42 protein-coding genes, 3 tRNA genes and 1 pseudogene (2 of these 46 cut by a window edge) are annotated in these 57,671 nt (G+C 42.9%); 21 read left to right on the forward strand and 25 right to left on the reverse strand.

What is annotated here, in order from left to right:
* On the reverse strand, window positions 1-104 hold the 5' portion of the coding sequence (locus M1P97_RS13270) for a RagB/SusD family nutrient uptake outer membrane protein (protein WP_249389337.1). It extends 1,384 nt beyond the left edge of the window; the window shows 104 of its 1,488 coding nt (coding positions 1-104); it begins with the start codon at window positions 102-104; its stop codon lies off the left edge, out of view.
* Window positions 105-129: 25 nt separating this feature from the next.
* On the reverse strand, window positions 130-3,189 hold the full coding sequence (locus M1P97_RS13275; protein ID WP_195372879.1) for a SusC/RagA family TonB-linked outer membrane protein: 3,060 nt from the start codon (window positions 3,187-3,189) through the stop codon (window positions 130-132).
* A gap of 318 nt (window positions 3,190-3,507) precedes the next feature.
* Here M1P97_RS13275 and menD point away from each other — a divergent pair, with 318 nt between their 5' ends.
* From menD to M1P97_RS13310, 7 genes and pseudogenes are all read left to right on the forward strand, one after another.
* Window positions 3,508-5,175: a 2-succinyl-5-enolpyruvyl-6-hydroxy-3-cyclohexene-1-carboxylic-acid synthase gene (gene menD / locus M1P97_RS13280; protein ID WP_249389338.1), complete on the forward strand. Its 1,668-nt coding sequence runs from the start codon at window positions 3,508-3,510 to the stop codon at window positions 5,173-5,175.
* Between the two features lies 1 nt (window position 5,176).
* Window positions 5,177-6,001 carry a 1,4-dihydroxy-2-naphthoyl-CoA synthase gene (gene menB / locus M1P97_RS13285; RefSeq protein WP_195372877.1) on the forward strand — a complete coding sequence of 275 codons (825 nt, stop codon included), beginning with the start codon at window positions 5,177-5,179 and terminating at the stop codon, window positions 5,999-6,001.
* 6 nt (window positions 6,002-6,007) lie between these two features.
* Window positions 6,008-7,018: pseudogene (locus tag M1P97_RS13290) on the forward strand (o-succinylbenzoate synthase); the annotation flags it as partial.
* Window positions 7,019-7,198: 180 nt separating this feature from the next.
* Window positions 7,199-8,179: an AMP-binding protein gene (locus M1P97_RS13295; RefSeq protein ID WP_394803916.1), complete on the forward strand. Its 981-nt coding sequence runs from the start codon at window positions 7,199-7,201 to the stop codon at window positions 8,177-8,179.
* A 23-nt stretch (window positions 8,180-8,202) separates the two neighbouring features.
* On the forward strand, window positions 8,203-10,167 hold the full coding sequence (locus M1P97_RS13300) for a DUF3857 domain-containing protein (RefSeq protein ID WP_195372875.1): 1,965 nt from the start codon (window positions 8,203-8,205) through the stop codon (window positions 10,165-10,167).
* Window positions 10,168-10,173: 6 nt separating this feature from the next.
* On the forward strand, window positions 10,174-11,931 hold the full coding sequence (locus M1P97_RS13305) for a DUF3857 domain-containing protein (protein ID WP_249389339.1): 1,758 nt from the start codon (window positions 10,174-10,176) through the stop codon (window positions 11,929-11,931).
* A gap of 120 nt (window positions 11,932-12,051) precedes the next feature.
* Window positions 12,052-14,568, forward strand: coding sequence for a beta-N-acetylglucosaminidase domain-containing protein (locus tag M1P97_RS13310; RefSeq protein WP_249389340.1), 2,517 nt, complete (start codon window positions 12,052-12,054; stop codon window positions 14,566-14,568).
* A gap of 62 nt (window positions 14,569-14,630) precedes the next feature.
* Here M1P97_RS13310 and M1P97_RS13315 read toward each other — a convergent pair whose 3' ends face one another.
* Complete coding sequence (locus tag M1P97_RS13315) at window positions 14,631-15,401, reverse strand: helix-turn-helix domain-containing protein (protein ID WP_249389341.1); 771 nt, start codon at window positions 15,399-15,401, stop codon at window positions 14,631-14,633.
* Window positions 15,402-15,731: 330 nt separating this feature from the next.
* The gene (locus tag M1P97_RS13320; protein WP_249389342.1) at window positions 15,732-16,865 is read right to left on the reverse strand and encodes a helix-turn-helix transcriptional regulator; all 1,134 of its coding nucleotides are present in this window, start codon (window positions 16,863-16,865) and stop codon (window positions 15,732-15,734) included.
* A 153-nt stretch (window positions 16,866-17,018) separates the two neighbouring features.
* Here M1P97_RS13320 and M1P97_RS13325 point away from each other — a divergent pair, with 153 nt between their 5' ends.
* The 5 genes from M1P97_RS13325 to M1P97_RS26380 are packed head-to-tail and all read left to right on the forward strand — an operon-like array spanning window position 17,019 to window position 24,549.
* Window positions 17,019-19,643, forward strand: coding sequence for a TonB-dependent receptor plug domain-containing protein (locus tag M1P97_RS13325; RefSeq protein ID WP_249389343.1), 2,625 nt, complete (start codon window positions 17,019-17,021; stop codon window positions 19,641-19,643).
* A 31-nt stretch (window positions 19,644-19,674) separates the two neighbouring features.
* Window positions 19,675-20,844, forward strand: a complete 1,170-nt coding sequence (locus M1P97_RS13330) for a DUF4876 domain-containing protein (RefSeq protein WP_249389344.1) — start codon at window positions 19,675-19,677, stop codon at window positions 20,842-20,844.
* A gap of 4 nt (window positions 20,845-20,848) precedes the next feature.
* Window positions 20,849-22,390 (forward strand): DUF6850 family outer membrane beta-barrel protein, encoded by a 1,542-nt coding sequence (locus M1P97_RS13335; RefSeq protein WP_249389345.1) that lies wholly within the window; start codon window positions 20,849-20,851, stop codon window positions 22,388-22,390.
* Window positions 22,391-22,438: 48 nt separating this feature from the next.
* Window positions 22,439-22,669, forward strand: coding sequence for a 4Fe-4S dicluster domain-containing protein (locus tag M1P97_RS13340; protein WP_195372867.1), 231 nt, complete (start codon window positions 22,439-22,441; stop codon window positions 22,667-22,669).
* Between the two features lie 8 nt (window positions 22,670-22,677).
* Window positions 22,678-24,549, forward strand: a complete 1,872-nt coding sequence (locus tag M1P97_RS26380) for a helix-turn-helix domain-containing protein (RefSeq protein WP_394803913.1) — start codon at window positions 22,678-22,680, stop codon at window positions 24,547-24,549.
* Window positions 24,550-24,644: 95 nt separating this feature from the next.
* On the opposite strand, the gene M1P97_RS13350 is transcribed toward M1P97_RS26380, so the two are convergent.
* The 4 genes from M1P97_RS13350 to M1P97_RS13365 all read right to left on the reverse strand — a co-directional run bounded on the left by M1P97_RS13350 (window position 24,645) and on the right by M1P97_RS13365 (window position 27,339).
* Window positions 24,645-24,718 (reverse strand) — tRNA-Arg (locus M1P97_RS13350).
* Between the two features lie 36 nt (window positions 24,719-24,754).
* Window positions 24,755-24,831: transfer RNA gene (locus M1P97_RS13355), tRNA-Arg, on the reverse strand.
* 33 nt (window positions 24,832-24,864) lie between these two features.
* Window positions 24,865-24,941 (reverse strand) — tRNA-Arg (locus tag M1P97_RS13360).
* A gap of 76 nt (window positions 24,942-25,017) precedes the next feature.
* Window positions 25,018-27,339, reverse strand: a complete 2,322-nt coding sequence (locus tag M1P97_RS13365) for a patatin-like phospholipase family protein (protein ID WP_195372866.1) — start codon at window positions 27,337-27,339, stop codon at window positions 25,018-25,020.
* 195 nt (window positions 27,340-27,534) lie between these two features.
* Between M1P97_RS13365 and M1P97_RS13370 the strand changes: the two genes are divergently transcribed.
* Both M1P97_RS13370 and M1P97_RS13375 read left to right on the forward strand, forming a co-directional pair.
* Window positions 27,535-29,151 carry a PAS domain-containing sensor histidine kinase gene (locus tag M1P97_RS13370; RefSeq protein WP_249389346.1) on the forward strand — a complete coding sequence of 539 codons (1,617 nt, stop codon included), beginning with the start codon at window positions 27,535-27,537 and terminating at the stop codon, window positions 29,149-29,151.
* An 82-nt stretch (window positions 29,152-29,233) separates the two neighbouring features.
* Window positions 29,234-30,469 carry a BamA/TamA family outer membrane protein gene (locus tag M1P97_RS13375; RefSeq protein WP_195372864.1) on the forward strand — a complete coding sequence of 412 codons (1,236 nt, stop codon included), beginning with the start codon at window positions 29,234-29,236 and terminating at the stop codon, window positions 30,467-30,469.
* Window positions 30,470-30,600: 131 nt separating this feature from the next.
* Here the strand turns inward: M1P97_RS13375 and M1P97_RS13380 are convergent, their stop codons facing one another.
* The 3 genes from M1P97_RS13380 to M1P97_RS13390 form a co-directional block, all read right to left on the reverse strand.
* On the reverse strand, window positions 30,601-33,153 hold the full coding sequence (locus tag M1P97_RS13380) for a DUF5686 and carboxypeptidase-like regulatory domain-containing protein (protein ID WP_249389347.1): 2,553 nt from the start codon (window positions 33,151-33,153) through the stop codon (window positions 30,601-30,603).
* 134 nt (window positions 33,154-33,287) lie between these two features.
* The gene (locus M1P97_RS13385; protein WP_262923237.1) at window positions 33,288-33,563 is read right to left on the reverse strand and encodes an AAA family ATPase; all 276 of its coding nucleotides are present in this window, start codon (window positions 33,561-33,563) and stop codon (window positions 33,288-33,290) included.
* Window positions 33,545-33,667, reverse strand: a complete 123-nt coding sequence (locus M1P97_RS13390; RefSeq protein WP_229058496.1) for an AAA family ATPase — start codon at window positions 33,665-33,667, stop codon at window positions 33,545-33,547. The genes M1P97_RS13385 and M1P97_RS13390 overlap by 19 nt, the downstream gene beginning before the upstream one ends.
* A 289-nt stretch (window positions 33,668-33,956) precedes the next feature.
* Between M1P97_RS13390 and thiD the strand changes: the two genes are divergently transcribed.
* From thiD to thiC, 4 genes are read left to right on the forward strand one after another with little or no spacing between them, the layout of a single operon-like run.
* A complete protein-coding gene (gene thiD, locus M1P97_RS13395) occupies window positions 33,957-34,805 on the forward strand; it encodes a bifunctional hydroxymethylpyrimidine kinase/phosphomethylpyrimidine kinase (RefSeq protein ID WP_249389348.1) in 849 nt (282 codons plus the stop codon).
* Window positions 34,802-35,398 (forward strand): thiamine phosphate synthase, encoded by a 597-nt coding sequence (locus M1P97_RS13400; RefSeq protein WP_249389349.1) that lies wholly within the window; start codon window positions 34,802-34,804, stop codon window positions 35,396-35,398. Before thiD ends, M1P97_RS13400 begins: the two co-directional genes overlap by 4 nt.
* Complete coding sequence (locus tag M1P97_RS13405; protein WP_195372860.1) at window positions 35,389-36,093, forward strand: thiamine phosphate synthase; 705 nt, start codon at window positions 35,389-35,391, stop codon at window positions 36,091-36,093. The genes M1P97_RS13400 and M1P97_RS13405 overlap by 10 nt, the downstream gene beginning before the upstream one ends.
* Before the next feature lie 11 nt (window positions 36,094-36,104).
* Window positions 36,105-37,811, forward strand: coding sequence for a phosphomethylpyrimidine synthase ThiC (thiC, locus tag M1P97_RS13410; protein WP_195372859.1), 1,707 nt, complete (start codon window positions 36,105-36,107; stop codon window positions 37,809-37,811).
* Window positions 37,812-37,814: 3 nt separating this feature from the next.
* Here thiC and M1P97_RS13415 read toward each other — a convergent pair whose 3' ends face one another.
* Window positions 37,815-38,669, reverse strand: a complete 855-nt coding sequence (locus tag M1P97_RS13415; RefSeq protein ID WP_249389350.1) for a patatin-like phospholipase family protein — start codon at window positions 38,667-38,669, stop codon at window positions 37,815-37,817.
* 86 nt (window positions 38,670-38,755) lie between these two features.
* Window positions 38,756-39,754 carry a 2-hydroxyacid dehydrogenase gene (locus M1P97_RS13420; RefSeq protein WP_195372857.1) on the reverse strand — a complete coding sequence of 333 codons (999 nt, stop codon included), beginning with the start codon at window positions 39,752-39,754 and terminating at the stop codon, window positions 38,756-38,758.
* 43 nt (window positions 39,755-39,797) lie between these two features.
* Between M1P97_RS13420 and M1P97_RS13425 the strand changes: the two genes are divergently transcribed.
* The gene (locus M1P97_RS13425) at window positions 39,798-41,795 is read left to right on the forward strand and encodes a biosynthetic peptidoglycan transglycosylase (protein WP_249389351.1); all 1,998 of its coding nucleotides are present in this window, start codon (window positions 39,798-39,800) and stop codon (window positions 41,793-41,795) included.
* 20 nt (window positions 41,796-41,815) lie between these two features.
* On the opposite strand, the gene M1P97_RS26290 is transcribed toward M1P97_RS13425, so the two are convergent.
* The 9 genes from M1P97_RS26290 to M1P97_RS13465 all read right to left on the reverse strand — a co-directional run bounded on the left by M1P97_RS26290 (window position 41,816) and on the right by M1P97_RS13465 (window position 51,605).
* Window positions 41,816-41,947: a hypothetical protein gene (locus M1P97_RS26290; protein ID WP_262497543.1), complete on the reverse strand. Its 132-nt coding sequence runs from the start codon at window positions 41,945-41,947 to the stop codon at window positions 41,816-41,818.
* 2 nt (window positions 41,948-41,949) lie between these two features.
* Window positions 41,950-42,150, reverse strand: a complete 201-nt coding sequence (locus M1P97_RS13430) for a DUF6722 family protein (RefSeq protein WP_075557488.1) — start codon at window positions 42,148-42,150, stop codon at window positions 41,950-41,952.
* Window positions 42,151-42,230: 80 nt separating this feature from the next.
* Window positions 42,231-43,409: a sensor histidine kinase gene (locus tag M1P97_RS13435; RefSeq protein ID WP_195372856.1), complete on the reverse strand. Its 1,179-nt coding sequence runs from the start codon at window positions 43,407-43,409 to the stop codon at window positions 42,231-42,233.
* Entirely contained in the window at window positions 43,406-44,083 is a 678-nt protein-coding gene (locus M1P97_RS13440; protein WP_195372855.1) for a response regulator transcription factor, read from the reverse strand. The genes M1P97_RS13435 and M1P97_RS13440 overlap by 4 nt, the downstream gene beginning before the upstream one ends.
* Before the next feature lie 40 nt (window positions 44,084-44,123).
* Window positions 44,124-47,249: an efflux RND transporter permease subunit gene (locus M1P97_RS13445; RefSeq protein ID WP_249389352.1), complete on the reverse strand. Its 3,126-nt coding sequence runs from the start codon at window positions 47,247-47,249 to the stop codon at window positions 44,124-44,126.
* Between the two features lie 7 nt (window positions 47,250-47,256).
* The gene (locus M1P97_RS13450; protein ID WP_249389353.1) at window positions 47,257-48,345 is read right to left on the reverse strand and encodes an efflux RND transporter periplasmic adaptor subunit; all 1,089 of its coding nucleotides are present in this window, start codon (window positions 48,343-48,345) and stop codon (window positions 47,257-47,259) included.
* Window positions 48,346-48,366: 21 nt separating this feature from the next.
* Window positions 48,367-49,635, reverse strand: coding sequence for a TolC family protein (locus M1P97_RS13455; protein WP_249389354.1), 1,269 nt, complete (start codon window positions 49,633-49,635; stop codon window positions 48,367-48,369).
* A gap of 105 nt (window positions 49,636-49,740) precedes the next feature.
* Window positions 49,741-50,205, reverse strand: a complete 465-nt coding sequence (locus tag M1P97_RS13460; protein ID WP_249389355.1) for a septal ring lytic transglycosylase RlpA family protein — start codon at window positions 50,203-50,205, stop codon at window positions 49,741-49,743.
* Between the two features lie 26 nt (window positions 50,206-50,231).
* On the reverse strand, window positions 50,232-51,605 hold the full coding sequence (locus tag M1P97_RS13465; protein WP_129733645.1) for a cytochrome c peroxidase: 1,374 nt from the start codon (window positions 51,603-51,605) through the stop codon (window positions 50,232-50,234).
* A gap of 701 nt (window positions 51,606-52,306) precedes the next feature.
* Between M1P97_RS13465 and M1P97_RS13470 the strand changes: the two genes are divergently transcribed.
* On the forward strand, window positions 52,307-52,906 hold the full coding sequence (locus M1P97_RS13470; protein ID WP_195372850.1) for a LemA family protein: 600 nt from the start codon (window positions 52,307-52,309) through the stop codon (window positions 52,904-52,906).
* A gap of 21 nt (window positions 52,907-52,927) precedes the next feature.
* Window positions 52,928-53,911 carry a TPM domain-containing protein gene (locus tag M1P97_RS13475; protein ID WP_195372849.1) on the forward strand — a complete coding sequence of 328 codons (984 nt, stop codon included), beginning with the start codon at window positions 52,928-52,930 and terminating at the stop codon, window positions 53,909-53,911.
* Window positions 53,912-54,254: 343 nt separating this feature from the next.
* Here M1P97_RS13475 and M1P97_RS13480 read toward each other — a convergent pair whose 3' ends face one another.
* The 3 genes in view from M1P97_RS13480 to M1P97_RS13490 are tightly spaced (at most 41 nt apart) and all read right to left on the reverse strand, a layout consistent with a single transcriptional unit that may run on beyond the window.
* Entirely contained in the window at window positions 54,255-54,743 is a 489-nt protein-coding gene (locus tag M1P97_RS13480; RefSeq protein ID WP_249389356.1) for an NADH-quinone oxidoreductase subunit NuoE family protein, read from the reverse strand.
* Window positions 54,744-54,746: 3 nt separating this feature from the next.
* Window positions 54,747-56,537 carry an NADH-dependent [FeFe] hydrogenase, group A6 gene (locus M1P97_RS13485; RefSeq protein ID WP_249389357.1) on the reverse strand — a complete coding sequence of 597 codons (1,791 nt, stop codon included), beginning with the start codon at window positions 56,535-56,537 and terminating at the stop codon, window positions 54,747-54,749.
* 41 nt (window positions 56,538-56,578) lie between these two features.
* A protein-coding gene (locus tag M1P97_RS13490; RefSeq protein WP_249389358.1) for an NADH-ubiquinone oxidoreductase-F iron-sulfur binding region domain-containing protein crosses the window boundary here: on the reverse strand, window positions 56,579-57,671 show its 3' portion. 701 nt of this gene lie beyond the right edge of the window; 1,093 of the gene's 1,794 nt are visible here — the last part of the coding sequence; the start codon falls outside the window, past its right edge; its stop codon occupies window positions 56,579-56,581.

The raw sequence follows: 57,671 nt of genomic DNA on the forward strand, positions 1-57,671 counted from the left end.
GGAGTAGTCACGGCGGTAGACGGATCCAGGTTCAGCCAGTCACCTGAGCAGGAAGAGAAAAAAAGCGATGTGGCGGTGAATAAATATATAAATGTATGTTTCATATTTGAATAATTTATAATAAGTAAATCAAAAAGTTATCTCTACCCCGAAGTTGAAGGTACGCATGGCGGGCGCTTCACAGAACACTTCACCGTTGACCGGGACTTCCGGGTCATATTGTTTCCATTTGGCCCATGTGAGCAAGTTGGTCCCGGAAAAGTATATGCGTGCATTCTCTATCAATGCCTTTTGCGTCCACTGTCCCGGCAGTGTAAAACCCAATGTCAGATTCTTAAGACGGATATGGTCGGTACTGTGGATATAACGGGATGAGTTTTGAGGGCCGGCTCCCTGCTCCAGTACAAAACGGGGTACGTCGGTTATATCTCCGGGGCTTTGCCAACGGTCAAGGGCATATGCAGGCAGATTGTATGATTTTTCCTTGCTGCCGTCAGTTTCTATCAGGGTACCTGTCTTATCGAAAGAATAACCACCCAGTGAGTAGGTAAACGTCAGTCCCAGGTCGAACCACTTATAAGAGAGTATATTGGTAAAACCTCCTGCTATCTTTGGATCGGCAGACTTATACGGAATGGCTTCTGCTTTGGATGCATCGTCGGTCTTTTCTCTATTATAATTGCCCTGTTCGTCTTGTGTATTGAGATAATAGAGAGCTTTACCGGTCTGCGAATCTACTCCGGCAAACTCTTTCACGTAGAAACTATTGTAAGGAAGTCCTACCTTATGGATAAACCAGGAGCCTTCGATTGATTGCTTCATGTCCCCGTCCAGTGTTACGATCTTATTACGATTGTGGGTCAAGTTCAACACGGATGTCCAGTTAAAGTCCGGCGTGGCGAAGTTGATAGTGCGTAGTTCGAACTCCACACCTTTGTTGTTGAGCTGGCCGATATTGGCCAGATAGTTCAAAAAGCCGGTAGTGGCACTGATCGGACGGTTGTAAAGCAGGTCTTTCGTATCACGGTTATAGTATTCGAGCGTTACAAAAATACGGTTGATGAAAGACAGGTCAAGACCGAGATTCAGATTGTAGTTCTTTTCCCATTTCAACCCGGGATTGGCTTGTGCAGACTCGTATGAACCGGCAGCACCCATATAGTTCTGCCCGTAACTGTATAGTCCCATATATCCATAAAATGCGCCAGGCTGGTTACCATTTACGCCATAGGAAGCACGAATTTTCACATCGTTCAATACCGGTTTTACGGCTTTCATAAAAGACTCATTGCTCAGGTGCCACATACCGGAGACAGACCAAAAGTCGCCCCACCGGCTTTCCGGGGCAAGACGGGAACTACCGTCGCGGCGATAACTACCTGCAATGTAATAACGATCGTCATAATCATAATTTAAACGTGAGAGGTAGGAGATCATTCTGTATGCCTGAGTAGAGGATGCGAAACTTTTCAGCAAGGCTGCATTATCCGGTTCGAGCAATACATCCGAAGGTAGTTTGGCTTTTTCTCCCATTGCCTTATCACTCTGATAGCTTTCCAGTTCATAAGCGGCCAACACATCCAAGTGGTGCCTGGCTGCAAAGGTTCGGGTAAAATTGATCGAAGTAGATGACAGTAACTTACCATATTCAGTAAATCCTTTGGAAGTCTGGGCATCACTTCCGCTCTTCGGTCCTGCACCACTTAGAGGGTTCAGATAACGGGAGTCTTTTTGCACAGTATAATCATAGCTCAATGTCTCTTTCAATTTTAATCCTTTGACAATATCGACAGACGCATATCCGGTAGAGAACATACGTGTCATGCGACTACGGTTGTAGTCAGTACGGATATCACGGAGTGGATTCACATTGGTACCGGCATAAGAACCTACATAGTTACCCGAAGCATCACGCACCGGCATAGAAGGCGTGGCGGAAACGGCTACACAAAGGAAGGGATTTATATTGGAACCACGCTCTTCGTTCATTTCCTGATTCATCTGGGTAAACATCATGTTACCTCCTATTTCGCCTCGGCTACCTACTTTCTGTGTCACATTCAGACGGGCAGAATATCGGTCTAGACTAGAGTTTTCCACCAACCCTTCCTGACGGTTGAAACCCAGGGAGGAATAGAAAGTAGTACGTTCGTTGCCTCCGGAGGCAGATACCTCGTAGTTTTGATTATGAGCGGTACGGAGCAGTTCATTCCGCCAATCGGTGTATCCCTGTTCGGGTATTCCTGCATACATGTCGATATTAGCTTCGGCATACGCACTGGGAGACTCCAGTCCCTTGTCTATGGCAGAGTTATACAGACCTTCATAAATCATTTCACGACGCTGATCTCCATTCAAGGTAGGCCGAAAGTCTACGGCTGCACCAGAAAAGCCTCCACTGACCCTCAATGCAACTTTTGTACGTCCTACCCCCCCTTTCTTTGTTGTGATCAATATCACACCGTTAGCTGCACGCGAACCATAAAGAGATGCAGCGGCAGCATCCTTTATCACCGTAATATTTTCAATATCGGCCGGATTAAGCGTGCTCATTATATTCGTTTTGGCATTATTCATATAGGCGGCATCCGCACCCGTGCCGGCTCCCATATTACCGGAAGTGACCGGCACACCATCGATGACAAAAAGTGGTTCATTGGATGCATTGAATGACCCCATACCACGGATACGAATGCTCTGATTGGCGCCCGGCTGACCGGAGCCAGAAGTAATATTCACTCCCGTAGTCATTCCCTGCAACTTTTGTTCTACGGAAAGTACAGGTACGTTTTTTAACATATCAGCCCGCAAGGTATTGGCCGATCCGGTAAAGGATGATTTTGAAAAATTCCCATATCCTGTCACCACTACTTCATCAAGGTTTAGTGACTCGGAACTTAGCGCCACATTTAAAATTCCATTTTTAGGAACTCTCACTTCGGTCGTTTTCATTCCTACGTAGGATATAACCAGAATCTTGTCGGTTGGTTCTACATTCAGAATGTAACTACCGTCTACATCCGTCACAACTCCCCGTTCCGTTGCACCTTTTACAGAAACGGTAGCTCCAATAAGTGGTAGTTGGTCATCCGAAGATGTTACTATACCTTTTATTTCCAATTGCTGTGCCTGTATATGAATACAACACAGACACCCCAATACAAACAATACTAATCTAAATTTTTTCATTCATCAATTATTATTAAATACTAAATACCTATTTGCTCTATACATGCCAATAATTGTACCTTAAAAACATTGTAGAAATAAATCAAATCTAAATAGCAATGAATAAATGTATTAATCATTCAAGGAAAATCAGGAAAAATAAAGCGGTATGTAGAATTTCCACACAGATATGTGGAACTATTCTACATGATGTGGCAGTCAGGTAGGGACTCTTCGGGAATTTATTTTGCAGGGCTAATCTTTCCTCTATATAAATACTCAACCATCAATTGAAAAATTATATCTACTTTTGCAATTCAACCTAAGGAAGAACAGAATATGTACACCGATAAGAAAAACATTCAACAATTAGTGGCTTTGCTTAAGGAGCATAATATAAATAAAGTCGTATTGTGCCCGGGAAGCCGTAATTCTCCAATTGTTCATACATTGGCAAACCATCCGTCTTTTTCCTGTTATTCCGTTACCGACGAACGGAGTGCCGGATTCTTTGCACTCGGACTGGCCTTGCATGGAGGAAAGCCGGCAGCAGTCTGCTGTACTTCAGGTACGGCCCTGTTGAATATACACCCAGCCGTGGCGGAAGCTTTTTACCAGCAAGTTCCTCTGGTGGTCATTTCTGCAGACAGACCTGCTGCCTGGATCGGACAAATGGATGGGCAGACATTACCGCAGCCAGCTGTCTTCGGTTCACTGGTAAAGAAATCGGTTAACCTACCGGAGATACATACAGATGAAGACGAATGGTATTGTAATCGTTTAGTAAATGAAGCATTACTGGAACTAAATCATCACGGGAAAGGACCGGTACATATCAATATTCCGATTTCCGAACCTCTGTTCCGCTTCACAACGACAGAGTTGCCGGAAGTGCGCGTTATCACTCGCTATCAGGGATTAAATGTGTACGATAGAGAATATAATACGTTGATCGAACGGTTGAACAAATACAATAAACGCATGATTGTTGTCGGTCAGATGAGTCTGATCTATTTGTTTGAGAAGAAGATCTCGAAATTGCTCTATAAGCATTTCACCTGGCTGACCGAACATACAAGCAATAAGACAATACCCGGTATTCCTGTCAAAAATTTCGATGCTGCAATCTATGCGCTACCAAAAGATACACTAGATAAGATGGTACCCGAGCTGGTAATTACCTATGGAGGACATATCGTTTCCAAACGCCTAAAGAAATTCCTCCGGGAAAATCCGCCTAAAGAGCATTGGCATGTTTCGGCCGATGGCGAGATAGCCGACCTGTATGGCTCAATGACTACTGTAATCGAGATGGACCCGTTCGAGTTTCTCGAGAAGATCGCTTATCTGTTAGAAAATAAAACAACCGAGTTTCCGCGAGTATGGGAAAACAATACCAAAGGGCTTCCGGAACCGGAGTTTGCTTATTCCGAAATGGCAGCTATCGGTACACTGATCAAATCCTTACCCACTCCGTCAGCCTTACATCTGGCAAACAGTTCGACAGTTCGTTATGCACAATTGTTTACTTTACCGGAAGAGGTCGAAGTTTGTTGTAACCGGGGAACCAGTGGTATCGAAGGCTCTCTATCTACTGCAATCGGCTATGCCGTAGCATCGGATAAACTGAACTTTGTCGTGATAGGCGATCTTAGTTTTTTCTATGATATGAATGCACTTTGGAACAGTAACTTCGGCTGCAACCTGCGTATCCTGTTACTGAACAATGGTGGAGGCGAGATTTTCCAAGCCTTACCCGGTTTATCTATGTCGGAAAAGGCGCACCGCTATGTGACTGCTACACATAAAACATCTGCACAAGGCTGGTCAACTGAACGTGGCTTCCTTTATCAGAGCGTACATAATACGGAAGAACTGGAAGAGGCTATGAAAATTTTCACAGATCCCAATCCTGTCAATCAACCGATATTGATGGAGGTTTTCACCGACAAAGATGAAGACGTTCGTCTATTGAAAGAATATTATCATCAATTAAAGCAAAAATAATATGTCAACTACAAGAGAATGGACTACAATAAAGGAATATGAAGATATTCTGTTTGATTTCTATAAAGGGATTGCCCGCATCACGATTAACCGCGAACGTTATCGCAACGCCTTCACTCCTACTACGACAACCGAAATGAGCGATGCTCTCTATATTTGTCGTGAACGTCCGGATATTTGTGTAATCGTACTGACTGGTGCAGGCGACACAGCTTTCTGTGCCGGAGGCGATATGAATGTAAAAGGTCATGGCGGTTATATCGGTAAAGACGGGGTTGCCCGGCTGAATGTACTCGATGTACAAAAACAGATTCGTTCGATGCCAAAACCGGTTATCGCGGCAGTCAATGGTTTTGCCATCGGTGGTGGCCATGTGTTGCATGTCGTTTGCGACTTGACGATTGCTTCCGAGAATGCGATCTTCGGACAGACAGGTCCTCGCGTAGGTAGTTTTGATGCCGGTTTCGGTTCCTCTTACCTGGCCCGTATCGTGGGACAGAAGAAAGCACGCGAAATCTGGTTCCTTTGCAGGAAATACAATGCACAAGAAGCGCTTGAAATGGGATTGGTGAACAAAGTTGTCCCCTTGGACAAACTGGAAGACGAATACGTAGAATGGTCTGAAACCATGATGATGCATAGCCCGCTCGCCCTCCGTATGATCAAAGCCGGTCTGAATGCAGAACTGGACGGACAAGCCGGTATACAGGAATTGGCCGGTGATGCAACCATGCTTTATTACATGACAGACGAAGCTCAGGAAGGTGGCAAAGCATTCCTTGAAAAGCGCCGCCCACGGTTTGAAGATTATCCTAAATTTCCGTAATCAACGATGTCCTATCACATACAAATTATACCGAAAGTTTTACACTTCAAACAACCGGCAGGAACTTCCCGGGGAACTTACGTCACGCGCAAAAGCTGGTATCTTCTTCTAACATCAGATGAAGTTCCCGGACGATATGGTATTGGGGAATGTGCCCCATTACCTAAATTAAGTTGCGACGATCTACCGGATTATGAACATTTACTTACGGAGATTTGTCGGCAGACGGAGATAAACAATGGTCCGGACACCGAAATTCTCCGTCCATACCCTTCTATATTGTTCGGACTGGAAACAGCCTTCCGGCATTTTCATACCGGAAGCTTCGCTTTATGGAATACACCCTTTTCACGAGGTGAAGCTGGTATTCCCATTAACGGCCTGATCTGGATGGGTGATTATAAAAAGATGCTGGAACAGATCGAAACGAAAATGCAATCCGGTTTTCGTTGTATCAAGCTGAAGATCGGAGCTATCAACTTTGAGGAAGAATTGGCTTTATTAAAGCATATCCGTGCACACTTCTCTGCTGAAGAAATCGAACTGCGTGTGGATGCTAACGGAGCTTTCTCTCCTACAGATGCATTAAACAAACTACATAAGCTTGCTGAACTGATTTTACATTCTATCGAGCAACCTATACGTGCGGGACAATGGGAAGAAATGGCCAAACTTACGGCCGAAACACCATTACCCATTGCATTGGACGAAGAATTGATAGGCTGCAATACCCTACAAGGAAAGAAAGAACTTTTATCTGTAATCAAACCGCAATATATTATCCTGAAGCCCTCTCTACATGGGGGAATCAGTGGTGGGCAAGAATGGATAGATGAGGCTGAAAGACAAAAGATCGGTTGGTGGATCACTTCAGCTTTAGAGTCCAATATAGGATTGAATGCTATTGCTCAATGGTGTGCAACATTCAATAATCCGCTACCACAAGGACTCGGTACAGGAGCCTTGTTTACAGATAACGTAGAGATGCCTTTGTCCATTCATAAAGATTGTTTATGGAGTAACCCCTTCCCCTCTCCAGAGGGGAAGGAGGATGTGTTAAAGCAAGTTCTGGAGCGAAATTACAGCACCTCTCTTACAGACCGTAATAAACAGGAGCTACATCTAGAAAACGGAATTATTTGCGATGCAGATAATGTACAGCAATTACTTTCTAACCTTCCGGACAACACGCCCCAAATACAACGGGATCTTTATAACTTCCTGGCCGATTGGTTTAACGAATCCCCTTACATAACAGTACACACATCCGGTTCGACCGGAACACCGAAAGAGTTCACTGTCCGTAAAGAACAAATGATACAAAGTGCCATACTGACCTGCTCTTTCCTCAATCTACGCAAGGGAGATAATGCTCTGCTTTGTATGCCTTTGCAATATATTGCCGGAAAGATGGTAGTTGTACGGGCACTGGTTGCCGGATTAACTCTTATTTTACGTACACCATCCGGACATCCGTTGGCAGATGTAGAGGTGTCGCTTCGTTTCGCTGCAATGATCCCGTTGCAGGTATTCAACACGCTCCAGGTTCCGGAAGAAAGAGAACGCCTTTGCCAGACAGAAATAGTAATCGTCGGTGGCGGAGCTATCAACAAAGAGCTGGAAGACGAAATACGCCAACTACCGAATGATATCTATTCTACCTATGGAATGACAGAAACCTTGTCGCATATCGCCCTCCGCAAACTAAACGGTCCGGATGCTTCATCAGCATATACACCTTTTTCATCTGTAAAACTATGTTTATCGCCCGAAAAAACACTGGTTATCCAAGCGCCACAGGTTTGTGATGACACCTTGGTAACAAACGATCTGGCAGAGATACATCCGGACGGAACTTTTACCATCCTGGGAAGAAAAGACAACACCATCAACACCGGAGGAATAAAAGTACAAATAGAATCGATAGAAGAAACTCTTCGTTCAATAATTTCCGTTACCTTTGCGATAACGGCTATTCCACATCCGGGATTAGGAGAAGCAATTGTGCTATTGGTGGAGAAAACAACAGACACGGACAGCCTTCCAGACAGGATTGCCTCCCTTCTGCCCAAATACCAACAGCCTAAATATATCAGGCAGGTAGATGCCATCCCACTTACCGGAAGTGGTAAAACAGACCGGAAAGCCTGTCGCCAGTTGGCGGCAAAGCTGATCTGATTATCATTTAAAACATTATACTTATGAGGTATTTTACACTTACCGTATTATCATTTCTAGCCCTCTCGTCTGCCTACGGACAGAGTGGAGAAAGTTGTCGGTTCGCACCGGACCCGACGCTTCAAAAGCCGGAGGTTTACGCCGGATACGATTGCGTAAACCTGCTGGACAGTACTTCTGTAACCGTGCAACCAACCGGTTCCGGTTCATTTTCGGTCTGCAAAACAATCAAGATTCAAACACCCCGGGGAGCTGTCAGTAACCGCATCATCAAATACGATTACGATCCGTTGACTGCTTTTGCCCGGTTCAAAAGAGCCACGGTGTATCGTGCCAATGGTGATGTGGTTAATCTGGATGTTACCCAGGCCTGTGACTATGCAGCTCCTGCCCGTGCCATCTATTGGGGAGCCCGCCAGATCATGCTGGAAGTAGGCCAACTAAACCCCGGTGATATTATTGAATACGAAATCGATAAGAAAGGTTTTACTTATGCATTGCTGGCAGATGGTGGCGACGACGAATCACGCTTCATCCCTCCTATGCGCGGACAGTTCTACGACATCGTACCTTTCTGGGTAACAGAACCGACTGTTCGTAAAGTATACAAAGTATCTATCCCGATGGAAAAAGAAATGCAGTTCCAGTTCTATCAGGGCGACTGTGCTTCCTCCATGCGCTACGAAGACGGCCGGAAAGCCTACACCTTCTCAACAAACGACGTAATGCCGGCCAAACGTGAACCGAATATGGTCGACCTGTTCGATGCTGCCCCTAAACTAATGATGTCGTCCACACCGAAATGGCAGGATAAATCCTTATGGTTCAATAAAGTTAACGAAGACTACGGAAGCTTTGCTCCACTGCCGGAAGCCCAGAAGAAAGTGGACGAACTGATCAAAGGAAAGAAAACAGAAATGGAAAAGATTGCTGTTCTCACCCACTGGGTAGCCGACAATATCCGGTATTCCGGTATCTCTATGGGGAAAGGTGAAGGCTATACCCTTCATAATACAAAAATGAACTATACCGATCGTTGCGGCGTATGTAAAGATATAGCCGGTACACTGATCTCCTTCCTCCGTATGGCAGGCTTCGAAGCCTATCCGGCTATGACAATGGCAGGAAGCCGGGTAGAAAGTATCCCCGCCGACCATTTCAACCATTGTGTAGCTGTCGTTAAACTTTCCAGCGGAACTTATATGCCGCTCGACCCGACCTGGGTCCCTTTCTGCCGAGAATTATGGAGCAGTGCCGAGCAACAACAAAACTATCTACCGGGAGTTCCCGAAGGATCAGACCTTTGCCTGACTCCGGTTTCCGCTCCCGAAAACCATTACTTACGCATCAAAGCAAATAATAAACTGGATGCTAAAGGAACACTGACCGGACAATTCACGATCACGGCTGAAGGACAATCAGACAGCAATATTCGTGGAATGTTCACCCGTGGCTGGCAGTCACAATGGAAAAACATGCTCGAAAGCCAGTTATTGAATGTATCTCCCAAAGCACGCCTGATCAGTGTCGATTATGGTAAAGACCCGAAAGATTATCAAGCTGCTCCTATCAAGATCACATTTCGTTATGAAATACCGGAATATGCTATACCAGGAAAAGAAGAGTTGGTATTCAAGCCGATGGTTATGAACAATCTCTACAACCAGGTAAAGAGCTACCTCCGTATCAATACCGATCTGGCAGAGCGCCAGTATGGTTTCAAAGATGCCTGCTCACGCCTGGTAGAACTGGACGAAACCATTCAGCTCCCGAAAGGTTATACCCTGCTGAATGAAGCTAAACAAGACAGTAAACAAAGTGATGCAGCCGATTTTGAAGGTTCACTGCGTCAGGATGGTGATAAGATAACAATCAGCCAGAAACTGGCTCTGAAAAAACGTGTATATGAAGCTGCCGACTGGGATGGTTTCCGTTCAGCAGTCAATGCACATAAAGGTTTCGGTGATTATCTAATTATTAAAAAGTAAAAGACAATGACTAATATAATAAATAAATTTACGCTGCTTCTTTGTCTATTGGCTCTTACGGCATCTGTATTCGCCGCATCGGAAGCCGAATACAAGAAGCTGTCGAAAACATATATACTGAATGCAGACGGAAGCCAGGAGTTCCGTTACAATATGGAGCTCACACTCTTCACCCATACTGCCATGAATGGTACTTACGGGGAAAGTTTTATCGTCTATAACCCAGACTATCAGGTATTGAAGATCAATTCTTCTTATACAAAACAGAAAGACGGGAATATCGTAAAAACTCCCGATAATGCATTTGTAGAGGTTCTTCCTCGTACTGCTGCGGACGCACCAGCCTACAATAATCTGAAAGAAATGGTCGTTGTCCATACCGGTCTGGAACTGGGTGCCACCATTTATCTGGATTATACATTAACTTCTAAACCGGGTTATCTGCCGGAATTGGATATCTATGACGAGTTGTTGCAGACTTCTCCCGTAAAAGAATATACGGTCAGCCTGTCGATTCCCGAAAGCAAGCCGTTATTCTACACTTTGCAGAATTACAATACAAAGCCTGCTGTTTCTACTGTTAACGGCATGAAAACTATTACCTGGAGACTTAATAATCTTCCGGCATCTTCCCGTGATCCGTTCGTATCAACAGCAAATGGTGATGTTCCTTTCCTCACAGCTTCTACTTATGCATCCAACGGGGATGCTTTGAAAGCCCTGTATACACAATTTACTCCGGCAAACGATGTTCAACTAACAGCCATCGCCGAAAATATTACAGAAGGAAAGAAAAATGATACGGAAAAGTTGCAAGCGATACTGAAGCATGTAAACGAGAACCTGGGTTATAGCAAACTTTCATTGCAGGATGCCGGATACAAAATCCGTTCATCCAACGATATAATCTATTCCGCTTATGGAACGGAAGCTGAAAAGGCAAATTTACTGAATGGTCTGTTGAATGCTGCCGGCATCAAAGCCGAAGCTGCTGCTGCTTATCGCGTAAAAGCCGATCCGGCCAGTTGTGGATTGAGCGCAATAAGCGGATTGTTGGTTTTAGCCAATGTAGACGGTAAACAATATATCATGTCGCCTATATCCAATAAAATGGCGGCAACAGGTTGGAACGATGCAACTCCGGTTATAAGCATGACAAACGCAGGAACACCTGTAGCAGTCAACAGCCCATCAACACATATCAATTATAAGGTTAGCCTTGCCGTCTCTCCGGAAAAAGCAGATGCACAAGTCAATGCTACAATCGGTAATGCTTATTTGCCTTATTACGGTTCTTATCTCTCTATTTTTGCCGGAGGAGACAAAGAGGCCACCGAGTCGAAAGCCCAGAACAATACGACAATATCTTATAAGACATCTCAGAGCCTGAAAGCGAACAATGGTTATGTGATGGTTTCGTTACCCGATGCACCTGTCGGGATGGCTCATAGCTACTATTGCAGTATGAACAGTACCCGTAAGGAAAACCTGATGATGCCTTGTAAAGTGAACGAACAGTATACCTATACAATCCAACTGCCGGCAGGGATGAAGCTATCTACTCCTGAAACAGTTAAGACTATCGAGAATGCAGCCGGTAAAGTCGTTATTTCCGTTAAACAAAAGGGTAATACAGCCGAAGTTGAACGCAGTCTGCAACTGAATAAGCAGTTATATACACCTGCTGAATTCAACAACCTGCGTAATTTACTTACTGAATGGGGTAACCCATCCAGCCGGACTTTGTTATTGTCTATTAACTAATAAAGACAATCTGATAAATTAAACAAGGGTGGGATGACATAAATATGTCGTTTCATCCTTGTTTTTTGACTGAATGTTAATAACTTTACCCTCATAATTAATTCATAAAACCTTTGATTTATGCAAAAACTATCTAATCTACTCATTACCCTGTTACTATGTTGTTTGCCGGGGATTACTTACGCCCAGAGCCCATATCCGGACTTGTATCCGCAGCCGCAGCATATTGTAATATCCAACCAGCAACACAAGCTCATAGAAGGATATACATTAAAGGGGATCAGCAATCCGGATGCAGATGCCATCAAGTTGCTGAAAGAAACACTTCCTTTTGCCGGCACCGGCAAATCATCACCGTTGGAAATAAAGAAACTAAAAGCAAAAACACCAGAAATGGAACGTTCAGGTGCTTACATTCTGGACATCTCCAAAAAGAAGATCGTTATCGAGATCGTAGACGACCGTTCATTGTTTTATGCAGCTCAGACACTGAAACAATTGATCAGCTATAATGACGAAGGCAAACGGATGCTTCCCCTTTGTACCATTACCGATTATCCCGATGTTCTTCATCGTGGAACCGTAGAAGGATTCTATGGTACTCCCTGGAGTCATGCAGACCGTATCAGCCAGTTGCGTTTTTATGGACAGTTCAAGATGAATACATATATCTATGGTCCTAAAGACGATCCATTCCACAGTGCGAACTGGCGTGAGCCTTATCCTGCTAAGGAGGCCAACCAAATCAAAGAACTGACAGCCGAGGCTGCCCGTAACAAAGTAGACTTCGTTTGGGCTATCCATCCGGGACAGGATATCCAATGGAATGCAACCGACAGCAACAATGTCATTACCAAATTCGAACAAATGTACGATTTGGGAGTACGTGCATTCGCCGTATTCTTCGATGATATCTCCGGTGAAGGAACCAATGCCGCCAAGCAAGCCGGCCTGATGAATTTTATTCAAAAGGAATTCATTGAAAAGAAAAGCGATATCCGTCCCCTGATCATGTGTCCGACAGAATACAACCGCTCATGGGCAAGAACAGACTACCTGGATGTTCTGGGCCAACAACTGGACCGGGCGGTACAAGTTATGTGGACAGGAAACCGTGTTGTAGACGACATCACGCTTGAAGGCCTTGAATGGGTAAACAAACGTATCCAACGCCCGGCCTACGTATGGTGGAACTTTCCGGTAAACGACTATTGCCGCGATCATCTGTTGATGGGCCCGTCTTATGGCCTCGACACGCAAGCCTCTAATGCTATGTCAGGTTTTGTTTCTAATCCGATGGAACATGCCGAGGCATCCAAAGTAGCCCTGTTTGGAGTGGCTATGTATAGCTGGAACATCCATAGCTACGATCCGCAGTTTGCCTGGGAGAAAGCATGCGAGTACCTGATGCCCAAAGCTGCTATCGCCTTTAAAACATTCTGTGAAAACAATAGCGATCCGGGACCTAACGGCCATCTTTATCGCCGGAAAGAATCGGAGCGTTATGAAAAACAGGCCGACCGTTTTCTTTCCGGTTACCGCAAAGGTTCTTTTGGAGAAAGAGACGCCAACCAGTTGGGTGCCCTGTTTGCACAGATACAGGCAGCTCCGGAACTTATCTATAACCAAGGAGATAACAAGCCTATGATCGAAGAGATCAATCCCTGGCTCATGCAATTCGAATTACTCGGTAGATGCGGCACGAATGCCTTGCAGATGGCTCATTCCTGGTACGAAAAAGATCGTCAGAATACCTGGCAACGATTCCTGGAAGTTTCTGCCGTAATGGACAGTATGAAACTGATCAACCGCTCTTTCAATCAGAATCCATATCAGAAGGGTATCAAAGTCGGAACAAGAGTTCTTATGCCGCTCATCGAAGGATTATACAGGCAGACAAGTCGTAACCTGCTTTCTACGGCCGATACTCCATCCAACGAGATCAGGGTAAGCACTGCTTCTACGATTACCAATGTCGGGCAACTTAAGAACCAACCCTGGTCAGAAGATGAAAACCTGATCGCTTATGTACCAATGCTGGAAGTGGTAAAGGTGGAACCGGACGAATACATCGGTTTGGGATGGGAAATCCAACGGGAAGGTGATTCTTTTACGTTCAACATGCCGCAAAGTAACGTGGATGGACGTATTTTCGAATGGTCGGCTGACGGTAAAACATGGACACCCCTTTCCGATATTCCTGCCGACCAGACAAAAGCCGTCGTTAAAACGATCGACCCGAAAGCACGTTTTATCCGGATGCGTAATAACTCCGGCAAACAAATGGAACTGAAAGTCGCTTCTTTCTCCGTTAAAACGAAAGATGCACCTGAAATAAATGAAGCCCTGATGATGTACGACCTGAACCTAAGTACATATAAAACCCTGAATCCGGGTGAAAAGGTAGATGTAAAATGCGATGGCGTGGATAAATATATAGAATTCTTCCTGTCAGGCGATAACGAAAGCATGGTATCTATCACAGGAGTCAACAATGATGGTGAAACCAATATGTTGTACTGCGGATATGTCGGTTATGTGAAACTAAACAAAATCTCGTTTGACGATATACACACATTGACTATTACTCCGGCAGGTAAAACTCCTGTTCTGATCCATCAGATCGTAAGGGAATAAACTGCCAGACATCCAAACCAAAGAGGCTTCATAGAGATGTAGCCTCTTTTCCTTTTTTGTCGTTACATTTTACGACGATACTCACTCGGTAGCATGTTGTAACGCGATTTAAACTGGCGCAGGAATGTTCGGGTCGTTTTAAATCCCGATTCATCAGCTACTACATCTACTGTTCTGTTACTATTATCTAATAATAACGTACAGGCATACTTCAAGCGACAGTTATTTACCAGATCCAAAAGTGTCATGTTTGTTTTTGCATTCAACACTTTATTTACGAGTTCTTTATTGATATGACACTGTTTTCCTACCTCGGATATATCTATGCCTTTATCCAGATAATGCTTTTCTGTAACGACAAACTGAATGATGGATGTATAAATAGACTCAAATTCTTCCTTGTTTTCTTCTGTAACCTGAGAAGGCATATGTTCAGGGATCATTATCTGTGGATTTTTCTTTTGGCAACGAAAATGATAAGCTAAAAAGCCGAATAAAAGGAAGAAAAATATCAATGAAATAATACAATAAACCTGATAGTATCTGATCGTTTTCCGTAGTTTTGTAATTGCCTGTTCCGAATATCTCTCTTCATCGCTTTTTTGCATATTATATCCATTACAAAGCATCTGCAGGGAAAGTAATTCGATACTGGTATCTCCGGCTTTACGAGCATATTTGAGTGCCTCTGTTGCATAATAAATACCAGGACGTATCTCGTTTCTGCTGAAATGGGTACAGCTTTGTGTTATATCGAGTCGTTGCCGTGTGATATCTACATAACCATTTATTTCGCATTGATGGCGTAAACTGTCCAGATACTCTAATGCCAAATCCGGATTTATAGAATATATCTGGTCTATTTCATCTATCGAATAAACATTGTTTGATAGATGTTCCGTTTTTATCCAATTAGGAAAGAATAACAAAAGAATAAATAAAATCAACACGAAAGGCTTCATCTGTAATATTATTAATTGTGACAATAAACGTTTGTAACTAACATATCTGCAAATATAAGCCGGAGGTATGATTACGCTATTCCGGGAAATTTCTTTTATGTATAAATAATTTTATCTCGCTAATTAATAGTGTGTTATCGAATAAATATGACAATCGTTTTTTATGATTTCAGAAGTAACACTGACAATTTCAGAATATCTTTAGAGGGAATTGTCTCTTATTTTCTTTCTCCATTGAGAAGGGGGAAGATTGTGTCGTATATTGAATGCCTGGTAGAATGTTGAAGAAGTTTGAAATCCGACCAACTCAGAAATCTCGACCACGTTTATATCTGAGTTCTTTAATAATACCTCTGCTTCATCCAAACGGCGGCCAGTCACATATTCTGGAAAACTAACTCCTAATTGCAGGTTAAAGTAACGGCTTAATAAGGTTACATTTTTACCAAGTTCGGAAGCAAGTATTTTAAGTGTCAGGCTAGGATCGTGTAAAATTCTTGGTGATTTTAGTAGTTTGTCCAATTGTTCCTCTTCTTCCGGAGTAAGTAGGATCGGAACTTTTCCTTTTCTTGTTTGTTCGGTATCAGTCACGATAAAAGAATGAGGTTGCAGGTAGAAGCCTATTTTACGTTTTATGATCAAGTAAAAGAATGACTGTTTCAATAAATATACTCCTGCCAGAGTAACTGATAGATTATATAGGATATTACAAAAATAAGAGGGAGTAAACATACTCACTATAGAAACAAGATAGAAATATAAAATATACAATAACTCCTTTTGGATAAGTCGAGTTTGTGGCATACTCCTATCATTCTTTTTATATATATTGAAGAGATGTGGTAAATAGATAGATAATTGTACGGCCAGAAACAAATAACAACCGATACGAAAATAAATCCACCATTCAGGATTGTTAAGTTCTACTTCCGACCAACTGTAAATCAATTTATCGGATATAGGATTGAAAAGTATTAATCCAGTATAAATACCAGCTAATATCCCTGGAAGGATCAAATGTAATATCAAATGTTTTATATCCTGCAGTTGATTGGTCATCCGGGAACGAAAATACAGATAAAACAAAGGGGTAAGTAAAGTGAATGACCAACTATTCAGACTTGGAAAAAGGGCGATTTTCTTAAAGAGAAAAAGTCCTTCATACCAGCTGTTATAAGAGAATATTCCCCATAGAACTAGTAGAATGGCTATTGGAAATATTTTTTTTCTGTTATGCCTATTGTTCCGGAGCATACAAATCCCGGTGATGGTTAAAACACTCCAGGCTAGTAATGAAGTAGAAATGACTAATATCTTAAATATAAGTAACGGCATAATCAATTTGTTGATTGCAAAAGTACTTACAAAAGCCGATAAATAGAGGGTTTCTTGAGCTTTTTTATCATCGGACAGTGAATGTACGGAATAAAATAACTTATTTTGTGCCGCTAAAGTTTTTACTAATAAGGTATCAGCTTTACAAAAGAAATGAAAAAATACAATCAGACGAAAACATGGGTGTTGATATTCTTTGTTTTCTGCTCATTAGCGGCTAATGGACAGAAGAATATATTGTCTATTGACACTTTGCATAATATCCGGCTTCGGGAAGTGGTAGTTACTGCTACTCAATCTGATGCCCCGGGTACCTGTTCGATGATTGGCCAGGATGCCATCCGGCATATACAGGCTACGGATTTATCAGACCTGTCCCAATTACTCCCCGGTGTACTTACCCGTAACCCGGATTTGAACACTCCTGCCGTCTTTACTATCCGTAGTGCTACATATGAAAATACAACAAATGCCTTGGGCACGGCCATATTAGTAGATGGAATGCAAATGAGCAATAACATGAATATGCAGCAGATGGGACTTGAAGGCCAAGGTAGTCTTTTCAATAGTTCTGTTCTTTCAGGATTCGATGTTCGTTCGATTTCTCCTGCCTCTATCGAGTCGATAGAGGTGATACGTGGTGTGCCTTCTGCCCGTTATGGTGATGCAACCAGTGGTGTCGTACTAGTAAACTCAAAAGTAGGGTTGCAACCTTATACCGTAGGACTACGTTTTACAGCTACTGAGAAACTGGCATCCATAAGTAAAGGGATTGCGGTGGGAACCCACGGTAATATTCTTCATCTAGGGGCAGATTATGCCTATTCGTCACAAGACCCCCGCCTACCGGAACAAGCTTTTCAGCGGGTAGGTGTTCAAATTGCTCATACAAAAGATTTTGCATCTGCCTCATTGCGTATTAATTTACGGGGATACTGGATGCAAGACAAAGGTGGCAAAGGGCGGAATACGATTGATGGCGAATATCAGAAAGCATTCAGTCGAGGATTATCATTTTCAGCAAACGGACAGTGGAATTTGAACAGTTCATGGATAACCAATTTGGAGTATCATGCCGGATTAACCTTTGATTATCAGAAAAATGAATCGAGTACTTATTATTCAGGTACTCAGCAGATCACGACTTATACTCGTTTGCCCGGTGAACAGGGCGCCTTCTTTTTGGCCCCGAGCTATTTCAGCGATCTTTTGGTAGAAGGAAAACCGATATATGCCAATGCATCACTTACCGCTAATCTTCGAAATAAACTATATAATAACGTATATAATCATTTTATGTTAGGTGTGGAAGTGAATACAGAAGGTAACCGTGGAAAAGGTATTCAGTTTGCTCCCCTTCGTCCCCCGTTGGAAATGATCCAGATACGTACCCGCTCTTTTCGCAGCATTCCTTTCGTGTATAACTATACCGCCTTTGCGGAAGATAAAATAACTTTTCGTACAGGAAGAATGAGAACCGAATTACAGGCCGGTGTACGTATTACTCAATTACAAACGGAAGCCTTACAGTACGCGCCGACAGTCGATCCACGTATTAACCTGAGGCAGATTCTGGTAGAAAGTAAAGAAGATACTAAACTAAAACATTTAAGTATACGTGCTGGATGGGGATTGATGCATAAGATGCCCGTACTGGCTTATCTGTATCCGGACAAATCTTATATCGACCAAAATAGCTTTACCTATAACGATATGGAGAATAACGAGCGGTTGGCAGTAGTACATACTTTCGTGACTGACCGTACGTTTAACCCTGAACTACACTTACCTGTGAATCGAAAGTTTGAATTGGGGCTTAACCTGCGGATTGGTCAGATGACAGCCGATGTTGTATGGTTTAGAGAACATCTTCGAAATGGATTTTGCACAACAGAGCAGGCCGAACCTTTTTCATATCGTCGTTATGACCCGTTAACTGGCAAAGGAGAGCACCCTGAACTGACTTCCAATGGAGTGATAAACAATGGTCAACTTCTCCCCTATACTACCCATACTACATTTGCTACTTATACATCACCGGAAAATGGTATTGATCAATTGAAACAAGGTATCGAATATACACTCGATATGGGACGTTGGAATCTTTTGCACACGTCGTTTTTTATCAGTGGAAGTTATCTGAATCTACACGAAAAGAATACAGCACTATCTGCTGTTCATCCACAGGTTGAGTTAAACGGTAAACCATATCCGTATGTCGGTATTTATGAAGCAGACCATTTTGCCACTAACCTTCGGATATGGCAGCAGTTCAGTACCCGTTTTCAATTTATCACACAGTTACCCCGTATAGGGTTGGTTACTACCTTGACGTTACAGGCCGTATGGATGGATAAACAACGTCGGGGTATGGAAAGTAATTATAATAATTCCGTCTATTTGATCGACGATAACGGAAACCGTGTGGATGGAGATCCAATGACAGATACGAAACACCGGAAACGTCTTAATCCTGTATATTATATGGATAGTGAAGGTGTACGTCATCCCTTCACACCTGAAATGGCAAATGACAAACGTTTTGCAGACCTGGTACTGGAAGCTGGTACACCGACTGTATTTCTGGCAGATTCATTCGGTCCCTATTTTCTGTTGAACCTTCGGGTCACGAAAAAGATAGGTCGTTATATATCTGTCGCTTTTTGTGCCAACAATTTTACACAATCGAATCCTAAAAAATATACCAATAGCACGCAACAATATACGATTAAAAATCCCGGTTTATACTACGGGGCTGAAATGACAATCCAGTTTTAATAAAAGATTAATATCTAAAAACAGACATCGAATGAAAAAAAATTCTTATTTATTCTTTATCTTAATTTTATTTCTGGCTTCCTGTTCGGAAGATGGAGAACGCTTTTATACGGCTCATATTCAGTTACTACCTCCCGAAGGCTTTTCAACATTACCTTATGAAGAAATGGAAGTAACATTGACTAATAAAGATCAGGGAACAGTATATTCTTTGCCTTCTTCATCGACTGGGCAGGTCGCATTTAACGTGGAACCAGGTTATTATACAGTTTCTGTACACTATCAGGCCACTTCCGGACTGATTTTCAGCGGGAGAATAGAATCTTTGTCTTTACTTTCCGACCAAGAAGAATCGGGTATAATAGAATTACCTTTGTCACAGGTAAAGACAAGTGCCCTTGTTATTAAGGAAATTTATTTTGGAGGTTGTAAAGAATTAAATAATGAAGGTTACCAGGCAGACCAGTATGTCAGTTTATACAACAATTCAAACCAAACAATCTATCTGGACGGCCTGTGTGTCGGTGTTGTTGATCCAGGGTATAATTTGGAATCTCCCTGGATGAAATATACGGATATGAAACGAATTCCGGTAAATGACCTGACCTGGCAGTTCCCGGGTAGTGGAAAAGAATATCCTTTAGCACCGGGAGAAGAAACGATTATTGCGACGAACGCAGTAGATCATACAGGTACGGAGTTTCAGCAAGCTAACTCAGTGGATCTATCCGGTGTCGATTGGGGATTCTGGGATGTAAGTCTTGAACGACAAAATATTACAGCCGGTGTTAAACCGATGACGTTACTTGCAAATCTCAATCCGTTGTTGGAGATGTATGCTTTTCCGGTCTTAGGCCCGACATTTATGGTATTCAGTTTGCAAAATTCCCCGGAAGAATATGTAGAGAATCCGGATAATCGTGAACCACGCCCGGCAGCAGCCAATCAGAACAAACGTTATCTGATGGTTCCAAAGGAATGGGTTATAGATTGTGTAGAATGTGTGAAGGAAGGAAATTCTCCGAAACGAGTACCTAATGAACTAGATAATGGAAAATGTTATATTTCCGGGGAATTATATTCAGGGCAATCGGTTATCCGAAAGAAAACAGGTATGATAGACGGACGTTCTATTTATCAGGATACGAATAATTCGACTGAAGATATGGAAGTGACTTCAGCTACACAGAAAACAAAATAATAACATGAGAAGCCGGGAAGTACTGTTCGGACTATTATTAGGATTACCTATAGCCGCTTCTGCTCAAATCGATACGTTTCATATACCTTCTGTCAAAGAAGTATACAGGCAAAACTGTTGGTCGGTAGGAACTAATCCGGTGGGATTGTCATTTAATCGTTTCCGCTCTTTTTCTGTCGCGGAGGCAGGTTATAGTCATCGCCACGGTAATTTTGGAAATACCAGCATCCCGGCATCTTCGGATGTCTATTCTCTATATAGTGAATCGTTTCAGACAGTGAATAAGGTATCGCTTTATGGTAAGATAAGCTATACACAATATCAGAATCGGCAACAGAACTGGCATGGAATGACCGGCGATTATTGGCAAGCTGTAAACTTGTGTGACTCCATCAGTGGAAAGCAACACTCGGAACAATACCAATTGGCTGCGGGCTTCTCACTTCCGGTGAATTCTCGTTGGTTATTGGGAGTACAAACCGGTTATCAGGTTCAATTAACCGCAAAAGATATTGACCCTCGTAATAAGAATCAATGGATGGAATGGCAGATCACTCCGGGGGTAGGTTATCTGTTCGGGAATTTACGACTAGGAGCCTCTTTACTTTATATCCGCCGAAAAGAGACGGTGGATTACCGGAATATGAGTAGCCATACCACAAATCCGGTCTTTGCTGCTTATCCACTGGGATTCTTTAAAACTTTATCATGGGATGAAAATATAAACTGGTATTATACCGGACAAGAGGTTGGTGGGGCTTTACAGTTAGACTTTAATCGTGGCCTATTTCAACTCTTCCAGGAAATTAGTGGGAGTGTGATTGGACAAACAGTAGAGAGTAATCGCATACAAAACCGGAAAGAAGGTGAAACGGATAACTGGCAGGTTACCTATAAAGGCAAACTGCAAAAGGTCTCCCCTACTTTCCGGCATGAATGGGAATGGCTGGCCACCTTTAGCCATGCTAGCAATTATGATCCGTTACAACATCAGACCGAATCCAATACTTGGCAGTCGGATGGAAAATTACTTCGGTCAACTTATCGTTCAAGCCGATATGCATTAACTTATGGATATTACCAGTTGCGTGATGCTTGGCATCCTCGTTTTTCTATTCTTTCTGGTGTCTCCTATCGGCAGGCAGAAAGTTCTCTGCAATTTTATCCGGTTGAATATACACAACCGACTCATAGATTTACGATACATACCACATTTGTAAAGAATTTTTTATTACCAAACGCATTGCTTGACTTATCGCTAGGAGGACGTTATGGTAAAGGTGGAGGATCGATTATGAATGAAAAGCAACTGCAACCGGGAGAAAGTGCCCCAGAGATTCCGTTATGGCAAAGTAACAGTCGGTTACAGCAAGTATTCGATTACGAAACGATGTCACGCTGGGGATTGCAAACTTCGGTTATTTATACCCGGTCTGCTCCTTTTGAATGGTTTATTAAGATAGCCTTTGACTTTGAAAAGGCACCGGATAGGACAATTAATACGCATTCAAGAAAAATAGAGGCCCATATTGGTTTGCAGTTTTAACATAGAATACGTAGTTTTGGTGAACAATTTTTTAAACAACAATATAATATGGAAAACAAAGAAAGGAAAACAATTGTACAAACTGATGGTAAAATGCCTAAAACTTTATGGACAATTGATTACAAAAAGTGTACGGTTTGTGGTGAGTGTGTGGACGCTTGTTTGCTTGGAATACTTAAAGTTAAAGATAAGAGAATTGTGATAACTAGCCAAACCGAATGTAGTTGGTGTGGTGATTGTGCAGATATATGTGCATCCCGTGCTATTGTATTGACTTAATTTGAGACATGAAAGCATTCTATCTGTTTCTTTTTGTTTTTATCTATATTGGCTGTACAAGTCGAAATCAAGAAAGAGTTGATCTGTTAAGTAAAGAATTAATGGTTACACCTATTTTATCTTTATCATTTGATTCTTTATGGAATAATATACAGAATTTTCCACCACAGTGTCAAGTTGAAATTGTACTTCAAATATCAGGCCGAGATGAAAAAGATATAGGTGGAATGCAAAAACAAGAAAAACTGTTATTAGAGATCATACCTTTCTCTTCAAAGAAAGAAAAAAAGAATATATTACTACGTTTACTTCAACTTTATGAAAAACTGAATGAGCAAAGGGTTCTGAATACTGATGTAAAAGGAATCCAGGTAAGTGAAGAATTGAAGACTAATTTTTCACTTTCACGAGAAGATGAATGGGAAGTGAAAAAAATAAAAGCAATATTATTAAGCAGAAGTGGATTACATGAACAATATTTACCGATTTGGTTTGAACTATTAGCAGAACATCGCGCGGCTAACAAAACAGAACTTGTAATAAGAGATCTTTTTACAATAGCTAATCAATTCTCTATATTAGGAGACAAAGAAAGAGGCATCTCTTGGTATAAGGATGCTTATCAATTAGCTATAAAGAACCATTTTTCTGATTTAGCCAGCCAATGTTTGGCTAAGTTAATTTATCTTTTCTATGAATCGAAACAGTATACAGAAGTTGTGAACTATTCCAATAGAATGGGAATAGATTCAGTTGCTTTATTCATGCCTTCTGTTTATTCTATATTAGCATTATCTTACACGGAACTTCAAAAGCCCGATAGTGCTCGTCTTCTTTTAACAAAAATGGGACAGACATTAAAAACAGGAAATGGAATGTTTATCAATTGTCGTATTGCAGATACATATATTGCCGAAAACAAAGAGGATTCAGCCATTATTTTTTTGAATAAAGTGATGGAGGAATTTCATAAACAAGCCAGGCGCCTCCAAGAAAAGAATATTGAGGTATTTCTTCCTCCCTATTTTTTATCTACTTATTCATCATTAGGATCTTTATATCTGCGAAATGGTAAATTTCAACAGGCTGGCGAATCATTCACACTAGTTGAACCTCTGATGAAAAGCGTTGTACAAAATCCCCCTCAATTAGAAAAACAAATAGACGCTCTCACCCGTTATAGTTCATTCTGCCGGGAAACAAAACAATACGAAAAGGCTGTGAACTTACTTGTATTACGGGATTCGATCCAACAGATTACCAATAACATCAATAAAGAGCGTAACGATAAAAATATTATGGATCGCCTGCAAATTAATGATTTGATGCATAGGATCAAGATGCAGGAAGTTGAGTTGATGGACTCCCATCGTTTGTTGGTGGCTTTTGGAACTTGTTTAATCCTTTTTATATCTCTTATAGGAGCCGTTTTCTATATTTACCGCCAGAGAAAAAAGCAACAGGCAGCTATTATGGAACAGAAAAAAGAAGCAGAACGACGACAGGTATCAGCAATACCAGAATTAAAAGCGCTCAGTCCCCAGGAGAAACTCTTTCAAGCAGCCCAGAAGAAAGTGAAATCAGGGAAACTATATCTTGATAAAGAAATTTCGCTTGATTCTTTAGCAAAGATATTGGAAACCAATCGCTCGTATCTGTCATCATCTATCAATACCTGTTCCGGTAAGAATTTCAATCAATGGATCAATGATTTTCGTATCGACTATTTACTGGAACGAATTCATTCAGGACAAAAATTATCTACACTGGCAGAGAAAGCAGGATTTGTTTCTACCGACTCTTTTTATCGTAACTTTAAACGGAAAACCAATCTTACTCCAAGTGAATATCTGAAACAGAATCCCCCACCTTCTAAGTAAGACGTAACCCAGAAGTGACGTTATGCCTTCCTTGCTGATTTGGAAAAAGAAAAAGCGTTGAAATATTACTACTTCAACGCTTTGTTCTTATTCTGTGACCGCGACAGGATTCAAACCTGTAACCGGCTGATCCGTAGTCAGCTACTCTATTCAGTTGAGCTACGCGGCCAATCTTTATGTTTCCGTTTAAACTGTGATTTTCAGATGGTGACCGCGACAGGATTCAAACCTGTAACCGGCTGATCCGTAGTCAGCTACTCTATTCAGTTGAGCTACGCGGCCAATCTTTGTTTCTGTTTAAACTGTAATCTCGAATGGTGACCGCGACAGGATTCAAACCTGTAACCGGCTGATCCGTAGTCAGCTACTCTATTCAGTTGAGCTACGCGGCCATTGTTTCGTGATTGCGAGTGCAAAGGTAGTGTTTTCTTTTAAACCTGCAAGACTTTGCTACATCTTTTTTTCAAATTAATCTAACATTTTTGGATTGAAGATCAAGTAACCGATATTCAGTCCGAAGTTGAAATTCTTCGCCGGATAGCTATATCCATTGGCATACAGACTAATAGAGGCAAAAGGTAATTGCAGAACCAGAGCAGCCTCTCCCATATACTTAAATGAATGAAGAAATTTCCCATAATAAGGAACTGCCATATAAGAGTTATTCGTAGTACGAATTTCTTCCTTCTTTATCTCATATAATGGAGCAAAACCATACAGGTCGAGACGGAAATGAAGCAATTTACTGAATTTATAAATCGGTGAAATCCCTGCTGCAAAATATTGATTCGCCCGAAAAGCTTCATTAAAGACAATCTGGCTATGCGGCGTGGGAGTAAAAGCAGGAGCTTGAAGAACAGATGCCGTATAGTTATTCATCAAGTTCTTGCTGGATATAACCAATTCTCCCCGGAATCCCAGGTTAAAACGGTTACTCAATGTTTCATAATGCTGCCACTCCCCTTTCAGCTGTAACCAACTGTGTACTTTTCTATTGACAGGTTGGTTCTCCGGGGTCAACGTAGAAGGTGTATAATTTTCTGTACCCGTAACGTACTGGGCAATCAGAAACTGCTTTCGTCCTGCTATCGGATATTGCTTGGCATCCAACGAATTTCTTTCAATACTGAGTGAACCGCTGAAAAGGTCATACCGGCTATGATCGAATGTCGAGTTTGGAAACATCATACTCGTACTCTGAAAATAATAATCATTCAGGCGTCCATAAGCAAAGCCTATTTCTGATTTAGCCCTGTTAAGGAACGGGAATCCGAGCTTAAGCTTCATATATAGTTCTTTCTGTTTGATGAAAGCCGGCAACACATCTTCATAAAACAGCGATTGGCTTTCCGAGTATCTTTTGTCGGAGTACACTCCCTGCCAGTTCAGATAAGTAGGTATCTTGGTTTGTAAATAAATGCGTCCGCTGAGCATGATACCGCTAAAAGAATTACCGACCTGAAAGTTCGCATTCACATCGGCTGCATAACGGCCTAAATATTGGTAACCTAAACCTAGAAATAACTGGTTTGCCTGATGCGACGAGACATTTCCTCCGAAACCAACGGTAATTTCTTCTTTCATTTTAACATCCAGATAAAGATCAAACTTCTTTTCTCTTCGGTTGTAAACGGCATGAGGCATGATCTCTTTGATCTTTGAAGAGGTTAGCATTTTGAAGTAAGCCCGTTTGAACTCCTCCATCGAGAACTCATGGTTCATATCACGGTGTAACTGTGCTTCGATATATTTACGTTGCGATTCCGAAACGCCTGTCACATATATATTCTGAAAAATCAGTGGAGGCAAACTTTCTTTATAGGCAACTCTTCGCATATTAACTTCCGTGAGTGGAACCCTGCGGGGAACTCTTTGTTTAATAGAATCCATCATACTCATTGTCCGTTTATAGCCTATATCCATCAACTCTTTTGCTTTCTGAAAGTCTAGTAATGAAACAGTCGGGAAACTGAACTTTACCATCATACCATCTTCTTCCGGAACATCATACTCCGTTTTTTGCATGATCATCGTTTCTATTTGACTATATGCGTTGCTGGAAGGCTTATTATTACCTCCGGCTACCGTCGATCCGAAAATAAAATCCGGATGAAAAGCCTCTTTCATTGGGCCTACCGGAAAATTATCGTAAATACCGCCATCAAAAAGGGGAATGCTATCTTTCCAGATTGGTTGAAAAAAGAAGGGGAAAGTCATAGAGGCACGTACTGCATCTCCCAAGTCTCCATTCTTGAATATGATTGCTTTCTTACTGTAAATATCGGAGGCTACACAACGAAATGGCACAAACAGGTTGTCAAAATTCCATCCGGCTTTAGCTGTTGCCTGCGAGAAGAGTGCCATAAATGCCTGGTTCATCTGAATCGGGTTGATAAGGCTTTGTGGCAGAAAATTTGCTTTTATCTGTAACGAATCTGTCATATCAATAGAGAAATGGCCGAACTCAGGCGTTGGATCCGGTCTTTTAAAATAATATTTATATTCATTCTCGACTGTTCCGGTTTGCCAATAACCGAATTCTTCCGATAACATCAGTTCCAGCATCTCTTCGGGAGAATACCCCATAGCATACAAACTGCCAATAATGGAACCAATGGATGTACCGGCTATATAATCGATAGGTATACCATTCTCTTCAAGTGCTTTGATGACTCCTATATGTGCAGCACCTTTTGCTCCTCCTCCACTTAAAACCAATCCAACTTTCTGTGCATTAACCGGTTGTAAGAATATCAACAAAATGGTTATCAGAACAGCTACTTTCTTCATACTTACTTCTTCTCTGTTTACATCTTCAAAAGTAAAGTTATTTTCTCAGATAACAAGGAGACTTGATCGCTTATTCTGTTAAGAAATAGAGGTGGAATAGAAAATTATTATGAAATTCAACAGTATTCGGAAATTAATTGAAATATAAATGATACATTTGCGAAGATTTGTAAAGGGTAAAGTAATAATACAGATATGGGAATACTCATCGCGATAAACTTTATAATCTTGATGCTAACCTCGGATATGGCCATATGTATCCCGGTGTTTCTGGTTTTATCCATTATAATTATCTTACTGATATATAAAAATCAAAAACTCATTCATGAAAATAAGACCTATAAAGCCGAAACGCATTCTTTCAGTCTGGATATTTTAGATAATCTTCCTTTCCCTGTTTTTGTAAAGAATATAGACGACAATTATAAATATGCCTACTGGAATAAAGAGGCTGAAGTACAATCGGGTATCAGACGGGAAGAGGTGTTGGGACAATCGGATATGGAGCTCTATGGTCCCGAGCGAGGTATGAAATATCGCCGGATAGATGAAGAATTGGTAAGTAAAGGACAGAATTACCGGGCAGAAGAGGACTATGTAACTACTGATGGCGTATTACATAATACGATAGTTAATAAATCGATCATCTCTCACGAAGGGAACCGCTGGCTTTTGATTGTTCGCTGGGAGATTACACAAATGAAGGAATATGAGAAAAAACTCCTTCAGGCAAAAGAAGAACTGGAAAATGCGGCTAAAACCCAGAATATGGTACTTAACAGTATCAACTTCGGCCTGATCTATACAGATAAAGAATATAAAGTACAGTGGGAGTCTACTGCTAATCTGAAAGAACTGGCCAAAGGTCGCAGATACACCCCAGGAAAAGTATGTTATGAAACTGTTATGGGGAGAAAAGAGCCATGCCCCCGTTGCGCCTTGAGTGAGGCCATGACTAAGAAAGAACCGGTACGCCATGAATTTTCAGAAGGAGATACGACGGTTGAAATCAGCGCTATTCCGATATTTGACGATACAGAAACCAATGTTCTGGGAGGATTGATGAAAATCGAAGATATTTCTGATAAAAAGAGAATTGAACACTTGATGTATGAGGTAAAAAAAGCAGACGAAGCCAATCGCCTGAAATCCGCTTTTCTGGCCAATATGAGCCATGAGATCCGTACTCCGTTAAATGCAATAGTCGGTTTTTCTAGCTTATTGACAGAAACAGACGATCCTTCGGAAAAAGAAGAATTCATCCATATCATATCGATGAACAATGATCTTTTGCTTCAACTGATTAATGATATTATCGATATGGCAAAGATAGAATCAGGCTCACTGGACTTCACATACGATCAAGTGGATATAAATGAATTGATGGAAGATATCTGTCATCAGATAAAGCTGAAAAACACATCGGATGCCATCCTTATATCTTTCGACCAAAAGTTACCCCAATGTGTGATCAATACAGACCGGAGCCGTCTGACGCAGGTAATAATCAATTTCCTTACCAATGCTTTAAAATTCACAGAGAAAGGTTCTATTCTATTCGGATATACGATGGATGAATCCGCCGCCGAGATCCGCTTTTATGTAAAAGATACCGGAATGGGCATACCGGAAGATAAGAAAGACCAGATCTTCGATCGTTTCGTAAAATTGAATACCTTCGCACAAGGTACAGGCCTCGGACTTCCTATTTGTGCAATGATTGCAGAAAAATTCGGAGGAAGTATAGGCGTAGAATCCTGTGTAGGAGAAGGTTCCTTGTTCTGGTTGAAAATTCCTGTGCAGAAACCTTAAGTATTCCAAAGGCTATAAACAAAAAAAGCTGTTTATGTGTTTTCTTTTTCATACTTTTGCAACCTAAAACACAAAACAGTCGATGTTTAAACATGTAATAGTTTTCGCAGGAGTGATCCTGTCTGTTTCTGCTTTGCCCGGAAAGGCACAGAATATAACGCCATCCGATACTGTCCCTAAAGAGGTTGTTATTATTGATGGAGAGCAACTAAACGATAAACAGTTGAAGCGCTATTATAAACAGTTGCGCAAAGATTCCATTCGTGCACAGAAAAAAATATGGTGGTCCGTCCTGGGCGGTCCTTCTTATACCCCTGAAGCTTCTTTAGGCGTTGGCGGTGCTGTATTAGCCAGCTTCAGGCTCAATAAGAACGATACGATTTCCCAACGATCTTTCTTGCCTGCCGGTATAAACCTTTCATTAAATGGAACAATCGTGGTTGCCGGTGCCGGTACTTTCTTTTTCAATCAGAATAAATTCCGTATTTATGCCAGCTATGGATACAGGAATGAGCCTGCCCATTATTATGGGAAAGGATACGAAACGATCGAACATGTGGATAGAAGTGACTCGACTACCCGTTATCACAGAAGTTATTTCCAACTCTATCCCCGTTTTGTCTGGGAAGTACGACCGCATTTTTACCTGGGAGGTTTGTTTGATATCAACTATACGAAAGCTTCCGATATAAATCCGGTAATGGAAAAAGATCCTTATTTCAATGAGTTTAAATTGAAATATCTGAATGTGGGTATCGGAGGTTTGATCCAGTACGATACGAGAAACGATGTGGCAACCCCGACGAAGGGTGTATTGCTCAGTGCGAATATCAAAGCTTTCGGGAAGTATCTTGGAGGAGCATATAATTACGAGATACTGGAACTCGAATACCGTCACTTTGTGAATGTATTCCGTCCCCGAAGTACCTTGGGGTGGATTGCTAAAAGCCAGATTGGTATGGGAGATGTCCCTTACTCCGAATTACCTTCATTCGGTTCGCCTTTCGACCTGCGTGGATACTACTGGGGTAAATACAGAGATAAATCGATGGCCTATGGTATCCTCGAATATCGGCATATGTTCGGTTCTCCGGCAAAATACAGTAGTGGTAACTTTTGGGCAAAATGTGGTTTTGTAGCCTGGATGGGGACTGGAACAATCGGTAATACCCCTTTTGACTGGAATAAATGGAAACTGAATTTCGGTGCCGGATTACGTGTTCAGATGCAGCCGGGTAAAAACTTCAGACTGGATATCGGAAAAGAACCCGGCCTGGATGGAGTTCAGGTTTATATGAATATGACGGAAGCATTTTGATAAGAGAAAGAGTCTTTGCCACAAGCATGGCAAAACTCTGCCACAAGCATGGCAAAACTCTGCCACAAGCATGGCAAAACTCTGCCACAAGCATGGCAAAACTCTGCCACAAGCATGGCAAAACCTTTATATTAAAATGATAATTTCATCGAGAAGCGAACACCTTTCGTCTGTATACCCGGATTATCACGATAAGTCAAACGCCATACATAATCAAGACGAAGGAACTTAAAGATATTTTCAATACCAACTCCGGCTTCCATATATGGTGTATTACCTAGAGTATACGAACCTTCCGGGAACAGATACAGATCTTTGCCACCGTAATAAGGGTTGTTTTTATCTGTCAGGTTACCCCACATTCCACGGAATGACAGCACTTCTCTCCATTTCAACTTTTTGATTAAAGGGAGGCGGTTTAAGATAAGCCCGTTCATAAAATAGGTTACATCCCATGAAGCGTATTCATCACTGATAAACTCCATTGCATTCATATTGGTATATGATTCCGGCTGAATGGTATAAGACAAGTTGGCATTCGGCAAAATCAGCAATGGATAAGGAACTTTGTCCCATACCTTACCAGCTTTACCGATAATGTCTACATATCCGAAAGCGGAAAACCAAAAACGTTTCTGAATGCCTATGTCTGTACGATTGTATGTATAATCAGCTCCCAACACACCTTTTCTGGCAGTGATATGATTCAATGTAAGTATCGGGGCATCGAAAGTGATCGGATATCGATAGTTACGTGTCTGATAGAACTTCTCGTTCGGGGCAAAGCGGAATTTAAACTCCATCTCTGTCATCGAATAGGACTTGATTGGAGAGATATGACCATCGGCCTCGATTCTGTCAAAAACAGCATAATCTGTTGCGATCTCTTTTTTATTACGAAGGGTCACACCGTAAGCGATACCATTATAATGTTCCCGGTAATAAGCAAGTTCGGCATTTCTCAGATAAGTAGCACGGGTATCTCTCTGTCGTTTCCAGGCAAGGAAAATATTATCCTTGTTAGTATACATATATTGTTGTCCCAACTGATTGATATCATAAGTATACTGTAACCGGATCGAGTTAACCGGGAACTCCTTACGGTATTCCTTTTTATCATTAAAGGAATATTCGATTAATCCGTCATATTTCAGTTTTCTATCCGTAGTTCCGTATGCAGCATATCCTTCAAGGAAAAGACGTTTGCTGAATGCGGTAGTGGTAGTTCCTCCTACACGGAAACGAGCTCCTTCAATGGCGTTACCACTGATGAAAGTATTGGCAGGGCCGAATTCAAACTTATTCTTTACAGGATCAGTGCTGGTTCCAATGTATCCTGATGTCAGGATGGTTATGATCTTTTCAGTTACATAGAAGATAGGAACCGAACGTAACTTCGCCATCAACTTTTCAACAGTGTTTTGTTTACGCGCTCCTGCTTCTTCCGGGCGATTCAGATCCCAGAAATCATCCGGTTGCTTGTAAGCATCCTGCAAAGTGATTATCGGTGCACTTTCTTTGAAAATATCCTGATTTTCAGGAGGCAGGAATGAATGATCGCTATATATGTTCAATCTGCGGGCATACATACCTTTTGATTTCTCCGTCAGTTTGAAGTCTACATTTATGTCGTCTTTGGTAATAATGCGTGTGCCGTCTTCTGTCCGTTGGAATGTCTGTTCGATGGTCATTCCACTGACAAAGTTCAGGTTGATATTCTTTGGAACATTCAGGATTGCCTTCTGAACGAAGAAGGTGGAGTCGAGTGTAACGAAGAGGTGGCCGGTAAAACCGAATCCTTCCGAAACAAACGGTACAAAACCGAGGTCGACACACTGCTTTCCGTTTACCTGAACAGTATCCAGCAAATAATATTTGTAGAAGTTCGGCCCCATCGTAGAAAGCGGACTCACGAAACGTTGAAGGAAAAGAGGTATATCGTTTTTGAAGATATCCACTTCACGAAATACTTCGCCGAGGAATTGTTGCATACCATCACGGGAGAAGATCTCGTCCACCCCTGCAGCCTTTGCTCCCAGTACAACCCGCTTTTCTGATTTAGGATCTTTACGATAAAAGACACCTTCTACTTTCTCCTTTTCCGATACAGGAAGGATTGTTCTGCCGACATCCAATGTGTCGATGTAATCTACCAAAAAGTCGAACTTACCACCTTTCCCGTTTTCCTTTTTAGGCTTCGGGTGGTAATCGTTCATGGCAAACACCATCTTTTCATACTGGCTGTAGCTGAAGTAATCATGATTACGCGGATTATTACTTTCCCGTGAATCGATAACATTTTTCACGAAAGTAACGGCAGGATTTTCTTTCTTGCTGTATTTCTCCTTTTTTGGTTTAACGATAACTTCGTTAAGAGCGATACTGGAAGGAGCCAGAGCCACCTTGAAGTAATTCTTCTTCCCGACAGCTACTTTATACTCTTTTTCTTCGTATCCCAGATAGGATATCGATAATGTTCGGGCATTAGACGATGTCGTTAATGTAAACTTACCATCATCATCAGTAGTTGCCCCTATCGTCGTACCTTTAAGTATAACTGAAACATACGGTAACGATTCTCCAGTTATTGAGTCCGTTACAACGCCATTTATTATAGTGTTCTGACCCTTTGAAGCTAATGCTATCATTACAAATGTCAGAATAAAAACAATCTTCTTCCCCATCACCTTTTAATTAACTCTCTCGTTAAGACTCCGCAAAATTATAACAGATTCTTCTTTCTTAATGTTCCAAATTGAACCGAATATATTCCAATTGACAACAAATCTCATTAAAAAGACTCTACCTTATAGAATAATTAGGATTCTCTTATACAATTAATAACAAAATTCCTCCTCTCTATTACCGATAGTTTAGGTATTTCTATTAATGTATAGCCTGCTTTTTTGTAAACCTCTTTCATTACGTAGTAAGTATCTATTGCCTCATTAAACAATTGTTTTCGTTCTTTATCCGTACAGTATATTTCTTCCCAGGGAGGCAGTATAAACACCAGATTGTTATATCTGTACTGATCTACTGCTTGTTCTATTTTCTCAGTATCCGCCAACCCGATCAGCCGGGCATAAGCCAATGTATCACAGCTTTAAATCCCGATCTTTTAAGTTCCTCTATTAGTGATGTTTTACCTGTGCCTGGCCCACCAGTAATAACATATAAACCTGTTTGCTTCTGCATGATTTGTTTATTTAATTATTATGGCAAAAGGAAACTACAATCCGGAAGAAAAGCAATATTAAACCCGAATTGCAGTGGCAAATATAAGAGATTATTTCGTTACTGCTATAAAATCTCTCTTAAATTTAACAATTCACTTTTGTTTTCTCCTGTCAATCTTGTTACCTTTGTCCACGAAAAGGGGGTGCCATACTGTAAACGGGCTGAGATTATACCCTGTGAACCTGATGCGGGTAATGCCGCCGTAGGAAAGACAGATAAAGGCTTTTCCCTCCTTTTGCGTGTAAAAATGAAAACAGATACAACGTATCGCTATCCGACAGCACTTACAATCGCCGGTTCAGACAGCGGCGGCGGAGCCGGTATACAAGCAGATATTAAAACATTTTCTGCATTAGGAGTCTATGGCGCTTCTGTGATAACATCCGTTACTGCCCAGAATACACAGGGAGTCAGAGGTATTCAGGCTATTTCTCCCGAGATATTGAAAGGACAGTTGGATGCAGTCTTTGAAGATATTACAATTGACGCAGTCAAGATTGGCATGTTGCATAATAAAGCCGCTGCAGAGATTGTTGTAGATACGATAGATAAATTTTCTCCTTCCTATATAATTTTAGATCCGGTGATGATCTCCACCAGCGGTAATAAGTTATTGCACGATGATGCTATTCATATTATTGTACGCGAACTATTCAAACGAACGACACTGGTGACACCCAATATCGATGAAGCTGAATTTCTTTCGGGTATAAAAATCTCCTCTGAGAAAGAAATGGAGCAGGCTGCCAATAAACTACTTGCGCTGGGATGTCGTGCCGTCCTGATGAAAGGCGGTCATTTAAAAGGAGATAACATGACTGATATATTGTATGTTACCAATTCAACTCCTCTCCGACTTTCGGCAGAAACAATAGCAACAACAAATGGGCACGGAACCGGTTGTACATTGTCTTCCGCCATTGCGGCTTATTTAGCATTAGGTAAGAATCTACGGGAAGCAGTGAAATTAGCCAAAGAGTATATAACAAAAGCCATTTTTGCCGGAAAAGATGTAACAACCGGTCATGGACACGGGCCTTTGAATCATTTCTTTGCTCCGATACCTTTGGCAAAAATAAAAACGAATGGGTTATGAAACTGATCGTTATTACAACACCTCATTTCTTTGAAGGTGAAAGCCGGATATTATCCCTTCTGTTTCAGGAAGGGATGGAAAGATTACATCTACGTAAACCCCAAAGTAATATAGATGAATTACGACGGCTGCTGGAAACTATACCACCGGAATACTATCCACGTATTGTATTACACGATCATTTCGAACTGGTTCTGGAATATAAACCGGTTGGTATCCATTTGAACAGCCGGAATTATTCGGTTCCGGAAGGATTTAAAGGAAGCATCAGTCGCTCTTGTCACTCGCTGGAAGAAATCCATGAGAACCAGAAACTGGCTTATGTATTTCTCAGTCCTATTTTTCAAAGCATATCCAAGGAGGGTTATGGTAGTGGGTTCCCAATGGAAGTACTACAAAAAGCGGCCTCTGATGGTATTATCAATGAAAAAGTGATAGCCCTCGGAGGGATGGACCAAACGACTATCCCTTTGATAAAGCCACTTAACTTTGGCGGAGTAGCTGTTTTGGGGGCCTTATGGGGAAATGAACCTTCCGGAAACCAAATTGAACCAATTATAGAACGATATAAACAATTAGCTTTATGGCAATAGAATATAAAATAAACGGACCTGCAAACAGAGGCCGTTTCATTCCTCATACGAATGGGGAACGTCTGATGTTTATCACTCACCGGACATCCAAGTATACAGAAGCCGAGGAAGTTAAAATGGTTCTGGACGGAGGTTGTTCATGGGTTCAACTCCGGATGAAAGAGAATATGAATATTTTCACAGCCAGGGAGATCGGTCAGTTAATCAATATGCATACTACCCCATGTGTATATTGTATCAATGATAACATAAAAATAGCTTTACGGTGTGGTGCAACAGCCGTCCACCTGGGAAAAGAAGATATTCCGGTGTCTGAGGCCTGGAAGAAAACCGACGAGTTCCTTACTCCGGATGAAACCTTTTACATCGGTGCCACGGCTAATACTTTTGAGGATATAAAACGTGCCGTTGAACAAGGAGCCTCTTACATCGGATTAGGCCCGTTTCGTCATACGGAGACAAAAAAGAAATTAAGTCCGGTCCTGGGATTGGAAGGATATCAAAAAATAATACAACAATGCAAGGATGCCGGTTATAATATACCGATATTTGCAATCGGAGGTATTTGCCTGGAAGATGTCGGGGCATTAATGCAAACCGGCATAACAGGTATAGCTGTCTCCGGGGCAATTATCAATGCGGATGATCCTGTAGAAGAAACACGCCGCTTTATTAATGAAATAAATAAATACTAAAATATACATCAATGGCAAACAAGAAGAATACGATGCGTATAACCTATCCGTCATCGGAGAAAATATATGTACCGGGTGAGATCAATAAGATCAAGGTGGGAATGCGTAAAATCAAATTGCTGGATACTGTAACCGTTGAAGAAAACGGGGAAAAGACTTTCAAAAAGAATAATCCGGTAATCGTATACGATACCAGCGGTCCTTTTTCCGACCCGAAGATAAATATCGACATAACAGCCGGTATTCCCCGTATCCGTGAAGAATGGTGCAGTAAACGTAAAGATATCGAACAATTAAGCGAACTTACATCCGAGTACGGTCGTAGTCGTCTGGAAGACAAGAGCCTGGATGAGATCCGTTTCCCCAAACATCATCTGCCCTATCGTGCTAAAGAAGGGAAGAACATTACTCAGATGTACTACGCTAAACGCCGCATCATAACTCCCGAAATGGAATATGTGGCTATCCGCGAGAACCAGCAGATCGAAGCACTGGGTTTAAAATCATATATAACGCCCGACTTTGTCCGCAAGGAAATTGCAGCCGGACGTGCTATCATCCCGGCCAATGTCAACCACCCGGAAGCCGAACCGATGATTATCGGAAAGAAGTTCCTGGTAAAGATCAATACCAATATCGGCAACTCGGCTTTGTCATCGGGTATCAGTGAAGAGATAGAGAAAGCTGTATGGAGCTGCAAATGGGGAGGCGATACATTAATGGACCTTTCTACCGGTGATAATATCCATGAAACCCGCGAGTGGATTATCCGTAACTGTCCGGTTCCGATGGGTACCGTACCTATCTACCAAGCTTTGGAAAAGGTGAACGGTGATGTGGAAGCTTTAAACTGGGAAATCTATCGTGACACTCTGATTGAACAGGCCGAACAAGGTGTCGACTACTTTACTATTCATGCCGGCCTGTTGAAGAAGCATGTGGACTTGACTGCTACCCGCTTGTCAGGTATTGTTTCGCGCGGAGGTTCCATTATGGCCAAATGGATGCAGCTACACAATCAGGAAAACTTCCTGTATACCCATTTTGCTGAAATATGTGATATCCTGAGCCGTTACGATGTCGCAGTATCCATTGGCGACGGACTTCGTCCGGGTTCTATCTATGATGCAAACGATGCAGCGCAATTTGCCGAATTACATGCCATGGGAGATCTGACAAAAATTGCCTGGGAGAAATTCGTGCAGGTTATCATTGAAGGTCCGGGACACGTTCCAATGAATAAGATCCACGAGAATATGAAAGAACAGCAATATGCCTGTCACGGAGCACCTTTCTACACGTTAGGCCCGCTTACAACAGATATTGCTCCCGGTTACGACCATATTACTTCTGCCATAGGTGCAGCGCAGATAGCCTGGCATGGCACAGCTATGATCTGTTATGTTACACCGAAAGAGCATCTGGGATTACCAAATAAAGAAGATGTACGTAACGGAGTTGTCGCATATAAGATTGCCGCTCACGCTGCTGACTTGGCAAAAGGACATCCCGGTGCCCAGGTTCGCGATAACGCATTAAGCAAAGCCCGTTTCGATTTTCGCTGGAAAGACCAGTTCAACTTGTCGCTCGATCCGGAACGTGCCTTGCAATATTATAAAGAAAGTGCAGTTACCGATGGTGAATACTGTACGATGTGCGGTCCGAACTTCTGTGCCATGCGCTTGAGCAAAGACTTACACAAAGAATGTAAAGATTAATACTTAGCGGGCGGTCGTAAGGGCCGCCCCTACTAAACGCTCTGCAAGCGCATACCCTTCATTATATAAAGCTTCCAACCGATCCGGATTACTGTCTGTCCGTCCTACTTCTATCTTCTTTTCCGGACGGATCACAAAAACCTTTCCTTCCGCTTCCAGTTGATCGATATAATCGAGTACCTCATTGTATCGTTTATATCTTAGTTTTAGTTGTTCGCGTATAGCAGGATACTGTTTATAAATAAAACCGGGAAGATAAAAGTCTTTGTCTTTTTTGCGGTATCCTTTATTGCGGGTCAGAATAACGACATTCTTATGAAAACCTTCATCAATAGCATGTTGGATAGGTATAGCATCGCAAACACCACCATCTACCATCGGAATACCATCCACATACGCTACCGGACACAATACCGGCAACGAGCAGGAAGCACAACAAATATCTACCAGACGGTCTTTATCCTGTTTCTCTTCAAAATACTCCGCTTTACCCGTTAAACAGTTGCTGGTAACCATGACAAAACGATCTTTCGACTTGAAGTAAGTATCGAAGTCGAGCGGATAATCCTGTTCCGGATATGTATAGAACAAATATTTCATATCGATATAGCCCCGACCACTCAAAAAGTGTCGAAGGCCTATATAATTATATTTTTTCAACAGATCGATATTACTGTATTTTGAACGTCCCCGCTGGCGGGAAGCATACGAAATACCGTTGCTGGCTCCTGCCGATACGCCAATCGTATAGGGAAACCAGATATCGTGATCCATAAAATAGTCTAATACACCGACCGTGAAGATGGCACGCATCCCCCCGCCTTCCAATACAAGTCCTGTTTGATTATCTATTACCATAACTCTAAAATTAATAAGCCATTGCCTGGTTCACACCGGACAATGGCCACAAAAATATAATAAATCAGCGATAAAAAATAGTCTCTTTATAGAATAACTTCGTTCACTAATGGACGATTAAGACGGAAGTCTTCGATATTCTGTAAGGTTGTTTCCGCAATATTATGCATTGCCTCTTTGGTAAAGAAGGCCTGATGAGAAGTCACGATCACGTTATTGAAAGAGAGCAAACGTGCCAGTACATCGTCATCAATAATTTTGTCGGATTTATCTTCGTAGAAGTAGTCACCTTCTTCTTCGTACACATCCAGTCCGGCTGCCGAAATCTTCTTTTCTTTTAACCCTTCTATCAGTGCATTGGTATGGATCAGCTGACCACGACCGGTATTAATGATCATTACGCCGTCTTTCATTTTATCGATCGATTGGTCGTTGATCAGATAACGGGTTTCTTCCGTCAGCGGACAATGCAATGAAATTATATCCGATCTATGATATAATTCATCCAATGTTGTATACGTGATCCCTTCTTCTTCTGCGAATTTATAGTCAGGATATAGGTCATAAGCAAGAATATGCATACCGAATCCTTTCAATATCTTGATCAGTATCTTGGCGATCTTTCCTGTTCCGATAATACCGATCGTTTTTCCATGCATATCGAATCCCATCATCCCGTTCAGCGAAAAATTACCATCACGAGTACGCCAATAAGCACGGTGTATTTTACGATTTAACGAAAGCATTAATGCCAACGAATATTCGGCGACTGCATACGGTGAATAAGCCGGGACACGTACTACCGGAAGTTTTCCTTTGGCCGCTGTCAGGTCTACATTATTGAAACCGGCACAACGTAGCGCCAACAGTTTAACACCATTATCAGCCATTGCATCGATAACGGCTGCATCAGCTGTATCGTTTACAAAGATACAGACCACATCAGCCTCTTTCGTCAGGACAACATTGTTAGGGTTAAGATGTCCTTTAAAATATTTGATATCGTAATTAAAATGCTCATTTACTTTATCGAAAGAAGCTATATCGTAAGGTTTAGCTCCAAAAAATGCAATCTTGTATGACATACTTGTTTTATTTGTTTTAATTAAAACAGAATAAAGAGGTAGAATGTTGAAGAAAAGCGTTGGTATATTTAATAAATACATCTACTTTTACTTCCGTTTTAAACAAGAAGAATATATGCATCAACCTGTTAGGAAAGTAATAGTAACAGGTGTCATTCTTTTAGCGGTTTTGGTTTTACTTTTGTTTTCCGTACGGAATATATTCATACGGCAATACATTGGTCATAAACTGGAAAAGTTAGAAAAGACACGCCGGATATCTATTCATTATGACGATATTAAGATGATTGGTCTGAGCGGTATACAGATCGAAGGGGTGTCTGTGATCCCGCAGGATGCAGATACTTTTTTACAAAGCCATTCTTTCCGGATGAAGCTGGACCGTTCTTCTCTTCTTCTTTTAAAAATTTCTGTAAAGAGTATTGAAGCCGATGGAGTGAACATTTCCTTTATTAAAAAGGATACAACTTCTAATTTTGATTTCCTGTATCATACTGCCACTTCCCGGAATGTTACAGTCCGTACTGAAACAGAACAGAATTTTGCGCGAAAGACAAGCCGGCTGTTTAGTCTGCTCTTCAAATTACTGCCTGACAATGCGACTTTACGTAATCTAAGTGTTTCTTATCTGAATAAAGGGGATGAACTCGTGATAGAAATACCTTCGCTGGTCATTAAAGATAGTCGTTTCACTACCGGAATACGAAGTACGGAAAATGGAGTACAAAGCGAATGGGTTTGCGAGGGGGTGTTACAGGAGAGAGAAAAAAAGATTGAAGCCAGGTTACATGCCAAAGAGAATACGAAGATTACCCTCCCCTTTTTGAACTACCGCTGGGGAACACAGATACAGTTCGATACATTGGCGTTCAAACTGGAGGAACTATTACAAAAGAACGATTTACATGCTGTCCGGGGACAGGCGAATATCAGTGGGCTGACACTTCATCAACGACGTATTTCTCCCGACACGGTTTTACTGGATCGGGGAACTATCGATTGCCAGGTGAATATCGGCAAGAACTATCTGGAGCTGGATAGTGTCTCCCGGATAAACTTTAACCAATTGGATTTCCACCCTTATCTAAAAGCAGAGAAAGATTCCGATTGGCATATAACCGCTTCAGTAAATAAACAAGATTTTCCCGCGAATGATTTATTTGTCTCTTTACCTAAAGGGTTGTTCAATAATCTGGAAGGATTGAAGGCCAATGGAACATTATCTTATCATTTTCTATTGGATGTCGACTTTTCCTCATTGGATAGCTTGCAACTGGAGTCATCGCTTACTGCCCGTAATTTCCAGATCACTCAATATGGGAATACCGATCTACGCAAGATGAACGAACCCTTCGAATATACAGTTTACGAGAATGATGAACCGGTACGCACATTCGAGGTAGGTGAAGGCAATCCTTCTTTCCGCCCTTTCCTTATGGTATCACGTTATTTGCCGCTGGCGATTATGCAGAGTGAGGATGCTGGTTTCTTTTACCATAATGGTTTTATCCCGAGTGCGATTCGCGAGTCCCTGATACTGGACCTGAAAGAACGGCGTTTTGCCCGGGGCGGAAGTACATTAAGTATGCAGTTGGTAAAGAATGTCTTTTTGAGCCGTAACAAGACAATTGCCCGTAAACTGGAAGAGATATTGATTGTCTGGCTCATAGAGAGTAACCATCTTACTTCTAAGGAACGAATGTTTGAGGTTTACCTGAATATTGTCGAATGGGGACCGTTTGTCTATGGTGCGGCCGAGGCTTCGCATTTTTACTTTGCCAAAGAGCCATCGGCTCTGTCTTTAGGAGAATGTATCTTCCTTGCCAGTATCATACCCAAACCGAAACATGTCCGTTACTGCTTTGACGGCTTACAACTGAAACCTTATTATACGGAGTTTTATCAGGTGATACTTAGCCGTCTGGTTGATCGTGGATTAATAACACCCGAAGAGGCTGAAGGGGTACGGCCGGAAGATTTGAAAATAACAGGTCCTGCTAAATATTACTTAGCAGGACCCGATAATGATCAGACAAATTAATGACTGAAAGCATTTATCTTTTATTCGGTTTGTTGTTTATCATTCTCAGGCTTTCCTTCTTGCAGTTTACGTTCTTTTCGATCTTCCCACCAGACAAAAGATAAACCGATAATAATTACCCCTGTGATAATCATATATACATATATATTCATAATTATACCTCCTTCTTTTTATTTTCTGAATTACTAATTAAAGCAAATCCTACAAGTATTAAGAAAAATGAGAAAAATGCTCCTAAACTATATATTACCCATCTATTAATAGGTTCCTTTACAATACTACTCAAGATAATTCCTCCTATTACCAGTTTGGAGATGTCGAGGAAGAATTCTCCTACTCTTTCTTTTAATTTCATAGTTACATGGTTTTAATAAGTTAAACATGGCATCAAAGATAAAGATTGTTTATCAATAAACAAATGAGAACGAACATTTATTATCCAAAGTCTATAACAACATTCGTACCCTTGTTCACTTCGGAATGTATGTCCACCTGAGCCCCATAGGAATTCAAAATGCGTAGTGATAAACTAAGACCGATACCATGTCCGGCAAACTCACGGGTATTACTCGCACGATAAAATGGCTGATAAATACGTTTCATCTCTTCCGAAGGAATACCGATACCTGAATCTTCGATGGTCAGGACAGAACCTTTCAGACGCATTTCGACGGGTTTCTCACCTGAGTATTTACAGGCATTGTTCAAGATATTGCCGATAGCGATCTTTAATAGGTGGGGATTCGCTTCCAGGCAATAGGCAAAGGTATCGGTTGTAAAACGGACCCGGTTACCGACAAACTGCATCAGGAAATCAGCCAGCATAATATTTTCAGTGGCATTCTTTAATATCTCTTTATCACCGTGAGAAAGGAAAAGAAGATGTTTCATCAACTGGATGATACGTTTAGTTTCCGAAGCGATACGCTGTAAAGCAGCCTGGTATTCTGCCGGAGTTCGTTCTTTTAATAAGCTGATTTCACACTCTCCCTGTATAGCAGTAAGCGGATTATTCAACTCATGCGACGCATTGCTTATAAAAGCTTTCTCACTTTGGTAAGCAGCATCGATACGGTCGACCATACGGGTTGCATACAATTTTCCGACAAAGTAAATAAGTATGGCACTGATAACGATCAGGGCAAGCAATAGCCAACCGATACGCTGTTGGATATCGCCCCCATATTGATTGTTGGATATCACCAGAACAATAAAGTTCCCTTCGTTATCCGGATAATAAAGAGCGGCACCCATTTTCTCTTTTTCATGAAAGGTAATCACTTCGCCGGAATAGAGCCGGGCAATCTCCTTCTCGGTCATATACCGCGATAATGCCGTATGCGACTCGGCTATGCTATCGGCATTCAATAATATTTCAGTAGCTACCGGCAAGGTTTCTTCATACCGTTTTTGTATGCGGGCATAACTTTCTTCATCCACTTCATCCTTCTCCCAATGCTTCTCGGCAGTGGCATAGGCCTTTTCTGTCAGGTAGGAATAATACAGGCGGCTAATATAGTTTGTAGCAATAAAATAGAAAACAATAGTAACAAAGGCAATGACGCCGACGGTTATTGCCGTATAAAAGAATGCGATCTTGTTTCCCGTTTTCATGCTTCCATCATATAACCGACACCCACAACGGTACGGATCAGTTTATGGTCGAAATCCTTATCTATCTTAGTCCTGAGATAATTAACATAGACATCCACTACATTCGTATTGGTATCGAAATCTTTATCCCATACATGTTTCAGCAGAGTCAGACGATTGAGGGCCGTTCCCTGGTTCAGGATAAAATATTCCAATAGACGGTATTCCTTTACGGTCAGGTCGATAACCTTCTCTCCCCGTATCGCACGATGGCCGGTCGGATCAAGACTCAAGTCACCACATTGCAAAGAGGCGGTGGCTGTTTCAACTCCCGATCGACGTAAAAGGGCCTTTATGCGCGCCTCCAGTTCCTGAAAGCTGAAAGGCTTGACAAGATAGTCGTCGGCCCCTGCATCGAGGCCGCTGACAATATCGTCGGTAGTTCCTAAAGCTGTCAGCATAACGACTGGCGATTGATAGCCATATAGTTGCCGGTATTGGCGGCATAGCTGTAAGCCGTTCATTTTAGGCATGATGATATCCAGGATCAGAAGCTGGAAATTTTCCTTCTGCAATAACTCCCAGCCGGCTACACCGTCGTAAGCAACACTTACTTCGTGACCGAATTCCTGTAGTCCTCTTTCAATGAAAGAGGCGATATTCACTTCATCTTCTACTAATAATATTTTTGCCATCTGATATCTTGTTTACTTAGGAGCACAAATATACGCAAATTTACAACCTCCGTTGTATTAACTTTCCCTCTTTATCATATAACATCCGGCTATAAAAGGCTTCGACCATAAGCGGAAAGACGAAGAGAGTGAAGAAGGTTGCCCCTATTAACCCACCAATGATAACAATAGCTAACGGGCGTTGACTTTCGGATCCTATCCCATGACTAAGTGCAGCCGGCATCAAACCGATTGCCGCCATCGAAGCCGTCATCAGTACAGAACGGACACGGTCTTTCACACTCAATTTGACAGCATCCGGCAAGGGGGTTCGTGCTTTCAGGTTCCCTTTGATATCAGAAATCATGATAACCCCGTTCTGGATACAGATACCGAATAAGGCGATGAAACCGATCCCTGCCGAGATAGAGAAATTAAAACGGGTAATCAACAGGGCAATGATCCCTCCTACCGCTGCATAAGGCACATTCAATAATACCAATCCGGCATCACGGGCATTACCGAACAAGACGAACAGGATAACGAAAATAATAGCAATACTGACAGGAACCACCTGTGCCAGTCGTTTGGTAGCACGTTGCTGGTTTTCAAAGTCGCCCGTCCACTTTAATGTGTAGCCGTCGGACAGTTTCACTTGTTTGTTCACCTTCTGCTGGGCTTCGGCTACGGCTGTCCCCATATCACGTCCACGAACGGAGAATTTCACAGCACAGAAACGAGCATGGTTATCCCGGTAAATGATCAAAGGACCGGTTATCGTGTGGATATCGGCAAGTTCTTTGATAGGAACCATCGTTCCGTCGCGGGCAGGGACGAGAATCTTTCCGATCTCGTCTTCACTCCGGCGGAAGGAAGATTCATAACGAACCATTATATTGAACTTCCGTTCATCTTCATAAAGTAAAGAGGCACTTTTACCACCTATCGCCATCTCGATGATAGACTGTACATCTTCCTTGGCAACCCCATAACGTGCCAGGCGCGATTCATCGAGCTCGATACGCAGTTCCGGTTGTCCGATATTACGGATCACACCGAGGTCTTCTATACCCTCGACAGTTTGCAGTACTTTGTAGACTTCGACAGCTTTCTTTTCCGATTCGTAAAGGTCTTTACCGAACACCTTTACGGCAATAGAACCCTTTACGCCACTTGCCGCTTCTTCCACATTATCGGTAATTGGCTGGGAGAAGTTAAAGTCGACACCCGGATAGATAGCCAGATTTCCTTCCATCTTTTCAATCAACCGGGCTTTGGTCAGCTTACTTTTCCATTCTTTTTCAGGATAGATATCCACATGAAATTCTATGTTGTAGAAACCGGTGGCATCCGTACCGTCGTTGGGCCGTCCGGTCTGCGAAAGAACCTGACGTACTTCCGGATAGGAAGCCAGGCCACGGCGCATCTGGTTGGCCAGTTTAACGGATTCGTCGAGCGAGATACTTTGTGGTAAGGTAGCACGGATATAGATAGAACCCTCATTTAATTGGGGAAGAAACTCTGTACCCAGCAACGTAAAGCTCCATAAACCGACAGCGGCTACCAGGGAGGCAATACCGATCGTCGTTTTCTTATGGGCATGGCAACGGTCAAATATAGAAACGGATACCCGGTTTACCCACGACAGGAACGGGTTATGTTTTTCGCGTACATTCTTCTTCAATAACATCGACGAAAGTACCGGAACCAGTGTCAGGGTAAAGATCAAAGCTCCTAACAAAGCAAACCCTAACGTATAAGCTAACGGGCTGAACATCTTTCCTTCCACCTTCTGAAAAGCGAAAATAGGAACCAGCGCCGTAATAATGATCAATTTAGAAAAGAACACCGCCTTAGCACGGTCTTTTGCCGTATGACGGATCAGTCCCATCTTACTCATCACATTGAAAGCCGGCATACCTACTTCGCGTGCTTTCTTGTCGAGTGCGACGAAAAGCCCTTCCACCATGACGACTGCCCCATCGATAATGATACCGAAGTCGATGGCTCCCATCGAGAGCAGGTTTGCACTCATTCCCATCGCCCGAAGACAGATAAAGGCAAAGAGTAGCGCCAACGGGATAATAATGGATACGATCACCGTTGTACGCCAGTCTGCCATAAAAATCAACACAATGAAAGTGACAAGCAAAATACCTTCGATAAGGTTGTGTGTTACTGTGCGTACCGCCAGATCCACCAGGTCTTCACGATCATAAAAAGCAACGATCTTTACATCTTCGGGAAGAGCATTCTCCTGGATATCTGTAATCTTTTCTTTCAGGGCGGCAATAACCTCTCCGGGATTTTCTCCCTTCCGCATAACAACAATTCCCTGAACAACGTCGTCTTCATCCATGCGCCCCACCTGTCCCAGACGCGGCAGGCTCGATTCGCTTACGGTAGCCAGATGTTTTACCAGGATAGGCGTACCGTTGATATTCTTGACAACGATATTCTCTATTTCTTTCGTATCATTGATCAGGCCGATGCCTCGTACCACATAGGCCTGCGAACTTTTGGTAATCACGTCGCCCCCTACATTAATATTACTCTTGGCTATGGCATCATAGAGTTCGAGGGTGGTTACATTATAATTGATAAGCTGGTTCGGATTGACACTCACTTCGAATGTCTTCACTTCACCCCCGAAGCTCACAATATCGGCTACTCCCGGAACAGCACGCAATTTACGTTCAATCACCCAGTCCTGAAAGGTTTTCAATTCGCGTACAGAACGCTTATCGCTTCGCAGGGTATAACGGAATATCTCGCCCGTAGGCCCGTACTGAGGTTGAACTTCCGGCGTAACACCTTCTGGTAAGTCGGCGTCATTCAGCAGGTTATACACTTGCTGGCGGGCATAAAAGTCGTCGGCATCATCATCAAACATCACGTTGATTACCGAAAGCCCGAACAGAGTGGTACTACGGATGTCCGTCTTTTTCTGTACCGGGTTCATGGCTATTTCGATAGGGATCGTGATAAACTTCTCTATCTCTTCCGCACTACGTCCCGGCCATTGGGTTATGATCGTTACCTTCGTGTTGGTAACATCGGGGAAGGCGTCAACGGGAGTATGAACGAAACTGACAACGCCGGCGATAATGGCAATAACAGTGCAGAAGAAGATAAAGAATTTATTCTTTAATGAGAAGGCTATTATATTGTCTATGAATTTATGCATCGTTCCGTTACTTTAAAGCGTTATAAACCAAAAGAACATTCTTGTCGATAATACGATCGCCTTCCTTCAGGCCAGACTGCAGGTAGCAGTTTTTCTCTGTTTGCTTGAATACGGTTACTTCACAGGCATGCAGTTCGTTATTTTCGTCGACGCACACCACATAATACCGCCCGTTCTCAAAAATAACGGCTCGGGCATTTACGCAAGGCATTATTTCGCCTTCCTGGTTACTTTGCACATAAACGTTGGTAAACATAGCCGGCTTAAGCATATAATCATCGTTTTTCAGCTTTACGCGTATATTCATGGTCTTACTTTCATCGTTCAGGATATTATATACCTTATCTATCGTTCCTGTGAACTCTTTATTCCTGTATGCCAGTGTAGTGATACGTACCGGAGCACCTTCACGAACTTTGCTGATATCACTCTCGTACACATCGGCCATCACCCATACATTGTCGAGGCCGGAGATCGTGAAGAGTTCTTCGGTTTGGTCGGAACGTATCTGCATGTTACGGCTCACATTCTTGTCGATGACAAAGCCCGAAACAGGGGCTTTTATCTCATAAACGGAATTACCTGTAATATGATAGATGGAATACACCTCCCCGATCCGTTTCTGTTCGGCCAGTGCATTACTCACCTCCTGCTCTGCCTGAAGCATATCGCGCTCGGAAGCCATTCCGCTTTTCAACATATCTCGTGTAGCATCGAGGTTACGGTTTGCCAGGATCAGTTGCTGCTCCGCCTCCTTCCGTTGCTTTTCATAATCGGCCACCTCGGAACTGCGGATCACAGCAAGTATATCGCCTTTCTTTACATAATCGCCCACTTCTACGTTTACATCCGACACATTACCTCCGAAAATAGGATACACATTCGCCACCTGTTCAGGGTTGAAGCTGACACGGCCATTCAAGATCAGTTCGTTGTTGAGAGGGATTTCGTGTACCGTTTCTACCGATACGACTTTCAGCAGGCTGTCAGTCAATATGAGAGGGGCCGTTCCATCTTCTTGTCCGGTGGTTTTACTACCGCATGCCACTAGCAGTGGAAGTAAGAGTACCAATACTATACAATTCTTATTTTTCATATATTTACTTATTATTATTCGTTAATAATTGAAGACATCGCTGCCTGTCACGGTGTTGATCTCTTCCATGGCGAGGAATACGTCTTTCTGTGTCTGGTATAATTGCAGGCAAGTTTCTTTATATGCCTGATAGTAATCGATAAATTCAAGTAGGCTGATATTGCGTTTACGATAATTACTGTTTACTCCGTCGATGATCGTTTCGAAATCGCGTTCCAGTTCGTAATTCGATGTATTATACAGCTTCACAGCCTTTTCCAGACGGGCATAGCTGGTGAAGAGTTCCTTCTCTGCCTGCTTCCGTGCAAGTTCCTCCCTATTGGTATTTTGCAGGACGGAAAGACGGGCCGATTTGATATTTCCCTGGTTACGGTTGAATATCGGAACCGATACGCTCAGGCCGATCGCAAAGTAATTATCGCAGAAGTTACCTGCCCGGTCGTAAGAACCTTTCAAGCTGACTTCGGGAAAAGCGAGCGATTTTTGGAGACTAACATTGGCACGCGACACTTGTATATTAGTACGTGCCATTTTTATATCAGGACGTTCAGCCAGACGATTGTTCAGTTCGATAAAAGGGATGGAGGCTATATCGACCTGGTTCAATACCGATTCATCGAAAATAGGTTCGAAAGACTCGGAGACATTCAGTCCCAACAGTAGTTTCATATCGCCTTGCAGGGAGATCAATTGATTGGATGCTTCGTTCCTCTCCTGCTGCAGGGATAACAGAAGAGCCTGTATCCTCGACTTTTCCAGTAACGAGATATTTCCTTTCGCATTCTGTTCTTTCATTACTTCCAATAATTGTTGCAGGTAAACGATCTCTTTATCGTAGACGGAGAGTGACTTCCCGGTGTAGTATAGTTCGATAAATTTGCTGTTAAGCTCGCTACGTAGCGTCCGTAGAACTTCTTCAAACTGATAGACAGCCATTTCCTTGTTCAGCTTTTCCACACGGACACGTTTGTTGCGTTGCCCGGCAATATAGATAAGTTGTTCAACTTCGACAACAGCCTCTCCTTCCCGTCCCATATCGAAATATTTGCCGTTCAGACGATTGTAAACATTCTGCTCGAGTGAGATGACAGGGTTTTCAAAGAGACGTGCCTGGATAACTTCGGCTTCGGCCCTGTCGATATTGTAACGTTCGGCAATCAGTTCCAGGTTGCAGGTGGTGAAACGTTGTCCGGCTTCCTGCAAATTAAGTTTTGTCGTCTGGTCGTCAGCTCGCATATTAAAGGTAAATACCTGTAAAATAAATGATAGGAGAATGACTCGTTTGTTCATTTGCTTCTGTTTTTTGGAAGCAAAGGTATAAGGAGGGGGGTGTTTTAGCCTTGTGTATCCGATTAGAATATTCTTAAGTGAAATTAGATTTTGATTAGAAGATTGTCAGCGACTTATTTTCATACGGTAAGGAGGAGTTGGTTGTAAATGGTCGATATCGAGATAAGGAGGGCATTTGGGATAGATAAGATCTAAATAACGCAGATCGATCGCACAAGGAACCTCTTCCAGACGGACACGGGCAATTCCTTTTTTCTTAAATCCCAGCAATTGGGCAGCACTGGCAGACACATCGATAATTCTTCCTTTACGATGCGGACCACGATCGGTGACACATACGATAACGCTTTTCATATTATCGAGGTTGGTGATACGAAGGAAAGTACCGAAAGGATATGTGCGGTGGGCAGCTACCAGTTCGTCTTTGTCATGAACACGGCCACTGGACGATTTCCGGCCGTGGAAACGTTCGTGATAATAAGAAGCAAACCCTTCCTCTTGCCCCCACGCAACCCCTACGCTTTGTAAAGCGATGAAAAGGAGTATTATATGGGACAGGCGGAAGGGCATGTGCAAATATAATAACTAATTTGTATTTATTGGAGAAGTTTTCCGTCATATTCACCGGTCAGCGTATTCAGGAAGGCTACGATCTTTGCAGTTTCCGTATCTGAAATATGGCGTCCGATCTGGAATTCATGCATTACCTGAATAGCATCCTCGATGGTAGTGATTGTTCCGTCATGCATATACGGCGGAGTGATCATTACATTACGTAGCGTCGGTGTTTTGAACTTATGGCGATCGGCCTCATTCTTTGTTACAGACCAGCGTCCGTTGTCACCATCTGTCAAACCGGTACCACGGTAATCGAAATAGTTATCTTTGATACCCATATATTCGTACGACTGTCCGCCGAGGTTCATACCTACATGGCAGGTTGCACATTTGTTATCTTTAAATAACTGGTAACCTTCCAGTTCTTCAGCGGTAAGTGCATTCTTATCACCTCTCAGGTAATTGTCGAAACGGCTCGGGGTAAGCAATGTCTTTTCAAATTCAGCAATAGCCTCCGTTACGGTCGATTCGGTAAAACCTTCCGGGAATACTTCCAGAAAACGTTTACTGAGTTCCTTATCGTCTGCCAGTTTAGTACAGATTTCATCAAATGAAACGCTGCCCATCTCTACCGGATTCAATGGAGGTCCCGCAGCCTGTTCCTTCAGGTCGGCAGCACGTCCGTCCCAGAACTGAACGAAATTAAGCGCAGCATTGTACACCGTCGGGGCATTCACTCCACCGAATTGCCCGTGGATACCTTCTGAATATTGTTTGCGATCGACACCTCCTGTATTCAGTCCGTGGCAGGTAGCACAAGAGATCGTGTTATCACCCGACAAGCGAGTATCGTGATATAAATCAAATCCTAAAGCAACTTTTGCCGGGTCGGTTGCGATGGAAGCCATCAACGGTTGAACCGGTTCGTTTGCAAACTCTTCGGCAACAGTAGGCGATACATAGTTGTTTTTACGAGCTTCTTTCGCCCAAGCGATAATAACCGCCTTTTCGTCATCGTTCAGATTAGTACCCCAGTGCATGGTGTAATATTTAGCAGGAGGCATTGAACCACTGAGTGCAGTGTTCTCTACTTTTGCCAAATCCACTTCGGACACGGCTTGTCCGTTGTCAAGGGCCGTAATCATGGCGGTCAGGTCCAGATAGTGTGTCCCTTCTTTCATATCAGCCTGTACGACCGGACCGATAATCGGAAGTTTACCGTAGAATGGAATGTTTGCTGTGGCAGAGTGACATTCCAGACATCCGTTGTTACGAATAATAGAGGCTACCTGCTTTGCCTTGTCGCCTTCAAGTTTCTTATACTCATTGGATGAGCATGAAGGCATCGTTAAAGCTAATGTAAGTAGTCCGACAGGAAGTACTGCCATTTTACTAAGACTAGTGTTGCGCATAATTATTGGTTGTTTAAGATTTGTTTAATGCAAATGTAGATATATTTATTAATATATGTTCAGTAAGCCGATAGGTTTTATTTATCGGGTGATAAGCATAGTCTATGAGGAAATGAGTAATAAGGGACTAATGTGCCAATTTAGAAATAATTGAACCTACTTTTGGCTTGATCCAAAAGTAGTCAAAAGATCAAGGCTGCACCAGGTTCGCTACTTCGCATCCTACGTTCGCTGTCGCCTCCGAACTCGCTTCGCTCAAACAGCGGATGCTCCGGCCGCTCTCTCCGGCTGCTGCGTTTAACGCTCGCCAGCTGACGCCTTTCATAGGAAGCAAAGCTTCCTCTAGGGATTGCCGATACCGTCTGTTAAAGTCGAAAACACCTGTTGTATTATAAAGGTGTCGGTATCGGCAATCCCAAAAGAACGCTTTGCGTTCTCTGACAGGCCTTCAGCGGGTGAGCGTCCGCGAAGGGGAAAGACGAAGCGTGAGGAGGCTGCGCTGTTTGAGCGAAGCGAGTTCGCAGACGACAGCGTAGTCTTTCACCATAGCAGCGAAGCCGGTGCAGCCTTGAACTTTTGGTTACTTTTCTTTCAAGAGAAAAGTAACATTCAAATCTGACAATATTCGAACCAAACTTTATACTATCCTGTTTTTTATATAGCTTTGCACAACTATGTATAACAATTAAAGCAAAAAGAAAATGTTTAAGAACAAAGCTCTGTGGATTACGCTCGCCATTATCGTGGTACTTTTATTTGCCGGTTACTCCTGGGTGAAAGGCACATACAACACAATGGTAACGCAAGATGAAGGAGTAAAAACAGCTTGGAGCCAGGTCGAGAACCAGTATCAACGCCGTATGGATTTGATCCCTAACCTGGTAAATACCGTAAAAGGATACGCAACACATGAAAAGGAAACGTTGGAAGGTGTAGTAAGCGCCCGTGCCGAAGCAACCAAGACGACAATCGATCCTTCTAACCTGAATGAAGAGTCGATGAAGAAATTCCAGGCTGCACAGGGTGAATTGAGTAGTGCCCTCTCCCGCCTGATGGTCGTACTGGAACGTTACCCCGACCTGAAAGCCAATCAGAACTTCTCTGAGTTGCAGGCACAGTTGGAAGGAACGGAAAACCGTATCTCTGTGGAACGTAAACGTTTCAACGAAACGGCACAGTCTTATAATACCTACATCCGTACTTTCCCTACCAATATCCTGGCCGGCATGTTCGGTTTCCAGCCTAAAGCCTATTTCAGCGCGGAAAGTGGTGCGGAGAAAGCTCCGAAGGTTGAATTCTAATCCAATAAGTCCGGATAAAGAATGAATAATCTGAATAGAATACCGGTGAGCCGACACCTGCTGGCTGTCCTGCTTACCGGCATATTGCTGATTTCCCTTTTCCCTTTGCATCTTTCGGCTGCCAAGGATTATACTGTCGAGACGATACCCAATGTACGCCTCTCCGACCGGTATAACCATGTGAGTAACCCGGACGGAATTATCCAGCCACAGGACGTGGACCGTATCAACCGCCTTCTGCAGATTGTCGAAGACAGCCTGGGAATAGAAGTCGCCGTCGTTGCCGTTGAAAGCATTGGCGATAACGATGCCCGCATGTTCGCAACCGACCTGTTCCAACATTGGGGACTGGGAAAGAAGGGAAAAGATAACGGTTTATTGATCCAGCTTGTCACCGAGCCTACCCAACGCTCTGTTGTCTTCGAGACAGGCTACGGTCTGGAAGGAGTACTTCCAGACGCTATTACCTACCGCCTGCAACAAAAATACATGATCCCCGACTTGAAAGCCGGAGATTATAGTACAGGCATGCTGAAAGGCGTTGCCGCCGTAAAGGAATATCTGATGGCGAGCGACTATGAGCGTGCTGCCATGACAGGTGGCGGTCGTAACCGGCAGGCAGAGGATGACGGCCTTTTTATGTGGCTGTTCATCATTATGATTGTTGTATTCCCCGCCGGAATCTTTATCCTTGTCTCTTATCTGAAATACCGTCCGCGTATCTGTCCCCGTTGCGGACAAAAAACATTGGTATATGTAGGCCAGCAGGTTATACAGAGAGCGACTTACAGTTCCGAAGGATTGGCAGAAGAGACTTACCGATGTAAAAATTGCGGTTATACTGAAAAGAAAAATCGTAATATCAGCCGGCTGAGACGCAGTACAGGCCCTATCATCATTGGTGGTGGCGGACGAGGCGGCGGTTTCGGTGGAGGCTTTGGCGGTGGTGGAGGTTCCTGGGGCGGAGGACGCTCGGGAGGTGGTGGTTCCATTAGCCGTTTCTAACCGGAAGGTCGGCACTAACTAAAATAAAAGTCGGTAGGTATTAAGATAAAGGTTATTACCTTTTATTACCAGGGTGTACACCCTGCCCGATCATCCTGTACATTATAATAAATTACCCTGTACACTCCAGGAAACCAAGGTGTACAGGGTAATTTTAGTTTGTTACGACCTTTGTACTAATTGTTGCCGTCTTTGATCTTTGTTAGTCGTATGCTACGGATTAACCGTCATCAATGAAGGCAGATATGAACCCAATTCCCAATTTGCCTTCATGTCGCTATTTGTTGATAACTAAGTTATTACAATCAAAATGAAGGCATGAATGCATTTTTGGGAAAAACTCTTATTCTTCGCGAATGTAATACTCCGACAAAATATCCCTTACTTTTTCAGGGGTAATTCTTCCGTATACCTTACCTCCTATCGTTACGACAGGGGCCAGTCCACAGGCACCCACACAACGGAGACAATCTAAGGAGAACAGTCCATCGGGGGTAGTCTCCCCTATTTTTATCTCCAGCTGACGTTGGAATTCATCCAGTACTTTCTCTGCTCCACGCACATAACAGGCTGTTCCCAGGCAGACGGAGATCGGGTATTTCCCTTTCGGAGTCATGGTAAAGAACGAATAGAAGGTAACTACGCCATACACACGCGACACCGGGATATGCAGTTCGGCGGCAACCATCTCTTGTACTTCACGGGGAAGGTAACCGAATATTTCCTGTGCGGCATGCAGTATATTGATCAATTCACCGGGATCGTTGTCGTGATCTTTGCATACGGCATGCAGTTCTTTTACTTTTGACTGGGGCAAATGTATCTTTTCCATGGCTTATTCGTCTTTATCGGTTTCCAAAAACATATTGACTACTTCTTTACGGTCGAAGTAGTGAGTATGCAATAACTTATGAGCCCTTGGTCCGCAAGGTTCACCCAGGTATTCTTTATACAACTGCTGAATGTAGGGGTTTTCATGGCTCTTACGAAGCGGCTTGTTTTCGTCTTCGCTATAAAGGGCAGCAGCCCGTTTGCGGAGAACTTCTATGCGTCCCTGATGGAACGGTTGCCCGCCACCTCCGATACAACCGCCGGGACAGGCCATTACTTCGATGACGTGGTAAGGGGATTTGCCACTCTTCACCTCTTCTACCAGTTTGCGGGCATTGCCCAAGCCATGAGCGATACCGATCTTCACAGGTGTACCGTCGAAGTTGATCGTTCCACTGCGGATACCCTCCAAACCGCGTAATTCCTTAAATTCGATTTTCTCCAGAGGCTTCTTTGTATATAGTTCGTAAGCCGTACGGCAGGCTGCTTCTATTACGCCTCCGGTTGTTCCGAAGATAACTCCCGCACCGGTCGACTCGCCGAGAGGATGGTCAAAATCGCTGTCGGGAAGTTCGTTGAAGTTGATATTCGCATAACGGATCAGACGGGCCAGTTCGCGGGTATAGATGGAGATATCTACATCCGGATTTCCTTCGCTGGCAAACTCGGGACGGCTGGCTTCGTATTTTTTAGCTAAGCAAGGCATAATGGATACCACCACGATACTTTTACGGTCTACGCCCAGCTTTTCGGCGAAATAGGTTTTGGCTATGGCTCCGAACATCTGTTGCGGACTCTTTGCCGTTGAAAGGTTACCCAGCAACTCAGGGAAATGTTGCTCTACGAAACTTACCCAGCCTGGACAGCAACTTGTCATCATCGGTATCTTTACCTCCTCGTCGCCCGACAGGTATTTGCCAAGTCGTTGCAGTAGCTCCGTACCTTCTTCCATAATGGTCAGGTCGGCAGCGAAGTCCGTATCGAACACATAATCGAAACCTAACTGACGGAGGGCGGACACCATCTTTCCGGTGACCAGTGTTCCCGGTTCGCAACCGAAGTCACGTCCCAAGGCGGTGCGGACAGCAGGGGCGGTTTGTGCAATCACAATCTTGGTCGGATCGGCCAAGGCATCGAGTACGGGTTGCTGCGTATTACGTCCGCTCAAGGCATTTACCGGACAGACGGATACACATTGTCCGCAATAAGAACAGGTACTTCCGGCTATATCGCGTTCAAATGCAGTCGACACGGCGGCATTGAAACCACGGTTGACGGCTGTCAGTGCACCGACGGTCTGTATACTGTTGCACATTGTCTCGCACCGGCGGCACATGATGCATTTATTCATGTTGCGTACGATTGACGGCGAACGGTCGATCTCGAAGGTGGATTGTTCGCCTTGGTATCTTATCTCGCGAATACCCAGGTCGTGAGCTATCGTCTGAAGTTCGCAGTAACCGTTACTGCTACAGGTAAGACATCCGGCCGGATGATTCGACAGGATCAGTTCCATCACGGTCTTACGGGCATTCATTACTCGCGGCGTATGGGTTCTGACAACCATTCCTTCCGTACATTCTGTTTTACAGGACGGTGCCAGGTTACGGCGGCCTTCTATCTCCACTACACAGATACGGCAGGCTCCGGGATTATTCTCATAATTCAAATCTTCGAGTTTCATGTGGCAAAGTGTCGGGATACGGATACCCATACTCCTTGCAGCGTCGAGAACGGTGGTTCCTTTGGAGACTTCCACTACTCTGTTATCTATCGTTAGTTTTATATTTTCCATATTCTTCTCTGTCAACTGTCAATTATCCACTGTCAACTTATTTAGTGTACGTAAATAGCATCGAACTTACATTTCTCTATACATGATCCGCAACGGATACATACTTCCGAGTCGATCGTATGAGGAACTTTCCGGCTGCCGGTAATAGCATGTACCGGGCAGATACGGGCACACATGGTACATCCCTTACATTTCTCCGGATTGATGAAGTATTGAGTAAGTTCGCGGCACTGGTGAGACGGACAACGTTGTTCGTCGACATGCGCCAGATATTCCTCATAGAAATTATCCATAGTGGAAAGAACCGGGTTGGGCGAAGTTTGTCCCAATCCGCAAAGAGCGGTATCCTTGATTACCATCGCGAGGTTACGCAGTTTGTCGAGGTCTTCAACAGTAGCTCTTCCCGTCGTGATCTTTTGCAGCATTTCATGCAGACGTTTATTTCCTATACGACAGGGAGCGCATTTACCGCACGACTCTTCTACGGTGAAGTCGAGATAAAACTTGGCCATAGCGACCATGCAATCGTCTTCGTCCATAACGATCATACCGCCCGATCCCATCATTGAACCTGCAGCTATCAGGTTGTCGTAGTCGATAGGCAGGTCGAGATGCTTCTCGGTCAGACAGCCGCCCGACGGTCCGCCGGTTTGTACGGCTTTGAATTTCTTTCCGTCTTTAATACCTCCGCCGATGCCGAATATGACTTCGCGAAGGGTTGTACCCATCGGTACCTCTATCAGGCCGACATTGTTGACTTTACCGGCCAGGGCAAACACTTTGGTTCCTTTGCTTTTCTCCGTTCCGATACTGCTGAACCATTTGGCTCCTTTCAGAAGGATAACCGGGATATTGGCATAGGTCTCTACATTATTAACATTGGTCGGACAGCCTTTATACCCGCATTCACTGGGGAACGGCGGCTTCACGGTTGCTTCACCACGAAGGCCTTCCATACTGTGGATCAAGGCAGTCTCTTCCCCACATACAAATGCTCCGGCTCCGTAACGTATCTGGATATCGAAAGAGAAATCCGTTCCGAAGATGTTTTCTCCCAGGAGGCCGTATTCTTTGGCTTGCCGGATCGCTATTCTCAGCCGTTCGACGGCCAGCGGGTACTCGGCACGGATATAA

Source organism: Parabacteroides leei, assembly GCF_023369805.1.
Taxonomy (GTDB): domain Bacteria; phylum Bacteroidota; class Bacteroidia; order Bacteroidales; family Tannerellaceae; genus Parabacteroides; species Parabacteroides leei.

Bases quoted from the DNA above. Each gene is read 5' to 3' on its own strand.
- M1P97_RS13275 (WP_195372879.1), bottom strand. From the start codon at position 3,189: ATGAAAAAATTTAGATTAGTATTGTTTGTATTGGGGTGTCTGTGTTGT.
- menD (WP_249389338.1), top strand. From the start codon at position 3,508: ATGTACACCGATAAGAAAAACATTCAACAATTAGTGGCTTTGCTTAAG.
- menB (WP_195372877.1), top strand. From the start codon at position 5,177: ATGTCAACTACAAGAGAATGGACTACAATAAAGGAATATGAAGATATT.
- M1P97_RS13300 (WP_195372875.1), top strand. From the start codon at position 8,203: ATGAGGTATTTTACACTTACCGTATTATCATTTCTAGCCCTCTCGTCT.
- M1P97_RS13305 (WP_249389339.1), top strand. From the start codon at position 10,174: ATGACTAATATAATAAATAAATTTACGCTGCTTCTTTGTCTATTGGCT.
- M1P97_RS13310 (WP_249389340.1), top strand. From the start codon at position 12,052: ATGCAAAAACTATCTAATCTACTCATTACCCTGTTACTATGTTGTTTG.
- M1P97_RS13320 (WP_249389342.1), bottom strand. From the start codon at position 16,865: ATGCCGTTACTTATATTTAAGATATTAGTCATTTCTACTTCATTACTA.
- M1P97_RS13325 (WP_249389343.1), top strand. From the start codon at position 17,019: ATGAAAAAATACAATCAGACGAAAACATGGGTGTTGATATTCTTTGTT.
- M1P97_RS13330 (WP_249389344.1), top strand. From the start codon at position 19,675: ATGAAAAAAAATTCTTATTTATTCTTTATCTTAATTTTATTTCTGGCT.
- M1P97_RS13335 (WP_249389345.1), top strand. From the start codon at position 20,849: ATGAGAAGCCGGGAAGTACTGTTCGGACTATTATTAGGATTACCTATA.
- M1P97_RS13340 (WP_195372867.1), top strand. From the start codon at position 22,439: ATGGAAAACAAAGAAAGGAAAACAATTGTACAAACTGATGGTAAAATG.
- M1P97_RS26380 (WP_394803913.1), top strand. From the start codon at position 22,678: ATGAAAGCATTCTATCTGTTTCTTTTTGTTTTTATCTATATTGGCTGT.
- M1P97_RS13365 (WP_195372866.1), bottom strand. From the start codon at position 27,339: ATGAAGAAAGTAGCTGTTCTGATAACCATTTTGTTGATATTCTTACAA.
- M1P97_RS13370 (WP_249389346.1), top strand. From the start codon at position 27,535: ATGGGAATACTCATCGCGATAAACTTTATAATCTTGATGCTAACCTCG.
- M1P97_RS13375 (WP_195372864.1), top strand. From the start codon at position 29,234: ATGTTTAAACATGTAATAGTTTTCGCAGGAGTGATCCTGTCTGTTTCT.
- M1P97_RS13380 (WP_249389347.1), bottom strand. From the start codon at position 33,153: ATGGGGAAGAAGATTGTTTTTATTCTGACATTTGTAATGATAGCATTA.
- M1P97_RS13390 (WP_229058496.1), bottom strand. From the start codon at position 33,667: ATGCAGAAGCAAACAGGTTTATATGTTATTACTGGTGGGCCAGGCACA.
- thiD (WP_249389348.1), top strand. From the start codon at position 33,957: ATGAAAACAGATACAACGTATCGCTATCCGACAGCACTTACAATCGCC.
- M1P97_RS13400 (WP_249389349.1), top strand. From the start codon at position 34,802: ATGAAACTGATCGTTATTACAACACCTCATTTCTTTGAAGGTGAAAGC.
- M1P97_RS13405 (WP_195372860.1), top strand. From the start codon at position 35,389: ATGGCAATAGAATATAAAATAAACGGACCTGCAAACAGAGGCCGTTTC.
- thiC (WP_195372859.1), top strand. From the start codon at position 36,105: ATGGCAAACAAGAAGAATACGATGCGTATAACCTATCCGTCATCGGAG.
- M1P97_RS13415 (WP_249389350.1), bottom strand. From the start codon at position 38,669: ATGGTAATAGATAATCAAACAGGACTTGTATTGGAAGGCGGGGGGATG.
- M1P97_RS13420 (WP_195372857.1), bottom strand. From the start codon at position 39,754: ATGTCATACAAGATTGCATTTTTTGGAGCTAAACCTTACGATATAGCT.
- M1P97_RS13425 (WP_249389351.1), top strand. From the start codon at position 39,798: ATGTTGAAGAAAAGCGTTGGTATATTTAATAAATACATCTACTTTTAC.
- M1P97_RS26290 (WP_262497543.1), bottom strand. From the start codon at position 41,947: ATGAATATATATGTATATATGATTATCACAGGGGTAATTATTATCGGT.
- M1P97_RS13430 (WP_075557488.1), bottom strand. From the start codon at position 42,150: ATGAAATTAAAAGAAAGAGTAGGAGAATTCTTCCTCGACATCTCCAAA.
- M1P97_RS13435 (WP_195372856.1), bottom strand. From the start codon at position 43,409: ATGAAAACGGGAAACAAGATCGCATTCTTTTATACGGCAATAACCGTC.
- M1P97_RS13440 (WP_195372855.1), bottom strand. From the start codon at position 44,083: ATGGCAAAAATATTATTAGTAGAAGATGAAGTGAATATCGCCTCTTTC.
- M1P97_RS13445 (WP_249389352.1), bottom strand. From the start codon at position 47,249: ATGCATAAATTCATAGACAATATAATAGCCTTCTCATTAAAGAATAAA.
- M1P97_RS13450 (WP_249389353.1), bottom strand. From the start codon at position 48,345: ATGAAAAATAAGAATTGTATAGTATTGGTACTCTTACTTCCACTGCTA.
- M1P97_RS13455 (WP_249389354.1), bottom strand. From the start codon at position 49,635: ATGAACAAACGAGTCATTCTCCTATCATTTATTTTACAGGTATTTACC.
- M1P97_RS13460 (WP_249389355.1), bottom strand. From the start codon at position 50,205: ATGCCCTTCCGCCTGTCCCATATAATACTCCTTTTCATCGCTTTACAA.
- M1P97_RS13465 (WP_129733645.1), bottom strand. From the start codon at position 51,605: ATGCGCAACACTAGTCTTAGTAAAATGGCAGTACTTCCTGTCGGACTA.
- M1P97_RS13470 (WP_195372850.1), top strand. From the start codon at position 52,307: ATGTTTAAGAACAAAGCTCTGTGGATTACGCTCGCCATTATCGTGGTA.
- M1P97_RS13475 (WP_195372849.1), top strand. From the start codon at position 52,928: ATGAATAATCTGAATAGAATACCGGTGAGCCGACACCTGCTGGCTGTC.
- M1P97_RS13480 (WP_249389356.1), bottom strand. From the start codon at position 54,743: ATGGAAAAGATACATTTGCCCCAGTCAAAAGTAAAAGAACTGCATGCC.
- M1P97_RS13485 (WP_249389357.1), bottom strand. From the start codon at position 56,537: ATGGAAAATATAAAACTAACGATAGATAACAGAGTAGTGGAAGTCTCC.